Source organism: Azospirillum sp. TSO5, from assembly GCF_003116065.1.
In the GTDB taxonomy this organism is placed as follows: Bacteria; Pseudomonadota; Alphaproteobacteria; order Azospirillales; family Azospirillaceae; genus Azospirillum.
Genome location: NZ_LGQY01000144.1, coordinates 1 through 57671, shown reverse-complemented (window position 1 = coordinate 57671; position 57671 = coordinate 1). Strand labels below are relative to the sequence as shown.

Below are 57671 nucleotides of genomic sequence, written 5' to 3'. Positions count from 1 at the left end.
TGCGGTGCGAAGTATGGTGATGGTGGACATCGGGCGCATGGGGATGGTCATTCCGGGAATGGACGGCGTTGGACGGGTGGCATCGAATTGAATGGCGGGCGTCAGGCGGCGGGCTGGGCCGCCGGAAACCAGCGGCGGCCGAAGGGGGTGAGGTTGTCGTCGGTCAGGCGGGCGAGGCAGAGGATCTCCACGCTGTCGGCCCAGCGCGGATTCAGGTGGCGGAACTGGGCGACCGCCGGGCTGTCGAGCTTGGCGTCGCTGATTGCGCGGGCCTCCTCCGTCAGGCCATAGCCCTGCCACTTCCAGTCGACGGTGCCTGTCTCGGCGTCGTAATACCGGGCGAAGCATTCGCGGCCGATATGGTCGCGCAATGCCCGGTCCAGCCCGTCAAGCGTCTGGTCCGCATTGGGTGTGTGGCGGACGAACAGCATCGGCATGTAGCGGTAGGAGCGGTAGCCGACGGCGCTGTAGCTCCAGTACCAAAGCCGTCCCGACCGGTCGGCGCGCGCCCGGTCCACCATCTCGGCAACCATCGCGCGCACCAGCCCGTTCGATCCCCAGAAGCGGCGTTCCAGGATGCAGTGGGCGGTGTGGAAGGCGCCGACGGCGGTGCCGGCGATGTCGACCTCCTGGCGGTAGACCGTCGCGAAGCCGACCAGCTCGCCGGTGTCCGGATCCTCCTGAAGGACGCAGTGGTCGAGGTCGCCCAGCTCCTCGTTGAAATACTCCTCGCCATAGCCCTCGAACCAGACGCTGAGCAGGGCGAACATCACCGCCCGCCGTTCGGGCGTCAGGGCGGCGGGTTCGACGATACTGGTCCGCAAGGGGTGATGCGACGCGCGCGGCGTCATGCCGGCGCTCCGGGCAGATCGCTTGCCGACAGGTAGCTGGCCGCACCCGCCTCGCGGACATCGGCGCAAATGTCCTCGTAGTTGCAGGTGATCTCCTCGCCGGCGGCGATGGCGCGGCGGGTGATGAAGACCCGCCAGTCGCCGGGGTCGGCCCGGCCGATGGACGGCTCGTCGTCATGGTTGAGGAAGCGGGCGTCGTCACCGGGCAGCAGTACGCCGACTCCGTCGATCACGCAGCCATGGAAATCCACCAGCCGGGAAAGCTGGGGGAATTCGTCCAGCAGCGCGTCGTCGGCAGCGAAGAGGCGGTCGACACGGGCATCGAACCGCCACACCGGCGTGCTGGCCGCGACGGGCTCCTCGGCGAAGAGACCCAGCCCGTGGATCGGGCTGGGAGCGAGGCGGGTGGGGATGAGGAGCGGCATGGCGTCCTTATTCCGACAGGCTGGGTGATGCGTCAGGCGGCAGCGGTGGCGGTGGGAGCCAGCGATTCGTCGAACTCGAAGCTGGCGGCGTCGTCGACGAACTGCTCCTCGATGGTCGTGCGCGGCTGCTGCAGGCAGACGCCGATGTAATCGGCGAAGCGCGGCGGCGGCGCGAAGCCTTCCGACAGCAGGCGGCTGTTGTCGAAGGCGATGTCCTGTGCGGTGAAGCGGTGGTACTTGCGTCCGCCGGCGGCCATCGTCCGGTGCAGGATGTCGCGCTGCGGGAAGGCAAGGCGATAGGCGCGGTCGAACGGCTTCCAGCCTTCCGGACCCTTCGGGTCGAAAAAGCTGTAAGGGCGGCTGCCCTCATGGCCGTGGCTGGTAAAGGCCTCTTCGAAATCAGCCCAGGTGGTCCGGCTGCCGATGCCGGCGGAGATGTGGTAGATGCTGTGCTTCAGGTCCGGCTTGCGCAGCAGGTCGTGCAGCCGGGCCGAGGCCCAGTCCACCGGCACGATGTCGATGAAGCCGTCAGGCGAGCAGGGCAGCACGCCGGTGCGGTCGACCAGACGGAAGAACCAGAAGATGCTGGCGCTGGGGCGCACGCCCAGCTGGGTGTGGCCGACGACGATCGACGGGCGGCAGACGACGATCGGCAGGTCGGGGAAGCCGGCGGCGAGAGCCCGTTCAGCCGCCGCCTTGCTGCGAGTGTATTCGACGATGTGCGGCGTGTCATGGCCGGGGGCCGGAGCCTCGCTCACCATTTCCAGCCACGGCGTCTCGCCGCAGCAGAAGGCGGTGCCGATGTGCAGGAAGCGCTGGAGATGCTTCATCCGGCGGGCGCGGGCGGCCAGAGCCAGCGTGCCGTCGACATTGATCTGCCAGACCGAGTGGCGGCTGTCGAAGGAGGTGTCGGCCGCGACGTGGACGATGTGGGTCACCGCGTCCAGCCGCGGGTCGGCGCTGGTCGCCAGCGATTGCAGGTCGCCCGGGAGAATCTGGCACAGGCCGGCATAGGCCTCGGCGGTGGCGCGGTCGACGCAGCGCGCGAGGTTGGCGGTGAGGCGGGCGCGGCAGGCGGCCTCGTCGGCGCCGCGGATCAGCAGAAGGCAGTCCGCCGCGGACCCGTTCCGCACGGCGTCGAGGTAGAAGGAGCCGCCGAGGAAGCCGGTACCGCCGGTGAGAAGGATCATGGTGTGCCTCTGTCTCGCGTCTGAAGGGATGGGGGCAGGGGAGGAAGGAAATCCGTCTCAGGAAGAGGCGGGAAGAAGGTCGGGGGCAGGAATGCCGCCCGGGGGAACATTGGTGACGAGGCGGCGGATGCCGCCGCGGTCGACCTGAAGCTGGACGTCGGCCGCGTCGAAATAGGCGTCATCGTGGGTCACCGCGATCACGGTGACGCCGCGCGCCTTCAGCCAGGGAATGATCTCGCGGTAGAACTTGCGCCGGAAATAGGGGGACTGGTCGGCCGCCCATTCGTCCAGCACCAGCACCGGCTTGCGTTCCAGCAGCGCGGCGATCAGGGCGAGGCGCTTCTTCTGGCCCTGCGACAGATCGACGGTGGTGAAGGCGCGGCCGTCGACCGCGACCTTGCCCGACATCTCCAGCAGATCGAGCAGTTCCTCGGCGAAGCCGTCTTCCATCGTCGCGGCGCCATAGAGCTGGCGGGTCACATGGCTGTCGGAGAACACCACGGCGAAGCGGTCGCGGTGAGCGGCTAGGCCGTCCGGCCCCACCGGCACGCCGTCGACCGACAGGATGCCGCGCTGGATCGGATAAAGGCCCAGCAACATGTGGATCAGCGTGCTCTTCCCCGCACCATTGTGGCCGGTAACGAAAACGACGCTGCCGCGTTCGACCGTCATGTCCACCGGACCGACGGTGAAGGACCCCACACCGTCGCGGCTGGCATGGCGGAAGGTGGCGCCCTCCAGCGCGATGGTGGAGAAGTCGTCATCCGATCCGCTGCCGCGGCCTGGAGCCACCGCCTGCGGTGCCGCCTTCAACTCCGCCTCAACCGCGAGGTAAGAGCGGGCGGCGGTCTCGGCGGCGATATAGGACGGATAGGAGGCGACGATGGTGATGACCGGATAGGCGATGAAGGCGGCGGCATGGCCGGCGAGGATGACGGTGGCGATGTCGGTGTTGGTCACCGCCGGCAGCAGGAAGATGATGCCGGCCAGCGCGGCGTAATAGGTCAGCTCGCTGATGGTGAAGTAATGGCTGTACTCCGCACCGAAGCGGTGGCGTTCCTTGCGCAGGGTTTCGGCGCAGGATGTCGCGTCGGCCAGCGCGTTGGCGGCGCGGCGGCGGTTCAGCTTGCACTCGCGCAGCGTCTGCAGGATGTGCTCCGACCGTTCCGACAGGGCGCCTTCGGCCTCGTGGATCGTTTCCGACATCAGTTCCAGCCGGATGACGGAGCGACCGATCAGGATGCCGCCGACGACCAGGAAGCCAAGCACGATCAGGACCGCCGCACCCGACAGGGTGGCGAGGTAAAGCAGGCACAGCAGGATCGCGGCGACCGACTGGAAGCTGATGACCAGGGTCGGCACGGCCTGTGCCAGCAGTTGCAGCTCAGGTCCCGCCACCTGGGCGAGACGGGAGGAGCCGACCGCCATGGCGTCCGGCAGGTCGGCGGCCACTGCCCGGCGCAGCAGGTCGACGCGCAGGATGGCAAGGGCGGCCTGCATCCGCTTTGACGCCGCGTTCATCATCCAGCCCTGGGCGATGCGCCAGAGGAAGGCCGACAGGAGGAAGACGATCAGCAGCCGCTGCAAGCCTTCCGGATCGTCCAGCGCCAGCAGCGCATCGTTCAGCGAGGTCAGGAGGGCGAGGTTGAGCGCGGCGGCCAGCACCGCCAGCAGCATCAGCGGCTGGAGGTTGCGCAACGCCTCGCGTCTCAGGATGCGCCAGAGGTCCATCGCCGCCTCACTTCGACTGGATCATTTCGAGGAGCTTGGACGGCGACACCTTCGACAGGATCGGAGCCGAGGCCGCGGTCTTCGAGCCGTCCTTGGACCCTTCCTTCGCCGGTTCGGGCTTGGTGGCGGGGGTGGGCGCCGCCGGATGCGTGGCGGCGGGCGCCGATTCACCGCCGGTGTTCAGGCTCGGCATCTGGCCGACGGGAGTCTGGCCCGGCGTTCCCTCTCCGCTCAGCGACGGCAACTGCGAGACCGGCGGCACGGCGGTGCTGGTGGGCACCGAGGTCAGCTTGGCGTTCGGGCCGGCGGGCGGCGCGCCCGGCGTTGCGGCGGGGATGCCAGGGGCCGGCAGGCCGTTCTGGCCGGAGGCGGCGTCGAGGATCAGGGGAAGCCCGCCGCTGGCGGCATTGCCGATCACGACGATCTTTGCGTTGGGCGAATGGGCCAGTTCCAGCGTCGCCTCGATGCCGCGCCAGCGCAGGTAATTCTCGGTCAGGTTGGCCTGCACGGTCTCCTGGAAGGCGCGGATGCCTTGGCCTTCCAGCTGCTTGCGCTGGCTTTCGAACAGCTCGCGCTGCAGGCGGAACTGGTATTCCTGCGCCGCCTGGTCCTGCTGGATCTTGCGTTCGATCGACGCCATGATCGCGTCCGGCAGGGTGACATTGCGGATCAGGATGTCCTGGATCAGCAGATAGCCGGTCTTGGTCCGACCGTCCGGCTTCGGCACGTTCTCCGCACCGATCAGCTGGGCATACATCACGCGGTCGGCGACCTGCTCGTAGGTTTCGGTCTGCACCCGCAGGCGGCGATGGGCATACAGCTCGTCCGCCTTGAAGCGCGACACGATCTCGCGCGAGACGGAGCCGACTTCCGGCACTAGCAGCACTTCCAGGTAACGCGGGCCGACATTCTTATGCAGGGCGGCCAGCATCTCCGCATAGGGGCGGTAGCGCACAGTGATCTCGATGCTGACGTTCAGGCCGTCGTTGGCGATGGCCGAATAGGAGCGCGTGTCCTCCTGCAGGCGCAGGTCGTAGATCTCGATCTTGTCCCAGGGGAAAATGACGTGCACGCCCTCGGGCAGCGCTGGCGCCATCTGGGTGCCCTGGTGGAAGCGCTTCCACAGCACGCCACCATGGCCCGCCGGGATGAAGACGACGATGGACGGTGCGAAATAAAGGAAGATCAGGATCCCGACCAGCAGCGTGCACAGCAGGGACCGGCGGTGTTCGTCGTACCAGTGTGCCAGCAGCGCGCGCAGGCGCGACTTCGGCTTCGGCAGCGCATCGGCGTCGTCGATGGTGAAGGCCTGGTCAGCCATGTCACGCGGTCTCCTGCAAGCAAGCCATAGCGGCGGCGGACGCGACCTTGTTGGCCGGCATGTCCATTCGCCCGTTAATCATTCGAATGGTGACGTCGCAGACCGACGACACGTCGCCGTCATGCGAGACGAAGATCACGGTGCGGCCGAGCGACCGCAGCTTGCCGATGATCTCGTTGGTGAAGCGGGTGCGGAACTCGGCGTCCTGGTCGGAGGTCCATTCGTCGAGGATGACGACCGGCCGGCCCTCGGCCACCGCGACCGCCAGGGCGACGCGCCGGCGCTGTCCCTTCGACAGGTCGCGGTTCAGCAGCCCGTCGCCGGTGTCCGGCACCAGATGGTCGATCTTCAGATAGGCCAGCATCTCGCGGAACAGCTCGGCGTCGAAGCCTGGGCCCTGCGGCAGCCGGGTGAACAGGTGGTGGTCCTGGAACACGGCGCAGAAAAGGTCGCGGTAGGCTTCCAGCCGGTCGGTCTCCACCGGTTGGCCGTCGAGCAGAACCTGCCCTTCGTCCGGACGGAACAGCAGAGGGATGACGCGCAGCAGGGTGGACTTGCCCGACCCGTTGGAGCCGACGATGCCGACCACGCTGCCGGCCGGGATGGTCAGGTCCACCGGGCCGATCACGAAGGGCTCCGGCCGCAGCCCTGCGCGATAGGCGAAGCCGACACCGCGCAGCTCGATGCTGGAGAAGCGGCGCGGTGCGCGGGCGGTGCGCGACGGCTCGTATTCCAGTGCCGGCATGGTGCCGAGCAGGGCCGTCAGCTGCGCCGCCGCATCCTCCGCCGCCACATAGTCGGGCACGGCGTTGAGGAATTTCGACAGCGGGCGGGCCAGGAACAGGATAACCGAGGTGACCAGCGGCAGTTCGGACACCGACATCGCGCCCATGCGCGGGAAGATGAAGACGAAGACCGCCGAGAAGCCGATGATGATGGTCGCGATCCAGGAGAACAGCTCGCCCAGATTGCGGCCGTGGCGGCGTTTCAGCTCTTCCCAGCGGGCGACGTCGGCCTCCACCGCCTGGGACAGCTCATCGCGCCGCGCCTTCCCCAGCTTGATCTCGGCATTGCCGCCGACCAGCTCGGAAAAGCCCTGGAGCATCCGCAACTCGGACTCCTTGGCATCCGTCAGCAGGGCGCGGGTCCGCTGCGCCTCGCGTACGTACCAGCCGCCCACCATCAGCGCCGCGACCAGCAGCAGCGTGGCGCCCACGGTCGACAGCGTCCACAGGTAGAGGTAGGCAACCGCCGCCACCAGCATCATGTTGGCGGCGATCGACAGGTTGGGCAGCAGGGCCGCGATGCGCTCCAGATGGTGGTTGCCCAGATCGAAGGACCGCTTGGCCTGCAGATCAAGGATGTCGGCATGGCCCCCCAGCGTGACATGAAGCAGGAAGCGGCGCCGAACCCCAGCCAGCGCGCTGAAGGCTGTGGTCAGCGTCAGGGCGACGAAGCGCTTGCTGAAGGCATAAGCGACCAGCAGCGACAGGCAGAAGACCAGGAAGGGAGTGTCGAGCACCTCGCCGCGCATCCAGCCGCTCAGTTCCGCGCTGAGGCTCATCAGGCTGATGAGGTTGGCGGTGGCGGCGACGCAGCCGGTCACGACCAGCCGGGTCAGGATGCTGCGGTCGGCGAGGCCGATCAGCGGCAGCAGATAGGACGGCGGCCGACTGGGGGGAGGAGTGCGCTTGCCCATCGCCCGATCACTCCGCCAACCAGTTGTCGAGGATGCGGGCGATGGTGCCGTTGTCGCGCAGCTTGACGAAGGCGGCCTGCAGGCGCTCCGCCTTTTCCTTGCGCGCCTTCGGCAGGGCGATGTAGCGGGGGATCAGGCCGGCGGGCTTGGGCAGCACGCGCACGTCCTTCAGCCGGCCGTCCTGCTTCGCCATGTAGTTCAGCACATGCAGGTCGCCGATGATGACATCGACCCGACCCAGGATGAGGCGGCGGAAATTGACCACGTTGCTGCTGGAGGCGAGCTTGTCCAGATAGGTCGCCGCGTCGAAATCGGGCGCGTAGGAGAAGCCGTCGACCACGCCGATCCGGTAGGGAGTGAGATCCTCAAGCCGGTCGAAGGTGATTGTCGAATCCTTGCGCACCATGAACACCGTCGTGCCGGTGCGGAACGGCCCAATCATGTTGTATTGCGCGAAGCGGGCGGGTGACGCGATGAACTGGAAGCCGATGTCAGCGGTGTTCTCGTCCATCGCCTGCACCACCTCTGACCAGGACAGCGGGCGGTGGACCGGGGTGACGCCCAACTCCTTCAGCAGCGCGTTGACAATTTCGGTGTCGATGCCAGTGCGATTGCCGTTGAAGGAGTAATTATAGGGCGGGAAATGGTCTTCCGACGCCACGGTCCAATATTCCGCGTTCGCCGGGAAGGACATGGCAAGCAGAGCCAGCAGGCCCAGCAGCAGAGTCGCAACCAGCGGACGGCGTGGCGGTGCCGTGAAATGGGTGGAGGTCATGGCTGCGATCACGCCTTCGCCGGCTTCTTGCGGCGGGTGGTCAGCAGGATCATGACGAGGAGAGCGCCGGGCGGCGTCAAAACCACCGCCAGAAAGGCGTAAAGCAGGAAGCCGCCGCGGCGGCCGATCCCCAGGAACCCGACCAGCAGGCAGAGACCGATATAGATCAGCTCGAGCACGGCGATGCTTCCCTCTTTACCCGGCGTTCCGTCGTTCAGGCCTTAACCGGCCTTCTGGATCGGCTGTTCGTCCATCTGCGGTGCGGCGGCCGGGGCGTCGGCGGCCTCACCCTTGGCGGCCTCGAACTCCTTGCGGAAATACTCGCGCATCGCATCGATATCGAAGTCCAGCAGCGTGCCGCCGGTCTCGAAATGCTGGGCGAACACCTGGCCCAGAGCCCGGGTCGCTGCCAGAGACAGCGCCGGCATCACCGCCACGCCGAGAGCGGTGCCGATGAAGGGGACGGCCTTGACGGCGGAGCCGAGGACGCTGGAGCTGAGAGCCCCCGGCATGACGCCGCCCAGCAGGGCGCCGACGATGGCGCGGGTCCGCTCCTGCGCGAACTCGACTTCGTACAGCTTGGCGAGCTTGTGGACGAGGTTCAGCTGCGCCGCGCTGACGGCGGCGACGTCGGCGCCCGGAACCGGGATCAGCCCGAAGGCGCCGGAGGCGTAGCTGTGATACTTGATCAGGTCCTGGGCACGCTTCTTACGGTCTACCATGATCCGAAGCCTTTCTCGGGTCGGGAAGTGTTGATCGGTGGTGGATATTCCGACGCGAAACACACGTTTACATGCATCTCGCATCGCCGAGCCGAGCTTCCTGGGGGAAAGCAGCAGCCTTTCGTCAATTGCGGACGCAGCGATTGACAAACAAATGGCGTTTGCTGCTTAGGGGCAGCGAAGAAATTAGCAAATCATGATTAGATCGGTTTTCCGGCAGAACCCATAAGTCTGCCGGATTGGCGTGAGATAACCTACTGATACGTTTTTATTGATTAAAATCGTATTAAGCCGCAATCAGGGTTACTGGGGTTTTGAAAGGATATTGTATCGCCTTGCTGTGGATTGTAACGAAATTCGTCATCTTCTTTTCTTGTGGTCACTGTATTTTGCTACCTGGAAGGGAATCGGAACGGCAGATCGAGCGCCCTGGGCGACAGGGACGCGCGCGATCCGGCGGCAATCGACGCCGTCATGAACAGGATCGTGTCGCGCGCCGGTTCGCCGCCGATGGTCTGGGTCGGCAAGGCGATGCGCAGCAAGACGCCGTCACCGGTGGCTGAGGAGGGAGCCGACCGGCTTCTCAACAGGCGGAGCAGAGCCCATGAGCCGCGTTCCACCAGGGTCAACGTGTCGCCCGCAACGGCCTCGGCCTCGCTCGCCCTGGCGCTTTTCGGCCGGTAGGGCGAACCGGACGCCCAGCGGAAGCTGATCTGCAGCGGCTGACCGATCTTCCAGACCATCGGCTCGGACCCGGTGGAGGCGCCGACCGCACCGCTTCCGGAACGGACCGACCAATCGATGATATGTTCCGCCCCAAGCTCCTGCGTCCGGTTGGTGCCGTAGGTAAAACGCACCCTTACGGGCGCATTGCGTGCGACCGCGTCGAGCAGCGGCCGTGCCGCTTCCATCTTCTCCAGGAAAGCAGCGAGTTCGGGCGTCGCCGCCCTCGTGATCGCGGGCCGGTTCTCGTCAAGCTGCTCGAAGAAGCGGCGAACCTCCTTGGGATCGGCATCGGGCGCGCCGCGGGCGAGGTCCGGACGGACGAAGGGGAAGCGGCCTGCCAGCGACTGGGAGAAGGTCGCGTCGAGCGTCGCCACCGCCGCGCCGGTATCGGGGGCCGAAATCCCGGCGGGCGGTACCGGCAGGGGCGGCGGCGGCGTGTACGGTGCAGGCGCCGGACTGGCGGCAACCGGTCGTTCGGGCATGGGAGCAACCGCTGCCTGGACCGGCGGCGCCGGACGCGGCTCGACAGGCGGTGCGGCCGAAACGGACTCCACGGGTTTGCTTTCAGGGGCAGCGGGTTTGGCCGGCGCCGGTTCGTCCGGCACTCTGCTGGCCAAGGTAGCGGCCATTTGGTCCGGCAGTGCGGCGACAGCCGGGTTCAAGGCCAGCGCTCCTCCCTCGCCGCTTGCGAGCAGGCGGCCGACCGGGACAGCCTCAAGCGCCAGGACGGCGGCGCGGGCCGACGTGGCGGCGGTCGACAGCGCTTCCGTGATGCGCTCGGTGGTGTCGCGGCCGGGCAGATCGGCGATCGCCGCCTTCTGAAGCGCCAGCTTGACAGCATCCGGCAACCCGCGCGCGGGGGCCTGCAACGCGGCGGCGATCGGCCAGCCGGCGGCCTCGGTGACGGCATCGGCCAGCCGGCGGACCTCTGCGACATCCTCTTCGGTCGGTGCCTCGGGAAGGTTCTGCAGACGGTTGGCCAGCGCCTGCGCGCGAAGGCGCAAGGGGTTGCGGGTATAGAGTTCCTCGGCGAGCGGAGTGGCGAGTTGCACCGACTCCGCCCGCAAGGCGACCGCGATGGTCCTGGCATCCAGGTTGGGAAGGTCGGCACCGGCGGCGATGCGCGTGATGAAGCCGTCGGTCGCCGTCACCGGCGGGCGGGGGACGGCACCATAGACGCTTTCCGCCAGCGCGATCAGTTCGTCGAACCCGCTGTTGCGGCGGAAGCGGTCGTAACGCTCCAGTGCGTCGCGCCGGCCGCCGATGCGGTCCAACTGTGCAGCCAGCCGGCGGAAGGCCGGCAATTCTTCGACGCTGCGGGGATTGGTGACGGGAGGCAGGTTGGTCAGGGTGGAACTGGGCAGCAGCGCGTCGCGGATCGGCCGCAGAACCGCGCGGCGCAGGGTGACCGACGCGAGCCGCCGCTTGTCCTCGTCGACGCTGCTGAACAGGGAGGTCGGCAGCAGCGGCGTGGCGAGCTGGTCGCGTTCCATCGCGGCGGTGGCGGCGATCACGCGGGTCGCCAAGGCAGCGTCGGCAACGGCGTTGTGCGACAGCAGCGACCGCCGCAGGTCGGCGACCGAGTCCGCGACGGCGGGGCTGCCGGCCGTGACGGTGGCGAAGCCCTGCCACGCCGCGAGCGACAGGACCGTGGCGGATGCGGCCAGCGTGGCCTGCGCGATCCGGCGACGGCGGCGGCCTTTCAGGAACGCGGCCTCGGACGGACGGCCATAGCCGGGTTCGGCGAAGGCGCGGCCGGGCAGCAGGTCACGGGCAAAGGCCGGGCGCCGTCCGCCCGTCGCGGTCGCACAGGCACCCGTCAGGGCGATGCCGCGCAACGGAAAGGGTTCTGTGGCCTCATCCCCTCCCAACGCACCATCGAGGAACAGCGCCAGCGGGTGCCGCAGCGCTTCCAGGGACGAAGCGAGCAGTGGCAGGCGCACCCCCGCGGTTCCGGCGGCAAGAGCGTCCGCCTCCAGCAGTGCCAGGTCCGACCGGACGGCGTCGAACGCCTCGCCCACCCGGGCGGGCTCGAAAGGCAGCAGCCAGTCCTGCTGGCTGGTCCACCCCAGCGTGCTGTCCAGCAGGGCCGAGGGAACCGCGGCGCAGAGGTCGGCGAAGCCGTCTAGGGCCTCCGCCCGCACCACGACCACATGAACCGGGCAGACCATGCCGAGGTCATCGCGGATCGCCCGCAGCCGGGCGCGCAGGGACTCCGCCCGCTTGGCCAAAGCCTTGCGCGGCGCCTCGCGTTCGGTGGCGGCGCACAGTTCGTCGGCGCCGACCATCAGCAGGATGCCGTCCAGCGGCCGGCGCATCGGCCGCTTGGCCATCGCCGCGACCAGCGACGGCCAGGAGGCGTCGAGCTTTGAGCCGTCGGCGGAATCGGCGCCTGCGTGCAGGATCGCCGCCCCTTCGCAGAACCACCAGCAGCCGTCGCCGGTGCTGCCATCCTCCGGCCAGGTGACATGAGTCGGGTCGGTGGCGAGCAGCGCCGGACCGCCGACGCCGAAGGCGAGGAACCAGGGAATGTCACCGCGCCGCAGGGGACCGCGCATCTGCCGGGTCAGGATATCCAGGCCTTCGCCGTAGATGCGGGCCAGCGGAGGCTTGCCGGCGGTGGCTTTCGACGGAGGTGGGGTCTCCGCCCTCACATGCAGGGGCGAGGAAGGCATGGCCTTGCGCGCGGCCGCCCTGTTGCGGGCCGGCGCCTTGGCGGCGGGCTTGCGGCGACGGCGCAACCGGGCGCGCAGTTTGGGCCAGACCGTCCGGGCCGCCCGGTAGAGAATGTAGGCTGGAAGTGCCGCCAGCGCGTAGGGCAGAAGGGCGAAGACGAAGGACAGGACCCAGCCGATGGCCGAGCCGATGGAGGAGAGCAGGAACTCCAGCGTCAGGATCAATAGGACCATGACAGCCCCATATCCTCGACCGCGGACCGGGCGCCGCGCAGGTCACGCTGAAGCTCGTTCACTGCGGTGGACCACAGCAGATGCGAAACCATCAGGAACAGTGCCGCCACGCCGCCGGCGGCCATCCACCAGCGCCGCGCCGACGGACGGAAGGTGCCGAGCACGGCACCCGCTGGCGGATCATAGGCGCGCGGGCTGGCAAGGCCGGCCTGAATCGGCTCGGTTCCACCTTCCTTGCTGGTAACGATCCGGTGCAACGGAGAACGCCGGGCCGCCGCCTGGGCGTCGTCGGGGAAGCCGAGAGCCAGCGTTGCAAGGTAGACGGTGGCCAGCCCGCGGTCGGCCTTGGCGCCCTGGCGGATCAGGTCGTCGGTCTGGACGAACAGGGTTTGCAACGTGGCGTTCGCGCCGAACAGGCGGCCGGCGACGACGGCATCGGCCGGCTTCACCTGGGACAGCGCCCGGTCGGCCAGCATCGCCATCGCAAAAACCGCCTTCACCACCATGCCATGGGCCGCAGGTCCCTGGGCGGTCGCCGCGGTGCTCATGCCATGGAGCGTCGCGACCAGCCGTTCGGCCACCGATCCGACGGGGGCCTGCTCCTGAGCGCAGCCGGCCAGCAGATCGGTGTGGAAGGCGCGGAACAGGGGCAAAACACCCGGTCCGGTTCCGCGCGTCGCTCCCTGGGTGAGAGCCGGCGCGGCCGGAGCTTGGCCGGACAAGCGGGCAGGCGAGGAAGGCCCAACGGTCACGGTGCTGTGTCCTTCGGCAGCGTAGCCACGGTGAAGCCGTTGCGGCCCAGCCGGATGTCCAGGGCGCCCGCGCCATCCAGCGACTGACGGTGGACGCCCGGCGTGCCGTAGCGGGCGAAGACGATGGTTGCGGTCGGTGTGGCGGTGAAGGGGGGCAGGTTGTGCAGGATCACGCTCTGACCGGGCACCATCTCCCACGACGCGATGGCGATCCGCCCGGCGGCCTCACCGTTCAGGGCGGCCCGATCACGAAACCAGCTTGCGGCGTCGAGCGAACCGAGCCGGCGCGCCAGTTCGCCGTCAACCACCCGGACCACGTCGACGGCCACCGGATGGCGGTCGTTGGCGTCGGCATCGGCCTCGATGCGAAGAATGGGGGCGGAGTTTCCGCTCGCGCCGCCATTCGCGTCCGGACGAGCGGACCTGTCCGCAGCGCAGCCTGCAAGCAGCAGGGCGATCGTCAGAGCCAGACGCTTCATCGTCAGCCACCTGCCGCCGCGGACGCGGCGCCCGGCTGACCGGCGCAGACATAGCCGGCCGGCGTGTGGCGATACCAGTTGCCGGCCGACCCGGCGCAGGGGGCAAGCACCCGGTCATTCCGCTGGGGTACGGCCGGTTCCTCTGCCGGAATCGTCACCGGGCCGGCTGTATCCTTGCCGTTCGTCGGGCGGTTGGTGATGGCGAAGGACTCCTCGTCGTCCTCGACGATCATCACATAGCGGGTGCGCTTGGACGGATAATGGATACCGACGTCATAGTCGCCGTCGGCCACCCGCTCCAGGATCGCGGCGGATTTTTCGCCGCCGAGCGGGGCACAGCCCGCCCCGGCGAGCAGGACCGGCAGCAGCATCGCCGCGGCGAGCCGGCGGCAGAAGAAGGGGCGTGTCATCGGAATGGTCCTGCTCATGCCGGAATGGCCGTGACGGTGCCGGTGGCGGCGCCGATCGCGGCACCGGCTTCCATCAGGTCGGGCGGTGTCGGGTCGATGCCGGCATCGGCCAGCGTGCGGTAGACGGACCGCCAGACCAGTTCCGGCACGGCGAAGCTGGCGTCGTGGTCCTTGACCCAGAAGAACAGGTTGTACTTGCACAGCCACTGGCCGTTGACGGCGCGGAAGCCGTCATAGCGGACGAAAGGCAGACCGCCGGTCGCGCTGGGCATCACCCGGTCGGTGGCGCGCAGCGCACTGGTCAGCAGGCCGCCCATCCGTCCGGGGTCGTGGCGCGCATCGGCGAAATATTCCAGCTTCATCGAGACGCGTTCGACCACGCTGAAATTGACGACGGTGGCCTCCGACACCTTGGCGTTGGGCATGGCGACGATGAAGCCGGCGACGTTGCGCACCCGCACCGTTCGCCACGTCATGTCCACCACGATGCCGCGGACGATGTCGGTGATCTGGATGCTGTCGCCGATCTGGAATGGCCGTTCGATGTTGAGGACGATGCCGGAGAAGACGTTGGCGATGTTCGCCTGGATGGCGAGGCCGACGACCATGCCGACGAGGCCGGAGGCGGCCAGCAGGCTGGTGATCGGCTGCTTCAGCACGAAGGCGATGATGCCGCAGCCGGCGAAGCCGAAGACGATCAGGGTGGAGAAGCGGCGGACGATCGCCGGGATGCGGCGCTGGGTGCGGATCTCCAGCGGGGTCCAGACGAAGCGTTCCAGCGTGCGGTCGACCAGGATCGCCGGCACGATCCACCACAGCACGTTGATGCCGTTCACCACCATGGCGATGCCGCTGGCCGGCAGCGTCGCCACCGCCTGATCCAGCGCGATGTTGCCGGCCGACATCAGCAGAAGCGGCCAGGACAGGATGCGCATGAACAGCGTCTGGATCTTCCAGAACTGGCCGCGGTCGCGCCGGTCCATGAAGGCGGCGAAGACCGCCAGGACGGCGCTGAAGATGGCGATGTAGACGAAGAAGTCGCGATGGATGAAGTCGCGCGCCGCCGGTGCGTCCGGTGTCGCCACCACGCCGAAATCGACGCGGGAGAAGTCCGGCTGCGGCCGGCCGAAGCCGACATAGTTGGGGTCGCCCTCGCTGCTGACGCTGGTGACGTCCTGGGAAATCCAGGCACGCGCCAGCCGCCAGCCGGGCGAGGGGGCGAGCACCCGCCGGGCGCGCAGCTGGTCGAGCAGGGTGGAGCTTTCGCTTTCGCCCTCCATCGCCCGGCGGAAGCGGTCGGCGAGGCTGAGATCGGCGGCCGAGGCGGTTTCCGCCGCCGCCATCGCCTTCAGCTTCTCCACGAAGTCGTTGGTGTTCACCAGCGACATGCCGAGCACGTCGGTGACGAACATCACGGTATTCCGGTTCTGCGTCCGGTGGCGGAAGCTGACGCCGACCGAATGGCTGCCGTAGGGCGGACGCTGGTCGGAGAAGTCGAGTGCGAAGCGCCCCTCGATCCGGTAGGCGACGTAGGTGGTCACCTCGCCGCGTTCCTCGCGGTAGGGCTTGCCGAGTTCCACCGGCTTGACCGCGTTGGTGAAGACGACATCGGCCGGATTGAACGCGCCGCGGTAGCGGAACCAGATGGTCAGGTTCAGCGTCGCTTCGTTGGCATCGGGATTGAGGTCGCGGATCTCGTGCAGCTGGACGCCGGTATAAATGACGTCCGTCTTGTACATAAAGCGGTCGTTGACGTAGAGCGCTCGCCCCCGCTGCACCTCCTCCAGGAAGTTGGAGACGCCGGCCTCGCGGATCGGCTGCAGCTGGGTCAGCGCCGCCACCGGGTTCAGGCCGTTGTAGGTCGCCATCATCACCGGCAGCGTCGCCTGCCCGCGGGCGTCGAAGGTCCAGGCGCCGGCATTGGCCTGGAAGGCGTTCTCGGTCCGGTCGTGGCCGGCGATGGCGAGGCGCAGCGCGTCGCCGTCCGGCTTGCCGGCGCTGGCGGGGGAGGCTGCGATGGCGCCGGCGATCAGGTCGACGCCGTCGGCCCCCAGCGCCGCCGCCCAGTCGGGCACCGCGTTGAAGCGTTTGACATACTGGCCGTAGAAGCGTTGCGCCCGCTCGTTCGCCGTGTCGAACAGAACGGGCGACGCGACCAGCAGGCCATGGCCGTAGGCCTCCGGCGTCAGCGCCTTGGGATTGGCCTGGGTCTGGGCGACGATTTCGGTGCGGAAGGCGGCGGTCGCCATTTCGGAACCGCCGGCGATCAGGTTGCGCACGCCGGCATCGCGCAGCGCGACCACCACGCGGGCGCTGTCCACCGCCGACCCGATGACGACGACGGCGCCGGTCGGCATCTTCTCCTTCACCGCCTGGGCGAGCGTCGGCAGGGCGCCGGCTCCGCCGCGTCCGGGGGCGTAGGTCCACTGGTTGACCAGCTTGGTACCGAAACGCTGGAGGATGGTGTCGAACTGGCCGGCCAGGGTGGCCGCCTGCTCGCTGTCTTCGCGGATGACGGCGACCATCGGTTCGCCCACCACGTTGCGGACGTAGTTGGCGAGGAAGCGGGTCTCATGCGTGCGGTCGAAGGCGATGCTGAACAGCCAGGGGCTGGGCGCCGCATCCGCCGGGCGGACCAGCGGGCGCGGGGCGATCAGCGGGATCTTCTTCTGGGCATAGATGGCGGTGGCGCTGTCGGTGGCCTCCGGCGTGTGGCCGATCACCGCGACGATGGCGGGATCGTTGGCGATGCGCCGGGCGATCTCCAGCGACTTTCCCTTGTCGCCCTCGTCGTCGAAGGGCCTGATCTCCACCGGCCGGCCGCCGATGCCGCCCGCCGCGTTGATGGTGTCGGCACGCAACGCCGCACCCTTGCGCAGCGCAAGCCCCAGTGCGGCGTCCGGTCCGCTCAGCGGTCCGACCACGGCAAGCGTCACTGGCTCGCCGCCGCGTTCGCCGAGGAAGCCGGCGCGCACCACCAGGGACACCAGCACGGTGACCAGCATCGCCGCCGCCAGGATCAGGGCGAAGCGCGCCTTCTTGGTCATGTGCGACCAGCGCAGCGGCGGCCGGGAACGGGGCTGGAGCGAACTCAGCATCGGGTGAACCTCGGGGGAGGGGAAAATCGTGCCGCGCGGATCACCCTCAGCGCTCCTGCATCGCGTGCTGGAGGCCGTTTAGGACCGGCGAGAAGACATAGTCGAGGATGGTGCGGCGCCCGGTCAGGATGCTGCAGGTCACCCGCACGCCGGGGAAAAGCTCGTAGGTCTTGCCGCCATAGTCGAAGCGGGTCACCGGCAGCTCGACGCGCACCTTGTAGTAGGACTGCTTGTTGGCATCGAGCAGGGTGTCGGGGCTGATCGTCCGCACCCGGCCCTCGATATGGCCGAAGCGTGAGGCGTCGCTGCCGGCGAGCGTCACCACCACCGGTTGGTCGGCGCGGACATAGCCGATGTCCTGCACCGGCAGGCGGGCGTCCACCACCAGATTGCCGTCGCGCGGCACCAGCTCCACCACGGTTTCCCCCGCCTTGACGACGGCGCCCTTGGTGGAGACCGCCAGTGTCTTGACGATGCCGTCCATCGGCGCGCGCATGCTGGAGCGATCCAGGCTGTCCTGGTAACGGGTCAGCCGCTGCGACAGTTCGCTGTGGTTGCGCCGCGCCTCGTCGAGCGCGTTGCGGCCCTCTTCCTCATATTTGCGGCCGATCCACACCAGCTTGCTGCGGGCCTCGGCCAGAGCCGCTTCGGCCTGGGCCAGGGTGGCCCGATCTTCGGCGATTGAACCGGTGATGCGGGCATCGTCGCGCAGCAACTCCAGATGCTTCATGCGGTTGGTGATCTCGCGTTTCAGCAGGCTTTCGCTGATGGACAGCTGCTCGCGGATCAGGCCCTGCGCCACCTGGGAGCCGGCGATGCGGGCGCGGACGGCGGCCATCTGCTGTTCGCGCTGGACGATGTCCTGGCGCTGGATGTCGAGGTCGGAGGCCAGCCGGTCGCGCCGGGCGCGGAACAGGTCGCGGGTCTGCGCCACCAGATCCGGCCGCTCGCGGCTCAGCTTGTCGGGAAAGTCGATGCTGTCGCGGCGCGCGACCTCGGCCTCCAGCCGGGCGATGTCGGCGGAGAGCGAGCCGAGGCGCAGGCGCAATTCCTCAAGGTCTGCGCGCGTCTTGGTCTGATCCAGCTCGACCAGAATCTGCCCGGCCTTCACCGAATCGCCTTCCTGCACCAGGATGTCGCGGACGATGCCGCCTTCGAAATGCTGGACCGACTGGTTGTAGGCCAGCGGCACCACGTCGCCGGGAGCGCTGCTTGAGACGTTCAGCTCGGCGACCGACGCCCAGCCCACCGCAGCCAGGAAGGCGGCGATGCCGACGGCGAACAACCCGTCGCCGAAGCGGCCTTCGGTCTCCGGCGTCGTGGCAGTGGTGAAGGGCAGTGCCGGTGCCGTCGCGCCCCCCAGAGGAAGGGTAGGGCCGGCGACCGGCTTGCGGGTCAGCAGGGGAAGCGGCTTCATGACGCCACCATTGCGGCCGTGTCGGGGGGCATCGCCATGTCCTGCGGGCGGTCGAGGTCGAGCACCAGTGAGGCGCCCTGGAGGATGCGCGAATCATGCGAGGCGATGACCACGGTGTGGCCGGCGCGCGCCAGTTCGATCAGCGTACGGTAGACGACGGCGGTACCTTCGGCATCCAGCCCGTCGGTCGGCTCGTCCAGCAGGATCAGCCGTCCGCCGACCGCGAGTGCGCGGGCGAGCGCCAGCCTGCGCCGATGGCCGACCGGCAGTTCCTGGCCGAAATTGCGCAGCGGCGTGTCCAACCCCTGGGCGCAGTCGGCGACCGCGCGGTCGGCGCCGGCACGGTGAAGAACGGCCTGCAACTCCGTCTCGGACAAACGCGGGTTGGCGAGCAGCAGGTTCTCCCGGATGGTCCGGTTGAGAAAGACCGGCTCCTGCGGCAGATAACCGATCTGCTGACGCCACCAGAGCGGGGCGAATTTGCGGATGTCGACGCCGTCGGCCAGCACTGCCCCTTCCTGCGGATCGACCAGCCCGGCGACCAGGCGGATCAGCGTCGATTTGCCCGATCCGTTCCGGCCCTTCAGCACCAGGATGTTGCCGGCGGGGACCAACAGCGACAGGCGGCGCAGCAACGGGGTGACGGCGCCGGCCGGGGTGTAGGTCAGGTCGCGAAGTTCCAGCGTCCCGCCATAGCGGGGCAGGCTGGTGCCGGTCTGCGGCTCCACCGCCGTGCGGGCGAACTGCTCCAGACGGCTCTGCGCCTGCCGCGCCATCGCCAGCGATTCGCCGATCTGCGCCAGCCGGGTGAAGGGAGCCAGCGCCCGGCCGACCAGCAGGTTGACGCCGATCAATGAGCCGACATCCAGTTCGCCGCGCACCACCAGCACGGCACCGGTGGCGATGACCGCCACGCCCTGCAGCGCCTGGAGGCTTTGTGCCATCGACTGGGCGCGGCCCTGTCGCATCGACATCCGCTCGCGCATCGTCCGCAGTGCCTTCGCCGCCCGCTGCCACTCGCTCAGCAGCGGCTTCGCGCCGCCGAACAGGGCGACCGCGTCGCGGCCGACGATGGCGGAGGTGACGAGACCCTGCGCTTCGGCGCCCGCCTGGGCCAGATCGCGTCCGACCGCCCGCATGTCCGCCTGGGCCAGCAGGCCGGCACCGATCGACAACAGAGTGAAGAGGACGCAGATCGCCGCCAGCGGCCAGGAGACCAGCGCGACCACGACGATGAAGCCCAGCGCGAACGGCAGATCGAACAGCGTCGCCAGATTGGCGGAGCCCAATGCCGCGTCGATCTGTTCGGGCGCCCGCATCGCCTCACGCCGGGCGGCGTCGCCTTCCGCCGAACCGGCTCCGCTCCGTGCGGTCAGCAGGATGCCGAAGGCGCCGGTCGCCAGCCGCTCATGCTCGGCACGGCCGATGCGTCCAGCGATGCCCAGCCGGACATGGCGGAACAAATGTTCGAAAGCGATGGACAGCACGACGCCGACGGTCAGCGCCACGAGCGTGGAATCGACGCCGTGCGTCACATACCGGTTCAGCACCAGCATGGTGTAGAAGGAGGAGGCGAGGCCGAGCAGGTTCGCGGCGAACGAGGCCGCGAAGACGCGGGTCGTCAGCCGCAGATTTGCGCGAAGCCGCAGAAGCAGCAGGCCGATGGCGCCGCCGGTCATTGCTGGTCTCCCTTCCCGCGCTTGCGCTTCGAATCCCGTTTGGCGGGAGGCGCCGGTTCCTGCCTGCCGGGGTCGTCGAACAGGCCGCGTCCCATTGCCGCCAGTTTCGGCATCGGCTTGGTCTGGATGTCGGCAACGCTGAGCCGGCCCATGGCGGCCAGCAGGCGGTAGCCGGCGAGAACCAGTTCCGTCTCGGCGGCGGCGGCGTCGCTGCGGGCGTTGATCAGCGTCGTCTCGCCCGACAGGATGTCGATGAGCGACCGGGAGCCCAACTCACGCTCCGCCCGCGCCACATCGAGGAAGCCGGCGGCGAGGCTCGCCTGATCGTTCAGCAGCTTCACCTGAGACCGGGCGCTTGCCAGCCGGTTCCAGCTGTTGCGGACGGTTTCCAGCACCGTGCGCTCCTGATCGGCCCAGTTGGCGTCGGCGGCGCGCAGGTCGGCCTCGGCGAGGCGGACGCTGTTGATCGCTGTCAGGCCGGTGTTCAGCGAAAAGGTGACCTGCAGCTTGAACAGCAGCTCGTTCTGCCGTCCGGGCTGGCCGGCGACGTCGCGCTTGATGTTGCGCTCGACGAAGCCTTCGACCCGGGGATAGAGGCTGCGGCCGCGCACCGAGGTCACGGCCTCCTCTGCCGCGGCGGTGGTCAGGGCCAACTCCTGTAGACGCGGATTGTGGCGGCGCGCCTCCTCCACAGCCGCGTCCATCGACGGGGGCAGGGTGGCTTTGGTCATCGCCAGAACCTCGGCGCCGTCCAGCCGGAAGGACACATGGCCGAAATAGGCCTGGAAGCGGCTCAGCGCGGTCTGCATCGCCTCTTCGGCGGCGACGCGGCGGGCCTGGGCGCCGGCAAGCTGGCTCTTCGCCTGCAGGACGTCGGTGGAGAAGCCGTAGCCCTCCTGAAGGCGGACCTCCTCAAGGCCGGTCTGGCGGCGGATGTTGTCTTCCGACTGGCGGGCGAAGGTGAGCAGACGGTGGGCGCGGACGAGATTGGCGTAGGCGGAGAGGCCTTCCACCAGCAACTCCTGGCGGGTGCGCTCCACCGCGATGTCGGCGCGGACGACTGAGACTTGCGCCCGTCGGATGTCGGCATTGGTCGCATCGAAGTCCCAGATCAGCTGGGTCGCGCGTACCGAAAGCTGGCCGGCGTTCAGGTCCGTGTTGGGAAGGCCCGCCGGCTTTTCGGTGGTTTCGCGTCCGCCGTTGGCCGACAGGCTGAGCGTCGGATACCAGCCGCCATGGCTGATCCGCAGGCCATTGCGTGCGGAGTCGGCTGCCGCCTCCGCCCCTCTCAGACGGTCATGCGTTTCCGTCGCCTTGGCAATCAGCGAGATCACGTCTTCGCGCGGCGATGCAATCGAAGGTTGCGCACCTCCGCCAAGAAGCGCAAGCCAGGCCGTGGCGTAAAAGAAAAATTTTCGCATGAAGGTCCTGGGAAACGCTGTCGGCTGACGCTTTGCGACTTGTTGCGCTGGTGAATATAGCCGACCGATCTCGTCAGAAATTAAGACAAAACAGTGTTCAATTGCTTAATAAATCCTCTAAATTCGACATTTCTATTAGGATCCGTTTATGTGATGCACGTTTGACGCATCGCTGTTTTGCAAATGATGTTGATCGGGAGCGTGCGACTCCGGGCTCCATGCGAGCAAATGAGAGGAATCCGGCTGCAGCACAACTCCCGCGTCGGTGGGCAGGCCAAGGCCGGACGCCAGAAGACTGGTGAAGTTGGTCCCTGGCACCGCATTGTGAGCGGCACTGGCCGGGGCGAACGCCGTCGGCTGGATCTGGACCTGTGCCGCGGAGGCGGCCTTTACGTCGAACGCGACGCCGGCCACCATTTGGGTGCTGCCGTTGGCCATCGTCATGCTGGTGGTGCCCAGGATCCGGCTACCGGCGAGGCTCGCGTCGCTTGGTGTCGATGTGGTGGCGATGGAGCGGATGCCCGCTTCGGAGAGGCTCCGCAGTTCACTGGGCTGGCTTATTCCGTCGCCGTTGACATCCTGCCAGACCTTCAGCGTGGCGAAGGCGTCGTCTGTCGAATCCAGGCGTCCGTCATGGTTGCGGTCGAGGGATGCCATCGCCTCCAGGCTGCTGTTGAAGCCGGTGCCGAACTGCTCCGATACCAGTTCGTGTGCGTCGTTGATGCGGCCGTCGCCGTTGCTGTCCTGTACCAGTAGGGCGTTGCCGGCCCCGACCCAGCCGGTGCTGTCGGCGACGCCGTCGCCGGTCACGTCGAAATGGATGCCGTCGGACAGCGGACGCAGGGCCAGCCCCTGTCCGGTCATGTCCAGCACGATGGGATCGCTGGCGACGGTGGTGAGCTTGACGTTGTCGACGCGCAGGATCGGGTTGACGCTGTTGTCGCCGGTGTCGGAGGTGCCGAAGCCGAGCGACAGGGTGCTGTTTGCCGACACCACCACGCTGAAACTGCCGCTGGCACTCGCCTCTTTCGCCAGCAGCGTCACCACGCCGTTGACGCTGACAAAGGCGAAGTCGTGATAGGACGCGTTGTCGGTGAAGGTGAAGGACCAGTCGAAGGTCAGCGTCGTGTCCTGCGTCACCGTCACGGTCGTGCCGAGCTTCATCGCATGTCCGGCGGACGGCACAGTCCCGGTCGCGGTGGCGATGGAGCCGTGGGTCAGGCCGAGGAAGTCCTCCAACTGGGTCGGCGTCTGCCCGCTCGCCGAGGTGATGGTGCCCTCATGACCGTCCCCGGTCGAACCGACGCTGGTGCCGCCGGTGTAGGTCCAGCCGCTCAGCCCATTGTCGAAGGAGCCGTTCGGGATCAGCACGCCGGGGTGCAGTGTCACGCTGTCGGTGGCGGTGGAGAAGGCGCTGCCGGCGCTGGTGTCCATCGCCACCTTGGTGCCTGCGGTTCCACTGGTCTGGTCCCAGGCATGGATGGTCAGGGCTCCGCTGACGGTGGCGGGCACCGACGCGTTGGGCTGGAAATAGAGCCGGTCGGTCGACCGCAGGAGCAAAGCGGAGTCGCTGTCGTTGACCGTGCCGACCAGGGTCCAGGTCGTGCCGCCGTCGGTCGAGAACCACCAGTGCCCATAGCTCTCGTTGGTGCCGACCAGGGCGATGCCGGTCACGGAACCCGCATCGCCGTCGGTGACGTTGGCCGGTCCGGCGCCGTTCAGGCCGACCAGCGTCGATACGGCGATCCCCGCCGTGCCGGAGGTGGGCGGCGCCAGCGCCTCCGCCGCGACGGAAAGGGAGAGATTGGTGTCGATCAGAGCCGGGGAGGCATTGGGCGGCACCACCGTGACGGCAACGGATGCGTCGGCGGTCAGCGGCCCGCCCGCCCCACCGCCGCCCTGGTCATCCACCTGTATATGGATGCTGTCGGCGCCGGTGTAGGAGCTTGCGGTATAGAGAAGCCCATTGGTGGCGCCCAGCAGACTGTCGATGGTGGCAAGCGTCGCCCGAACGGTGACGGTGTCCGTCCCGTTGCCGGTGATGACGGCATCCAGCCCATCATTCGCCAGGGTCAGGGTTCCGTGTCCGGCGGACAGGGTGACCAGCATCGGCGTCGAACCGGCGTCGATGTCCGACACCGACAGCCCGGTGACCGCGACGGCCACGCCCTTCACCGTCGACAGCGAGGTCGTGCCGGCGGTGACCTGCGGCGCGTCGTTGACCGCTGTGACGCTTCCGGTCACCGCGATGGTTTCGGCACTGTAGACCGTGCTGCCGCCGACGCCCTGCGTCAGGTCGGCATGGCTTCCGGTCAGGGTGGCGCCGCCCTCCTCGATCAGCCGGACCGTCAGCGCCGGGGTGGTGCCGTTCCAGTCGGCGGCCGGCAGGAAACGCAGGCGATCGCCGGCGGCAATCACCAATGCCGATCCTTCCGACACCGCCCCCACGGCCGCCCAGGCGGTGCCGGTCCAATATTGCCAAACGCCTTGCGTAGCGGTCGCCGCATTGCCGACGATGGCGATCCCGGCAAAGCCGTTGGCCGAAGATCCCCCAGCCACCGCGTCGGCCGCGTCGGAGAACAGGCTGCCGAACAGGCTGGTGACGGTAGCCCCGGCTGGATCGGCGGTGTCCTCCGCGATGTCCGGCAGGGTCGCGGCGGTGCCGGTGGCGACCGGGGCGTCGTTGGCGGCATCGACGGTGCCGGCCAGCGCGATGGTACCGGCACTGAAGCGGCTGGTCCCACCGCCGGTGGTCTCGGTGACACGCTCGCCGCTGGCGAAGGCGCCCTGAGAATCATCCACCATCCTCACGGTCAGAGCCGGCGTCGTGCCGTTCCAGTCGGTGGCGGGCAGGAAGCGCAGAGTGGTGCCGGCGGCCAGCAGCAGCCCGTTGCCGTCGCTCGCCGCGCCGATATCGGTCCAGGCGGTTCCGGTCCAGTACTGCCAAGAGCCCTGGGCAGCTGTGGCGGCGTTGCCGATCACCAGCACCCCAGCGAAGGCGTTCGCCGTCGATCCGCCGGCCACCGCGTCCGTCGGGTCGGAGAACAGGCTGCCGAACAGGGCGGAGACGGTCGTGCCGGTTGTGTCGGCTGCATCCTCCAAGATAGGCGCCAACGCCGCTGTCGTGCCGGTGGCGACCGGGGCGTCATTGACGGCGGTCACATGGCTGTCGAGCAGGATGGCGGACACGCTGTAGGGTGTCGTTCCGCCGACGCCGAGGCTTTTCAGGTCGACACGGCCGCCGCTGACGATGGCACCCTGGGAATCATCGACCAGACGCACCATCAGGCTGGGTGGCTGGCCGTTCCAGTTGGCGACGGGGAGGAAGCGCAGCATCGTGTCGGCGGACAGAAGCAGTGCATTGCCGTCCGACGCCGCGCCGACCGCGATCCAATTGCCACCGTCCCAATACTGCCACTCGCCCTGGGCGGCGTTGCCCGGATTGGCGACCACGGCCACACCGGCGAAGCCGTTGCCGGCCGCTCCGAAAACAGCATCGCTCGGATCGGAAAACAGCTTGCCGAACAGCGAGGAGACGCTGGCGCCGGCCGGGTTGGTGCCGTCCTCCGCCACGGCATCCAGGACCGCTTGAACACCGGTCGCCACCGGGGCGCCATTGACGGGGGTGATCTCAAGGGAAAGCTGCGCGACCTCCGACGACAGGGGCGTCGTGCCTCCCGTGCCGGCAATCGTGAACAGGCGGTGTTCGGCGCTGCTGTAGCCGCCAGTCCACCCATCTCCCACCGCCCGAAGGTCCAGGGCCGGAGCTTGTCCGGAGGCGCCTGCCGCCGGCAGGAAGCGGAGAAGGGCATTGCTCGGCAGAACGAGGGCCGCCGTTTCGGCAACCGAGCCCACAGCCAGCCAATTGCCGCCATCGACGCTGTACTGCCAGATGCCGAGCGCCGAACCGCTGTTGCCCACGATGGCGACGCCGACCACGCTGCCGCCCGTTTCGCCAGGACGGAACATCGATTCGATCAGGTGGAAGACGGTGAACCCGGCGGGAGCGGTCGTTCCCTCGGCCACCGCCAGCGCCTTCGCCAAGGCCGTTGCGTCGAAGGACGATGACAGGGTAGGCGCGGCGATACGCTGCTCGGCCGGAAGGCTGGGAGTGGAGGGAAGCGTCGGCGTGTTGCTGGGCGAACTGGTGCCGGTTGTGTCGGATGATGCGTTCTCGAGGGCCTGGACCGCCGCCTGGACCGCCCGCTGCTGGCTTTGCGCGGCAACGGCGAAGGCGTCGGTGGTGGTCAGCGCCTTGGTCACCGACGGAGATGAGGCCGCTGGCCGCGCATCCGCGGATGTGGTGGCGTGGGTGGACGTGTCGTTTGCGGTTGCCTTGTCCGTTAGGCCGGCCTGATCGAAGCTGATTGTCTTGAGCGCGGCCTCGCTCATCGTCGCCTGCTTTGCCGCCGGGGCAGAGGAGGAGTCCGGCGCGGCGGGCGTTCCATCGGCGGAGGCATCGGCCGCGTGTTTGTCGCCTGCGTTCTCCTTGGCATCGCCCTTGCCGTCGCCCTTGTCGGCGTTGCCGTCCTTATCCGCTTCCCCGTCCTGCTTGCCGTCTTTCGCCGAGGAGTCCGCCACCTGCTCGGCGGCCTTGCCGTCTGCGCTTTTGCTGTGCTGTGCGGTGTCCTCGGCCGTCTTCTTGCCATCGTCGGACTCTTTGGCAGCGGCGGCCTTGTCCGGGTTGGCGAGGTCGGACATAGCCTTGTCCTGCGGCGACACCGGGACCTCGCTGGCATGGGCATTCTGCTGGACAGTTTCCGCAGCCTGACGGGCCGCCGCCAGGGCCTGCCCGGCGGTCCGCCCTTCCGCCAAGGCCTGTCCCAGTGCCGCGCTGAATGCGGCTCCGCTTCCGCCTAAGGCCTGGACGGCTTGCTGGACATTATTCCCGCTGGCGAGCGCCGTGACCAGCGGATCGGCCTTGACGCCTTTCATCGTCTCGGCGGATAGGGCGGACAGGGCGACGACGTCCTGCCGTGCCGCGCCCAGTGCCCCGGCCGGTTCATGGCCTGCCGATAGTGCGCTTTCCAGAGCCTGACCGAACCCGCCGGATGCCTTCGCGTCGATACCGGTGGCCGTGGCGAAGGTTTTTACGGTCTCGGCCACGTCGCGGCCGGACGAAAGCGACGCCACCAGCGCGTCGGTCGGCTTCGCCGGTACGACGGCGGTATGTTGGCTGGCCGTCATGTCCGATTGTGCCCTGACCGACGCGCCGAGCGCCGCATCTGGCGCCCCACCCCGGGCCAGCGCATCATTCAGGACGCTGGCAAAGGCCGGGCCGCCCAGCGCATTGCGCGCCTCCGCGCCTCCGGAAGCCAGCGTAGCGAGCATAAGGTTTCCGTCGGACTGCGCAACCGAGGCTGAGTGGGCCAAAACCTCGCTGCTGGCGCTCAGTTCCTTGGCTGCGGTGACTGCTGTGTCGGACTCGGAACCGCTGGACAGCGCCCGTTCGAGCGTATCGGCGAAGTGGCTGCTCTGATTGCTTCCCAATGCCTTGACCGCCTCCTGCACACCCGAGCCCGAGGCCAGTGCGGCGGTCAGTTGGTCCACTGGAGAAAGCGGAGGCGCCGAAGGAGGCGTTTGGGCCGCCGGCGTGCTCAAGGACTGTGCCAGCGCGGCAATCGGGTCCGCCGCCCCCGCCGGCCGGGCGAGCGGGTCCATTACGCCGTTGAACAGGGCGGCGGACAGGTCGGCTGCCGAGCCTGGGGCGGACAGTGATTGCGCGTCCACTCCCTGTCCTTGGGCCAATGCCGTCGCCATACGCTGCTCGCCGGTCAGGGATGCCGCGTCCTGCACCGCCTGAGCCATGCGCGCGGCGGCACCCACAGCGATCCGGTTCGCCTGGAGGATGGCGGCATCCGGCGTGGCATGGGCGCCGAGTCCATCGGCGAAGTCATGCATCCAGCCTTCCGCGAGCGTGCCTGCGGCGTTTCCAGGCAAGCCTTGGTTGCTCAAGGCTTCCGCCATCTTCTCCTGCACCGCCAGTAGCGCCTGCCGATTTCCGCTCAGAAGCACCTCTGCCGCTTCCGAAGCGAGCGCCTCAGGGATGGTCATGAGCGGAGCGGACGGTGCGTCGGCCTTCTGAGGGTCTGTCATCATGGCCCTTTCGCCGGGGCAGAAGTTGCTAGTAGCAACTGGCAATGAGACCGTGATTTGCTGAAGAAAGTCTGAACGCCGTTAAATATGGGTGCCGGACTGTCAGCCCTTCTGCGATAAATCCCTGTCCTGAATAGGCTCTTTAGTTCAGAGAAATTCGATATTCAAAGACTGAGGGCTAAGCTTGGAGTAGTGCCGAAGCAAGACAAGCCAGTATGTCGCTACATTCCTCTGCCCCATATTTCCCGACGCTCAGATTCTGATAATTGGCAAACTCAATTCTCGGTGGTTGCGCGCCCCCGCAACCAAATCAACAAAATGCCCGCCTCCGCAAGGAGAGAGGGCTTTTCGCTGTTCCTCGTACGACAACGCTTTCGCCGAGACCATCAACGACCTCTACAAGACGGGGGTGATCCGGCGCCGCGGGCTGTGGCGGAACCTGCGGTTCAAGGCTGGCCGTTCCGGAGCTTTCGGCGGGCTGACAGGGCTCCACCCATAAAAAGCCCCGGCGGGACGGGTCCGGCCGGGGCGACAAGGCAGTTGAGACGACGACGACTGCGGAAAGACATGCGGTTACGGCACGGCGGTCACGACGCGTGGCGCAGGGGGGCGGAACCGGGGGAGTTCGGCCGTTTCTGCGCCGCGGTCGTGGGGAAAGGCAGCACCGACGGGCGGCCGTCGGACACCCGCAGGGCATCCGCAGGTTCCCGCCCGTTCAGCAGCCACTGATAGGCGGCGGCGATGGCGACCCGGTCGCGGCCGTCGGCGGACAGGACGCGCAGGCCGGCTGCGGTTTCCCCAGTCGTGCCGCTGCGGCGAACCGCATCGCACAGCGCATGGCCGAGCCGGAGATCCGACACCAAAACCGCGCTGATCCCGGCCTGGACGACGACCGAGGCCAAGGCTCCCACATGGGAGGACGGCAGGGGGGAAAAGCCGACCTCCCGCAGATCCAGGAACAGGCCACGCCCGTTGCTGCCGCCGGACAGCGCAGTGCGCAACGTCCCGAGCCAGGCTGAAGGAGGAGCGTCACGAAGGCCGCTGCAGGCGACGGCGTGGAGACCCCAGTCGGTGGCTGCGACGGCGATGTCCTTCATGCTGTTCCCCTTCGGTGAAGCCCGGGTTCCTCGTGCAGGTCGGCTCCCCTGAGTCCACCGGCTGGGGGGCCGGATGACCGCGACGGAGCGTCCCTGCCGAAAGAGTATAGGGGAGATTCCTAACAATCAGTAACAGAAACCAGTTTCAGGATTGAAATCCGCATTCCGGTTTCAGCATCCGATGGGCCGTCCCTCCGCCGCGCATTGCAGAAGCAAAGCGGACGGGCGCCATTGCGGGCCGCCGATGTCGCGGTGGTAACGCTGAACTGCCTCGGCGATCCTGCCGACTCCTTCCTGGTTGGCCCAGAACAGCAGGCCGCCGCGCCAGGACGGGAAGCCGTAGCCGTGCAGCCAGATGGCGTCGATGTCCACCGGACGGGCGGCGATGCCTTCCTCCAGGATCTTGGCCGCCTCGTTCACCATCGCATAGAGGCAGCGTTCGCGGACCTCCTCGTCGCTGACGGTGCGCGGGGTGATGCCACGGCGCCGGCGGTCTTCCTCGATCACCGCCGCCACCTCCGGATCAGGGATCGGAGTGCGGCTGCCGGGTTCGTAGCGGTAGACGCCGGCCGAGGTCTTCTGGCCGTAACGGCCGCGTTCCGCCAGCGTGTCGAGCCAGTTGGGCGCCTGCGCCTCCGGATCGCCGGACTTGCGCCGCTCCTCGCGGATGCGCCAGCCGACATCGATGCCGGCAAGGTCGGTCATGGAGAAATGGCCGAGCGGGAAACCGAACTCCGTCAGCACGCGATCGACCTGCTCCGGACTGGCGCCTTCCTCGACCAGAGCCATCGATTCCCGGCCGCGCTGGTGCAGGATGCGGTTGCCGACGAAGCCGTAGCAGACGCCGACCGCCACGCCGACCTTGCCGATCCTGCGCGCCAGCCCCATCACCGTCGCCAGCACGCTGTCGGAGGTCTTGGCCCCGCGCACCACCTCCAGCAGGCGCATGACGTTGGCCGGGCTGAAGAAATGCATGCCCAGCACGTCCTGCGGCCGGCCGGTCGCCGCGGCGATGGCGTCGACGTCCAGCGTCGAGGTGTTGGTGGCGAGGATCGCGCCCGGCTTGCAGGTCTCATCCAGCGTCCGGAAGATGGTCTGCTTGACCTCCATGCTCTCGAACGCCGCCTCCACCACCAGATCAACGTCGGCGAGGTCAGCGTAGGATAGGGTCGGGTGGATCAGCGCCATGCGCTCCTCCACCTGTGCCGCAGTCAGCCGGCCCTTGCGGGCGGTGGCCTCGTAGTTGCGGCGGATGGCGGCGATGCCGCGGTCGAGCCCCTCCTGCGCCGTGTCGACCAGCACTGCCGGAATGCCGGCATTGGCGAAGCACATGGCGATGCCGCCGCCCATCGTGCCCGCGCCGATCACCCCGACCTTGCGGATGTCGCGCGTCGGCGTGTCGGCGGGCAGGCCGGGGACCTTCGCCACCTCGCGCTCCGCGAAGAAGGCGTGGATCAGGCCGGCGCGCTGCGGCGACTCCATGCAGGCCAGGAACAGTTCCCGCTCACGCGCCGTGCCCTCGGCGAAGGGCAGGGTGACGGCGGCTTCCACCGCATCGACGATGCGGTGCGGGGAGAACAGGTGCGGTTGGCGCTTGGCGAGTTCGGCCCGCTTCGCCGCGAACAGGGCGGGGTCGGTGCCGGCGATGCGGTCGGTGCGGGCGCTGACCGGCTGCGGGACGATTCCATCGACGAGCAGCCGTTCGGCGGCGCGCAGGCCGGCTTCCAAGGGAGAGGAGCCGTCCTCCACCGCATCGACGAGGCCGAGCGCCAGCGCCTCCTCCGCGCCGACCGGATCGCCGGACAGGATCATGTCCAGCGCCTTGGCGGCCCCGACCAGCCGCGGCAGCCGTTGCGTGCCGCCGGCGCCCGGCAGCAGGCCCAATTTCACCTCCGGCAGGCCGAGCTTGGCCGATTTCAGCGCGACGCGGACATGGCAGGCCAGCGCCACCTCCAGCCCGCCGCCCAGCGCGGTGCCATGGATGGCGGCGATCACCGGCTTGGTCGCGGCGTCGAGGCGCGCCACCACCTCCGGCAGGGTCGGCGGGGCGGAAGGCTTTCCGAACTCCCGGATGTCGGCACCGGCCATGAAGGTGCGGCCGGCACAGACGATCACCAGCGCGTCCGCCCCGTCGTCGGCCAGCCCGGCGTCGAGTGCGGCGACCAATCCGCTGCGCACACCATGGCCGACGGCGTTGACCGGCGGGTAATCGACGGTGATGACGCCGACTTGGCCCCAAACCCCTTCATTTGGGCGCGCATACTGGACAGGATTGGGCGGAACCGCTTCAGTCTGGGCCGGCGACGGCATCGGCACTCTCCGAAAAGCCATGGGTCCGGGCCGATCCGATCGCAAACGGTGTCGTGGGGGCGGCCCGCGGATCGTCAGTCTAGCAGACGATCCGGCCGAATCAAGTTTTCGGAATATTATTTCATTAAACGAAATATGATCCCCATCGCGCGGCATCGGGAACCGAAGGGCACGGGCGAAGGTTGGCACTCGGGTCGAAGGTTACCGCTGGAGTTGGGGTTATGGATTTGACGGGGAAGGTCGCGCTGGTCACCGGTGCAGGCTCGGGCATCGGCAAGGCGTCGGCGGTGCGCTTCGCCCAGGCCGGCGCCGGCGTCGGCGTGCTGAGCCACACCGCGGACGAGATCACGAAAGCCGCCGAGGAGATCAAGGCGGCCGGCGGCAAGGCGCTGGCGCTGACGGCGGATGTCGGCGACGATGCGGCGATGCGCCAGGCCATCGACCGGCTGGTGGGGGAGTTCGGGCGGCTCGACATCGTCTTCGCCAATGCCGGCATCAACGGCGTCTGGGCGCCCATCGACGAACTGACGCCGGAGGAATGGGACCGCACCATCAACACCAACCTGCGCGGCGCCTATCTGACGCTGCACCACTCGGTTCCGCACCTGAAGAAGGCGGGTGGCGGATCGGTGATCGTCACCGCGTCGATCAACGGCACGCGGGTGTTCAGCAACACCGGCGCCACCGCCTATTCCTGCACCAAGGCCGCGCAGCTCGCCATGGTGAAGATGCTGGCGCTGGAACTGGCGCCGAGCCGCATCAGGGTCAACGCCATCTGCCCCGGCATCATCGAAACGGAGATTCCCGACAACACCCTGAAGCGGAACCTTGAGTCGGTGCAAACCCCGATCGAATATCCGCAGGGCAAGGTGCCCCTGACCGGCGGCAAGTCCGGCGACAGCTTCGACGTGGCGGAGCTTGCGCTGTTCCTGGCGTCGGACCGGGCAAAGCACATCACCGGCACGCCGGTCTGGATCGACGGGGCGGAATCCCTGATGGTCGGCTGACGAACCGCAATCACCAAAGGCGAAGACGATCATGAGCTTGCAGGACAAGGTGCGGAACAACGAGGAACTCAGCCGCTATGAGCTGACGGTGGCGGACTCCACCGCGCTGGTGACCTACGACATGCGCGAAGGCAAGATCGCCCTGACCCACACCGAGGTACCGGGCGAAATGTCGGGCCAGGGGGTGGGCTCGGCGCTGGCCAAGGGCGCGCTGGACGACATCCGGGCGAAGGGTCTGAAGGTGCTGCCGATCTGCACCTTCATCGAGGCCTACATCAAGCGCCATCCGGAGTATCAGGACCTCGTCGGCTAGAGTTCATCTGATGCTTATTGGAGCATCAGATGAACTCTAGCCGTTTGATTTTCCGTGCGATTCACGTTTCAGACGAGTCCGTCTGAAACGATCGCACTCTAGGCAGGGTTTCCCTCCTCGTCGAGGAAGATCAGTTCGCCGTCCAGCAGGAAGAGGCAGATGCAGTCTTCCTCGCTGGCGCCCTGGGCGTGATGGTCGGTGTCGGCGACATACTGCGCGACATCCCCCAGCGCGTAGCTGCCATATTCGTCGCTGAACGCGCCCTGCAGGACCAGCAGCAACTCGTCCGCCGTATGGCGGTGGGCCGGGACCGGTGCGCCGGAGGCCATGCGAAGCAGGCAGATCGTCGTCCCGGACAGGGTGCGTTCCCAGCCCGACAGCCAGACCCCCGTGGAGATTTCCCGCCAGGATCCGTCGTCGGTCGGCGTGTCGATCGCTTCCGGCAGCCAGCTGCGCAGCGGTTCCGGCACCAGCCGGCCGCCTGTCGGGGCGGCGGGGGCCGGCCGCGACGGCTTCGCCTCAGCCGGCGCGCGACCGGCAGCGAGCAGGCCGTCCATCCGGTCGAGCAGGGCGTCCAGCCCCCCTAGGCTGTCGTGATCGTCGCAGCGCAGCTCCTCGAACCAGCTGCCGCACAAGGCTTCATAAGAGGCGACGCGTCGGCGGCAGTCGGGACAATAGGCGAGGTGGGTCGCCACCAGCAGCGACTTGCCGGCCCGCTCCTGCCCGCTGGCATAGCCGATCAGGAGTTGGTCGTCGGGATGGTGGAGCGGCAACGTCACGCCTTGTCCCCCAAGCTGCGTTTCAAATGGCCGAGCGCGAGGCGCAGCCGGGTCTTCACCGTGCCCAAGGGCATTTCGGTGTCCTCGGCGATCTCCTCGTGGGTCTGCTCAAGGAAATACGAACGGCGTAACACTTCGGATTGGTTTGCCGCCAGCGAACCGATCGCCTCCTGCAGATGCCGGCTGCTCTGGACCAGCTGGGCGGACTCCTCCGGCGTGGCGTGGGACTGCGGGGTCATCGCCGGATCCGCCGGGTCGGGGGCCGGGCGCATTTCTTTGCGCAGGCGGTCGATGCGCCGGTTGCGGGCGATGGTGAAGACCCAGGTGCCGACGGTGGCCTGCGCGGGATCGAAGCTGCCGGCCTTCAGCCAGACCGTCAGCATCACGTCCTGGACCAGTTCCTCCGCCGTGCTGCGGTCGGCACCGAGCTTCAGGCAATAGTGCAGGATCTTCGGGGCGAAATGGCGGAACAGGGCGGCGAAAGCCGTGCGGTCGCGCTCCCGCGCCACCGCACCGACCAGCCTGTCCAGCCGGTCGGCATCCAGGCTCTGCGACGGCCGATCCGGATCCTGATCCGACGGCCCGGGCAAGAGGGATTCCCGCAAAAACGGCATGCAACCACCAGCCAGCATTCCACCGCCGGGCAGCTTACCCCGAACTCCTTAACGGAGCCCTTTGAAAATCGTCAGTCCTCTTTCGATGTCTTCAGCGGGCCCATGGGATCGAGCGGAGAGACGGTGGGCGTCGTCTGCGGCAGCGGACGGAAGGCGGCCTGCTCCTCGGCCGGCAGCGGCGGACGGACGCGGGACCGCCACAGGCCAAAAATGGTGGCGCACAGCGCGCCGCCGCCAATGAAGGCGAACAGGCCGGTCGGCCCCGTGGTGGTCATCAGGGCCGATGCCACCGGTGGCCCGATGATGGCGCCGACCGAGTTGGACAGGATCAGGCCGCCGCTGGCCGACACCATGTCCTCCCGCCGGACATAGTCGTTGGTGTGGGCGGCGCAGATCGGATAGATCGTGAAGGACAGGCCGCCGAACAGCGGCGCCACCAGCATCAGCGCCAGCTGCTGGTTCATTCCGGCGGCGGCGATCATGCAGACGCTGATCAGCGACAGCGCGGCCGTCAGGCCGATGATGACGCTGCGCCGGTCGAAGCGGTCGGACAGCCGGCCGAGCGGCCATTGCAGAGCCATGCCGCCGAGGATCAGCACCGACATGAACAGCGCCGTCCCCGACACCCCGAAACCGGAGGCGGCGCCGAACACCGGGGCAAGTCCGTAGATCGATCCGGTGATCGCCCCGCTGATGAAGACCCCGGCCACCCCCAGCGGCGAGCTTTGATAGAGCCGCCGGATGCCGAAGGATGAGACGTCCGGCAGTTGCGGCGGCGTGGTCCGCGTCAGCGCCACCGGCACCAGCGCCAGCGTCAGCAGGATCGACACGATCATGAACAGGCGGATGCCGGTCTCGTCATCCAGCCGCAGCAACTGTTGGCCGACGCCCGATGCGCCGTACAGCGTCACCATGTAGGCCGACAGCAGCTGTCCGCGGCTTTCGTTGGTGGCGGTGCCGTTCAGCCAGCTTTCGATGCACATGTAGAGTCCCGCCATGCAGAACCCCTGTGTCAAGCGCAGCACCGCCCACAGCGACGCATCGACGAACAGCGCATGCGACAGCGCCGCCACCGAAACGACCGAGGCGAAAGCGGCGAAGGACCGGATATGGCCGACGCGGGTGATGATCCGGTGCGCGAAGAGCGACCCCAGGGTCAGCCCGGCATAATAGGCGGCGGTGATCATGCCGACCGCGGTGGTTCCGGAATCGGTCGCCGCGAGGCGAAGGCCGATCACGGTCGACAGGGCGCCGTTCCCCAGCATCAGAAAGGCCACGCCCAGCAGAAGCGAGGCGACCGAACGCACAACCATAGGCATGCCTTATCTCCGCCGCCGTCAGCGAGTCATGGCCGGTAAGCCGGACAGGTTCCGATGATGCATGGCGGGGACTCCGATCCTTTGTTGACGGGCGGCAGCTTGCACTGTTGGGGGTCCAACAGCCAAGCCATGGATTCGCTCCACCGCTGCGGACCGGCACTCCGGCGGCTCTGCCTTACCATTGGGTCACCCAAACCGTTGACAGATCATACCGTTCGGTAACATACCTTCCATCAGGTAATGCCCATCAGCCGATGGTCGTTCAGTTGACGTCAGGGGAGACGCTACCATGTCCGACACCGCCCCGCCGGTCCTTCTCGTCCGCGAGGGGGCCGTCACCTGGATCCGGCTGAACCGGCCCGGCGTGCTGAACGCACTGGACGAGGCGACCGCCGCCGCCTTCCTCGACGCCTGCCGCAGCGTGGCGGAAGACAGGGCGGATGAGGGCGGGACGGGGCCGACGCGGGTGCTGGTGATCGCCGGCAACGGGCGCGGCTTCATGGCCGGCGGCGATGTCGGCCGTTTCAACGACGATCCCGCCGCGGCTCCCGCCGTGGTCGGCGCCATCATCGCCCATCTGCACGAGGCGCTGCGGGTTCTCGACCGGCTGGACGTGCCGGTGCTGGCCTCCGTCCATGGGCCGGTGGCTGGGGCGGGGATGAGCCTCGCCTGTGCCGCCGATCTCTGTATCGCCGCCGACGACGCCAAGTTCACCATGGCCTACACCCGCATCGGCGCCACGCCGGACGGGTCGGGCAGCTTCCACCTGCCGCGCCTGGTCGGGCTGCGCCGCGCCATGGAACTGGCGATGCTGTCCGAGGTGATCGACGCCGCAGAGGCCCTGCGGATCGGGCTGGTCAACCGGGTGGTGCCGGCCGCATCGCTGGCCGAGGAGACCGCCAAGCTGGCGGAGCGGCTCGCCGCGGGGCCGACCGTCGCCTATGCCGGCGTCCGCCACCTGATGCGCCAGTCCTTCGACCGGACGCTGGACCAGCAGCTGGACGCCGAGCGCGACCGCTTCCTCGCCACCGCCGCCACCGCTGATTTCATTGAGGGCGTCGGCGCCTTCATCGCCAAGCGCAGGCCGGATTTCACCGGCCGCTGAACCAACGCCCGCCAACCGTTATCTTCGTCCGAGAAGTGGACCCTACCATGCAGAACGACATCGTCATCGTCGGCGCCGCCCGTACCGCCATCGGCGGCTTCGGCGGCAGCCTGAAGGATGTGCCGCTGACCAAACTCGCCACCGTGGCGGTCAAGGCGGCGCTGGAGCGCTCCGGCGCCGCGGCCGACGCCATCGGCCATGTGGTGATGGGCAACGTCATCCCGACCGAGACCAACGACGCCTATCTCAGCCGCGTCGCCGCCATCGACGCCGGCATTCCGATCGGCACCCCGGCCTTCAACGTCAACCGCCTGTGCGGCTCCGGCCTGCAGGCCATCATCTCGGCGGCGCAGTCCATCGCGCTCGGCGACTGCGAAGTCGCCATCGGCGGCGGTGCGGAATCGATGAGCCGCGGCCCCTATTTCGTGCCGAGCGCCCGTTGGGGCACCCGTCTGGGCGACGGGGCGCTGGTCGATTACATGAACGGCATCCTGCACGACCCGTGGCAGAAGATTCACATGGGCGTGACGGCGGAGAACGTCGCCGCCCGCTACGGCATCGACCGCGAGGCGCAGGACGCCCTGGCGCTGGAAAGCCAGCGCCGCGCCGCCCACGCGATCGCCGAGGGCCGCTTCAAGGACCAGATCGTCCCGGTGGAGATCGCGTCCCGCAAGGGCACCATCGTCTTCGACACCGACGAGCATGTCCGCGGCGACGTCACCCCGGAAGGGCTGGCGAAGATGAAGCCGGTCTTCAAGAAGGACGGCTCGGTGACCGCCGGCAACGCCTCCGGCCTGAATGACGGCGCCGCCGCGGTGGTGCTGGCCGACGCCCGCCGTGCCGAGGCGCTGGGGCTGAAGCCGCTGGCCCGCCTCGTCGGCTATGCCCACGCCGGCGTCGAGCCCGATTACATGGGCATCGGCCCGATCCCGGCGACCCGCAAGGTGCTGGAGCGGACCGGCCTGTCGGTCGCCGACCTCGACGTGATCGAATCCAACGAGGCCTTCGCCGCCCAAGCCTGTGCCGTGATCCGCGAACTGGATTTCGACCCCGCCAAGGTGAACCCCAACGGCTCCGGCATCTCGCTCGGCCATCCGGTGGGGGCGACCGGTGCCATCATCACGGTGAAGGCGATCCACGAACTGCACCGCACCGGCGGCCGCTATGCCCTTGTGACCATGTGCATCGGCGGCGGCCAGGGCATCGCCGCGATTTTCGAGCGGGTTTAAGGACGAAAGGTTCCCTCTCCCGTCCCCGGGAGAGGGAGCCAAATCCCGCCCCTGGTTTTTCATTGAACGATCAATCAAAATAAAACCCGCCTCCGTCTGCGGCCAATCGCGCAACAGCGCCGTCAAAATGCAGCTTTCGTGAACGCAGCTATCGACCGCGCCCCTTGTCTCGGGGCAATCTACGGCCCGATTGTCTTCACCCTGGTCTGTTGCGTTCCGGAAGCCTTGCCCATGACGATGATCCTGCCCACGCCCATCGGCTCGTCTTCGACGAGCGCTGCACCGGTGCGTCTGGCGGTCCGCGGCCTGCGCAAGGTCTTCGCCGACGATCCGCGCCCGGCACTGGACATGCTGCGCAACGGCGCGACCAAGGCGGAGGTGCTGCATCGGCTGAACGTCAATGTCGGCGTGGCCGAGGCCAGCTTCGACATCCGGGCCGGCGAAATCTTCGTCATCATGGGCCTGTCGGGGTCGGGCAAATCCACCATCATCCGGCTGCTGAACCGCCTGATCGAACCGTCGGAGGGGGAAATCCGGCTGGACGGCCGCGACCTGACCGGCCTGTCCTATTCCGATCTGGTCGAGGTGCTGCGGCGCGACATGAGCATGGTGTTCCAGTCCTTCGCCCTGCTGCCCAACCGCACCGCTCTGGAAAACGCCGCCTTCGGGCTGGAAGTCGCCGGGGTGAAGCGGGGGGAGCGGCGCAGGGCGGCACTGGCGGCGCTGGAGCGGGTGGGGCTGGCGGATTATGCCGACCGCTACCCGGACGAGCTGTCGGGCGGGATGCAGCAGCGGGTCGGGCTGGCCCGCGCGCTGGCCAAGAATCCGACGATCATGCTGATGGACGAGGCCTTCTCGGCGCTCGACCCGCTGATCCGCAGCGACATGCAGGACGAGCTTCTGCGGCTGCAGCGCGAGGATGCCCGCACCATCGTCTTCATCTCCCACGATGCGGAGGAGGCGATGCGCATCGCCGACCGCATCGCGGTGATGGAGGACGGGCGGATCGCCCAGATCGGCACCCCGGCGGAGATCCTGCGCGCGCCGGCCGACGAGTATGTCCGCGCCTTCTTCCGCGGCGTCGATGCCTCGCGCGTTCTGCGCGCCCGCGACATCGCCCGGCCGCCTGACGACGGTCATCCTGACGAGCCGGTACGATTCCGCTACCGCACCGATGCGGCGGGGATTTTCCGCGGCGTTCTGGCCGGCGACGGCGCATCGGCGCTGTTCGGGCTGGAGGCGGTGGCTGCCGACACGCCCATTCATGCGCTGCTCGGCCGGGTCGCCGCGGCGCCCTGTCCGCTGCCGGTCATCGAGGCGGACGGCCGGCTCATCGGCGTGATCTCCCGCGCCGTGTTGCTGGCCGCTCTCGACCGTGGCGAGGATGCCGGGCGCGAGGTGCGCCATGGCTGACGCCGGTCCGATGGACGTCGAGTGGCTGAGCGAGACCATCGGCGGCGGCATCGCCCGCGGCTCCGAATGGCTGGTGAACACGATCCTCGACCATGGGCAGCCGGTGCTGACCGTCATCGCCGCGGCGGTCGACGGGCTGGGCGAGACGCTGGACGGGCTGCTGCTGGGGGTGCCGCCCTGGCTGCTGGCGCTGGTGCTGGCGGCCATCGCCCTGTGGCGGGTCGGGCGTGGCTTCGCCCTGTTCACCCTGCTGGCGATGGGCGGCATCTTCGTGATGGGGCTGTGGGAGCCGACGGTCTCCACCCTCGGGCTGGTGCTGGCCTCCACCGCGCTCAGCCTGATCGGCGGGGTGCCGCTCGGCATCTGGATGGCGCGCAGCAAGCTCGCCGACGGGCTGGGCAAGACCCTGCTCGACCTGATGCAGACGATGCCGGCCTTCGTCTATCTGATCCCGGCGGTGCTGTTCTTCGGGCTGGGACGGGTGCCGGGAATCATCGCCACCGTGGTCTTCGCCATGCCGCCGGCGGTGCGCCTGACCGCGCTCGGCATCCGGCAGGTTCCGGTGGAGCTGGTGGAGGCCGGCCGCGCCTTCGGCTGCCGCGGCCACCAGCTGCTGTTCAAGGTGCAGTTGCCCAACGCCCTGCCGTCGATTATGGCGGGCGTGAACCAGACCATGATGATGGCGCTGTCGATGATCGTCGTCGCCTCGATGATCGGCGCCGGCGGCCTGGGCAACGTGGTGCTGCAGGGCATCCAGCGCCTGGACATCGGGCTTGGCGTGCAGAGCGGACTGAGCGTGGTGTTCCTGGCCGTCGTGCTCGACCGCATCACCCAGAGTTTCGGCCGGGGCTTTGGTCGACCGGCCGCCGCCAGAACGGCCAAGCGGCGCTGGTGGCGGCGGTGAGGTCGGCGGCGGTGAGGTCAGGCGTTCAGTTCGGAATCGAGGTAGCCCAGCGCCACGGCGCGCGCGGCGCTGCCGTCGATGGCGCCGGTCAGGGCGAAGCGCAGCCACAGACCGTCGATCATCGCGGCCAGCCCGACCGCCACCCGCTCCGCCCGTTCCGGCGGCAGCAGCGGGCGCAGGGCGTGCAGCAGGTTGGAATGCAGCCGGCGGGCGTTGATCCGCTGCAGACGCGACAGCGCCGGATTGTGCGGCGCCTGGGCCCAGAAGCCCAGCCATGCCGCGACCACCCGCGGATCGAACTGGTCGGGCGCGAAGTTGCAGTCGACGATCGCCTCCAGCCGGGCGCGCGGGGAATCGGCCGCCGCCAGCCGCTTGGTCGCGTCGTCGCGCAGCTGTTGCAGCATGCTGCGCATGGTGGCGGCCAGCAGTTCGTCCTTGCCGCCGAAATAATGGTGGATGATGCCGGGCGAAACGCCGGCCCCGCGGCTGATCGTCTGTACCGTGGTGTCGGCCAGGCCGTGCTTGCCCATCGAGGAGATGGTCGCGTCGATCAACTGGCGGCGGCGGATCGGTTCCATTCCGACTTTGGGCATGGGGCTGGCGGTCTCCTGTCCTTTTCCGCCAAGGCCGTCCGCGACCGGGACCTTGGCTTGCGCCGCAACAAATGCGCCATTTTCACTGCTCCGTCGATGACGAAAACGGCAGATGCCGCGGACTGGAACAACAAGAACGAGGAGTTGAGCACATGAACGGATGGAAGGCTCCGGCCAAATGGATCGCGGGCGCGGGCATCGCGGCGGTGATGGCGCTGGGCGCCGGCGGGGCGCTGGCCGCCGATCCGGCCGCCTGCAAGGCGGTGCGCTTCGGCGACGTCGGCTGGACCGACATCGCGGCGACGACGGCGCTCGCCTCGGTCACGCTGGACGCGCTAGGCTACAAGCCGACCACCACGATGTCGTCGGTCCCGCTGGTCTACACCGGGCTGAAGACCAAGTCGCTCGATGTCTTCCTCGGCAACTGGATGCCGACGATGGAGCCCTTCATCAAGCCGGTGCTGGAGGACGGCTCGGTCGAGGTGACGCGCGTCAACCTGGAAGGCGCCAAATACACGCTGGCGGTGCCGAAATACGCCGCCGAGGCCGGGCTGAAGACCTTCGCCGACATCGCGAAGTTCAAGGACAAGCTGAGCGGCAAGATCTATGGCATCGAGGCCGGCAATGACGGCAACCTCATCATCGACAAGATGCTGAAGGCCGACGCCTTCGGCCTGAAGGACTTCAAGCTGGTGGAATCCAGCGAGGCGGGCATGCTGGCCGAGGTGAAGCGGGCGACCCGCAACAAGGGCTGGGTGGTCTTCCTGGGCTGGGAGCCGCACCCGATGAACAAGAGCTTCGAGCTGACCTATCTGGAAGGCGGCGACGACTGGTTCGGCCCCAACCTGGGTGGCGCCACCGTCAGCACCAACGTCCGTAAGGGCTATGCCGCCGAATGCCCGAATGTGGGCAAGCTGCTGTCCAACCTGTCCTTCACGCTGGACATGGAAAATGCGGTGATGGGCGACATCATGAACGCCAACAAGAAGCCGGAGGTCGCCGCCAAGGCCTGGCTGAAGAAGAATCCCGACGTGCTGAAGGGCTGGCTCGACGGCGTCACCACCTTCGACGGCAAGGATGGGCTCCCGGCCGTGCAGGCCAAGCTGGGCGTGGCCGGCAAGTCCTGAGCCGAGAGCGCGGCAGGGCGGGGCGGTGTGGGGCAGGGCGGGGCGACTCTTCGCCCCATCCGCTCTACTCCGTTCCTTCTTGAAGCATTACCCCTTTGCCCCCGAACATTGCTCTGCTAAGGCCCATTAGGTCCTGAATGCGGAGCGTTCGTGGCGGCTCGCCGATTACCCTTTGCCAGATCCTTGCCCCTGCCTCTGTCCCGGCGGCCTGTCCGGGCAACCTGCGCGCGTGACGGCGCGGCGGGGCGCGGATGAGGATTCGGTCGCGCATCGCCATGGTCGGCGGCGTGCCGGTGGCGGTCGCCGCGGTGATCGCGGTCGCCGGCGGGCTGCTGCTGGCCCGCAGCGAGCGGGTCTATGAATCGGCGGTGCTCGCCGGCTCCGTCTATCGCGACGTTCTGGCGGCGACGGCGGCCCGCATCGACTATCTCCAGGTCGCGCCGGCCGACCGCGCCGGCCGTGCCGACCGTTTCGAAAAGATGTCGCAGTCTGCGGCGTCCGAACTGCGGCAGCTGGACGAGGCCGGATCGGCCAGGACCCACCGGCCGGAGGTTGAGCGCGCAACCGGTGTGCTGGCGCGCTATGTCGACCAGATGCGCAGCTTCATCCAGGTGACCGCGGCGAACGACGCCGCCGTGGCCGACATGGGGCTCCACGCCGCCACCCTGATGGCGTTGACCGACCGCGCCCGCGAACGGCAGCATGCCGCCAATGTCGACTCCCTGGGATCGCTGACCGAAGCCGACAAGCGTCTGCGCGACAGCCGCGAGGTGGTCGACGGCGCCCACGAACTGCGCGAGGCGATGCTGGACCTGCAACGCGCCGAGGCCCAGCATGTCGCGGCGCTCGGCTTCGGCAGCGGCCTGCATGGCGGCGGGCAGCCCCTGACCGCCGGCGATTTCCGCATCGCCACCGACCGGCTGACGGCGACCGCCGACCGGCTGCAGGAGGTGCTGGGGCGGACGGATCCGCTGGTCGACCGCTATCCGGCGAAGCAGGCCGCCGCCCGCTACGCGGCCACCGTCGCCGGGCTGCAGGGCGCCGTCGCGGACCTGCGCGCGGCCGATGCGGAGCGCGAGGCGGCGCTGAACCGGTTCGAGGCGGCGGCACGGGCGGCGGCAGGCATTGCGGAGGCCAATGCCGATGATGGGGGAGATGCCGGACCTGCCGGCAGTCTGGGCGAGCGGATGCTGGGGGAGCAGGTCATCCGCACGCTGCCGGTGGTGCGGGCGCTGGTCCTGACCGGGACGCTCGGCCGCCAGCCCGACGTGACCTACCTGTCCTCTCTGCTGCCGACGCTGCGCCCGGCGCTCGACGGGTTGTATCGGGCGCAGACCCGCACCGCCGAGGCCCAGCGGACCCTGGAGGCGGCACAGCGCGCCGGCGCGGAGGCGGCTGCGGCCATCGAGGCGCTGACCGCCCGAATCCTGATGGTGAAGTCCACCGGCTACACCGCGATCCAGGACGAGGTGGTCCAGCTGATCGCCTATGCCATCCAGGCCAACGACACCGAGCAGGAGACCCAGAACGTCGCCGTCGTCGCCCTGCGCCTTGGCCGGCGGGCGGCCGACGCCGTGGCCGTGCGCGACGCGGAGGAGGCCGACCGCATCGTCGCCGATGCCGGCGCCCTGCTGGCGACCGTGCGGGAGCTTCCCATGTCGCCGCTGCTGCAGGACGAGGTGCTGGCGGCCATCCGCAATTGGCGCGACAGCCTGCGCCGCACGGCGGACGGGCTGCGCCACCTTAACCAGCTTCTGATCGCCATGGACCGCGACGCCGGCGCCCTGGTCGAAACCGCCCGGCAACTGGACGAGACCTTCCGCGAGGAGGCCGCGCGCATCGGCGAACTGTTGACCCGCATCCTGGTCATCGGCGCGACCATCGGCCTGCTGCTGGCCGCCGGCGCCGCGTCGGTGGTGGCGCGGTCGATCAGCCGCCCGGTTCTGCGCCTGCAGCGGCAGATGACCCGGCTGGCCGAGGATCCGCTGGCCGGTCCGATCGACGGCACCCGCCGCCAGGACGAATTCGGCGCCATGGCGCGCGCCGCCGCCTTCTTCATCCGCGAGATCGGCCTGCGCGAACAGGCGGCCCGCCACGCGAAGGATCGCGCCGACCGCGCCCTGGAGGACCTGCGCCGGACCCAGGCCGACCTGATCCAGGCGGAGAAGATGGCGTCGCTGGGCGGGCTGGTCGCCGGGGTGGCGCACGAGATCAACACCCCGCTCGGCAATGCCCTGATGGGCGCGACCCATCTTCAGGACCGGCTGGCGGCCATCGGGCGGCTGGCGGGCGAGGGCAATCTGCGCCGCAGCGACTTCGCCGAATTCCATGATACGGCGGACGAGCTGGCCCGGTTGATGGTGCTGAACCTGCGCCAGGCCGGCGAGCTGGTGCAGAGCTTCAAGCAGGTGGCGGCCGACCAGACCAGCGGCGAAGGGCGGCAGTTCCTGCTGAAGCCCTATCTGGAGGATCTGGCGACCAGCCTCAGCCCGTCATGGCGCCGGGCGGGTCACAGCCTGCGGGTGGAATGCCCCGAAGACATCGAGATCGACGGCTATCCCGGCGTTCTGGCGCAGATCCTGACGAACCTCGTGATGAACTCCATCACCCACGCCTATCACGAGGGGCAGCAGGGCCATCTGCTGATCGCGGTCGCCGCGCCGGAACCGGACATGGTGGATCTGGTCTACACCGACGATGGCCGGGGGATCGCCAAGCCCGATCTCGTGCGGGTGTTCGATCCGTTCTTCACCACCAGACGCGGAAGCGGCAGCACCGGCCTCGGGCTTCACATTGTGTACAATCTCGTGGCGAATCGCCTGGGTGGCAGGGTCGCAGTCGATAGTCCTTCCGGCGGCGGCGTGCGCTTCACCATTCGCTTTCCACGGCGATTTGCTACTGATAACGTATCGTTGGCGCCCGCAATACCATCCCCGCAGGAGCAGTGAATGCCTTTGCCGCTGAAGACGTCGATGCGGAGTCTTGCGAAGGGGGCTGCTGTTTTGATCGGGCTTGCCGGGCTGTCGGACCCGGCGCTCGCCGACAAGTCGCTGGTCTACTGCACGGAAGGGAATCCGCAGGGTTTCAATGCGCAGGTGTCGACCTCGGGCACGACGGTGAATGCGACGACACCGCTGTTCAACAATCTGGTGGAATTCGGTCCGGCAGGGCAGGTCATGAATTCCGGTCTGGCCGAATCCTACAAGATTTCGGACGACGGGCTGGTCTACGAATTCCGTTTGCGTCGGAATGTCCCTTTCCATTCCAACGAGCTGTTCACGCCGAGCCGGCCGCTCAATGCCGATGACGTGCTGTTCACCATCGACCGTCAATGGCGGCCTGACCACCCCTATCACACCGTCGGAACAGCGAATTACGAATATTTCAAGGGCATGGGGCTGCCGGCCCTGCTGAAGTCGGTGGAGAAGCTGGACGATCACACGGTCCGCATCACCCTGACCCATCCGGAGGCTCCCTTCCTGGCCGATCTGGCCATGCCGTTCCTGTCGATCCAGTCCGCCGAATACGCCGATGTCCTGATGAAGGCCGGCAAGCAGGATTTGTTCGACGACAAGCCCATCGGCACCGGGCCGTTCCGGCTGGTGTCCTACCACAAGGACGTGGCGATTCGTTACAAGGCCTTCGACGGCTATTGGCGGGGGCGCCGGCTGCTGGACAACCTGATCTATTCGATCACGCCGAACATCGCGGTGCGCCTGAACAAGCTGCGGTCCGGCGAATGCCATGTGATGATCTTCCCCAACCCGGCCGAATTGGGGGCGATAGAAAAAGATCCGAATCTGGTGATCGAGCAGCAGGATGGCCGGAATGTCGCCTATATGGCGTTCAACACCAGCAAGGCGCCGCTGAATGACGTGCGGGTGAGGCGGGCCATAACCATGGCGATCGACAAGCGCACGCTGGTCGATGCGGTCTATCAGAACGGCGGATCGCCGGCGAAGAACCCGATCCCGCCCGGCATGTGGTCCTACGATGACGGGATCGAGGATTATCCGTTCGACCCGGCGGCGGCCCGCCGCCTGCTGGCCGAGGCGGGGTATCCCGAGGGCTTCTCGCTCGATCTGTGGTACACGCCGGTCACACGCCCCTACCTGCCGAACGGCAAGCGCGCCGCCGAATTGATCCGCGAGAATCTGGAGCGCGTCGGAATCCGGGTCAGCCTGAAGACGGACAGCTGGAGCAATTATCGCCAGCAGGTGACCCAGGGCGATCCGGACATGGTGATCTACGGCTGGACCGGCGACAACGGCGATCCGGACAATTTCCTGTATTTCCTGCTCAGCTGCGGCGCCGTGCGCCCGGGCGGCGCCAACCTTGCAAGATGGTGCAATCCGGATTTCGAAGACCGGATCACCAAGGCCAAGGTCACCACCGACGTCGAAAGCCGCACCGCCGACTACAAGGAAGCGCAACGCATCTTCCATCGGGAAGCCCCGTGGTTTCCCATCGCGAATTCCATCATTGCCGTCGCCCATCGCAAAGAGGTGAAGAACTACACCAACAACATCTTCAATCAGGACTTCTCCGGCGTCGACATCGAGCCCCAGTGAGCAGCAGGCTTATGCAAACTTTATCTGGGCAGGTCCCGACCGTGGATGCGTCTCCCGATGACCTGATGTTCGAGGACGAAGACCCCGGAACGGTGCCGGAACGGCAGTCGGCGGCCGCCGCCCCCTGGCCGATCCTGGTGGTGGACGACGACGAGCAGGTGCACGCGATGACCCGCGTGCTGCTGAAGGATTTCGAGTTCGAAGGCCGGCGCTTCGCCATCGTCAGCGCCTTTTCGGCGGCGGAGGCGCGGGAAATCCTCGCCGAGCGGTCGGATCTACCTGTGGCTCTGCTCGACGTGGTGATGGAGACGCAGGATGCCGGGCTGCATCTGGTCCATCACATCCGGCGCGACCTGGGTAACCGCCACATCCGCATCATCCTGCGCACCGGCCAGCCCGGACAGGCGCCGGAGCGCGAGGCCATCGTCGCCTACGACATCAACGACTATAAGAGCAAGGCGGAGCTGACCGCCCAGAAGCTGTTCACCAGCCTGGTCGGCGCGGTGCGCAGCTGGCGCGATCTCGTCACCATCGAGACGCTGAACCAGTCGTTGGAACGCCGCGTCGCCGAACGCACGGCGGAACTGGAACGGCAGACCGCGCTGGCCGACGGGCAGCGCCGTTTCATCGAGAACCTCGTCGAGATGATGCCGAGTCCGGTCTGGTACAAGGATGCCGCCGGCCGGTATGCCCTGTGCAACCGTGCCTTCCGCGAGCTGTTTCCCAATGCAGCCGACGGGATGGAATGGTCCGCCGACCGCCGGTCCGCGTCCGAACCGATGCCGGCCGGCACGGGGGCCTTCTCCTTCGAATCGAGCGTGGAGGGACCGGACGGGCGGACACGGGAACTGTTGGTGGTGAAGCGTCCGCTGACCGCCCCCGACGGAACTGAGACCGGGGTGATCGGCATCGCCACCGACATCACCGAGCGCCGGCGGATGGAGCATGAGCTGCACCGCCTCGCCACCACCGATCCGTTGAGCGGCGCCCACAACCGCCGGCAAATCCTGGAGCTGCTGAATCGGATCGTGGACGGGCGGGGTGCCGCGACCACCTGCCTCGTCATGCTCGACATCGACCATTTCAAGCGCATCAACGACGAGCTGGGCCATGCCGCCGGCGATGTCGCCATCCGCAGGGTGGTCGAGGAGATTCGCAGCCAATTGCGCGGCAGCGACCAGATCGGCCGCATCGGCGGGGAGGAGTTCGCCATTCTGCTGCCCGAGACCACGCGCACCGGCGGTGCGGCGATCGCGGAGCGGCTGCGCGGCGGACTGGCGGCGATGGCGATCAAGCTTCCCGATGGCCGGTGTTTCCAGCTGACCGGAAGCTTCGGCCTGACCGAGGTGCGTCCGCTGGAGGATACGGTCGAAAGCGTGCTGGGCCGGGCCGATCAGGCGCTCTACCGGGCCAAGGCGGCCGGGCGGAACCGGGTCGAGGTGGCCTGAGTGCCGGGCATTGGCCTGCGACATTTTGCACGATGACGGCTTGACCGCCGCCACGGCAACGGGTATGCAGATCCTATGAACACCACCGACACCATGCGAATGCGAATTACCGGCCCGGCGCTCTGAAGCGTCGGAGAGTTGCCGCGTTCGTGTTCACTGGTCGTGTGGAGTGTGTGGCGTGTCGCTGCACCCTGTGGTCCCCGGAGCCCTCAATCCGGTTCATGAGAAGTCCAATCGTCTGACCGCTGTTGCGGCGTCGAACAATGGCGTCCGTCTCGGTGAGCGAATGTGTGGCTCGGCGCGAATTATTCACCCGGTCCGCTGAGGCGGTCCGGGGCACGCCCGTCCTACCCAAAAATTCGTTCGTCGAGGAACTTCGCGATGTTCACCGCGCATGCCGATGCCGCGCGCACCCTCTCTGTCTGCGCTCCTGTCCAGCACCACGACCCCGAAGACCGTCTGCCGGCTTGGCTGCCGCTGTCGGCGGTGACCGACGCGGCCCGGCGGCTGTCCGGCCAGATCGTTCGCACGCCGCTGCTGCATGCCCCGACGCTCGACCGTGATCTGTGGCTGAAAGCGGAGGTGTTCCAGGCCACCGGCGCCTTCAAGGAGCGCGGCGCGCTGAACCGCCTGCTGCGGCTGACGGCGCCGGAACGGGCCGGCGGCGTGGTGGCGATGTCGGCCGGCAACCATGCGCAGGGGGTGGCGCTGCACGCCGCCCGGCTGGGGGTGAAGGCCACCATCGTGATGCCGGAGACGGCCCCCCGCTGCAAGGTGGAGCGCACCGCGGAGTTGGGGGCCGAGGTGGTGCTGCACGGCGCCACGGTGGGCGAGGCGAAGGGCAAGGCGCTGGAACTGGCGGCGGAGCGGCGGCTGACCTTCCTCCACCCCTATGACGATCCCGATGTGATCGCCGGACAAGGGACGGTCGGGCTGGAGATCCTGGCCGACCGGCCGGATGTCGACACGGTGGTGGTGCCGGTCGGCGGCGGCGGGCTGCTGGCCGGCGTGGCCGCCGCAGTGAAGGCGCAGAACCCATGGGTGCGGGTGATCGGCGTACGGCTGGCCCGACGCGGCGGCCCGACGCTGGCCGATGGCATCAACGTCCATGCGCTGGGCAAACTGCCCCAGGCCATTGTCAACACGCTGGTCGACCGGGTGGTCGAGGTGGAGGAGGCGGAAATCGCCGCCGCGATGCGCGCCCTGCACCGGTCCTTCGGCGTGGTGGCGGAAGGGGCCGGCGCCGCCGGTGTCGCCGCTGTACTGGGCGGCCGGCTTGGGCGGACCGGGCGGACGGTGGCGGTGCTGTCCGGCCGCAACGTGGACGGCGATACGCTGGCGCGGACGTTGGCGGCGTAGCAGGCGTCAGAGGGCACCGGCGCCTGCCTGTTGGAGGAGTTGACAACGTTAAAGCGGTGTTGGTATTTTCTCCAACATGAAGGCCCGAGCGTTGGTCAATCGCCGCATTGTCCTGTCTCCAACTGCATTTGTGGAAATGCTGTTGTGGGAGGTGCCGCTACCGGTTCGCGGCAGTATGCATAACTATAAGTACGGACTGGCTCTGGTCGCGGACGGCGTCTGCGTCCTTCGCTACGACAACGAGGCCGGAAAGGGTGATCACCGCCACCTTGGCCATGAGGAATATCCCTACAGTTTTGAAAGTGTGGACCGTCTGATTGCCGATTTTGAAGCCGATGTACGGAGATGGCTCGATGAACACGCTGACGCTTGAGGTGACGAGCCTCGCTGATGGTCTGGCCGCTTTTCGGCAGGCTTGGAGCAGTGGCAAAGCCGAGGACGGCGCACGCATCGGGTTTGCCACGCCCGAACTGCTCTGGAAGGTGCTGACGGCGAAGCGCTGGGAATTGCTGCGGACGATGACTGGGCAGGGGCCGCTTGCCCTGCGCGAGGTCGCACGGCGGGTGGAGCGGGACGTCAAGGCGGTGCATGCCGATGTCCACGCCCTGGTGGATGCCGGGATCGTTCGGCGGACCACCGATGGCAAGTTCGAGTTTCCATATGATGCCGTGCATGTCGACTTCATGCTGAAGGCGGCGTGAGGCGGCACCAAAGGACCACCCCACCGGCCGCTCCCCCGCAAATCGCATAGCCGCCTCCTTCGTCGAAGCGAAGTATGGATAGGTCAGCAGAAATGACCTATGTTGGTGCTCGCGTGTAAACACACAGGCGACGCCAAGGGGTAGCTGGCATGACGAACAATTCTGCCTCGACCATTTCGTCATCCTCTGCATCGGTCACTTACGAGCGCCCGCGTGCGGCGCACAGTGTCTTTGACAATTTGCAAGGTCAACTGTTCGGCGTTGTCATGACGTCGTTCGGGATTGCCATTCTTCATGCCGCCGGGCTGGTCACCGGGCAGGCGGCGGGGTTGGCCTTCGTGATTTCCTACGCGACGGGCGTGGATTTCGGACCTCTGTTCTTCCTGGTCAATCTGCCCTTCTACTTCCTTGCGCTGGCCCGCATCAGCGTCGGCTTCACCATCAGGTCGCTGATTGCGGTGACTGGCATCGCCCTGCTGTCCGGTCTGCTGCCGACGATGATGAGCTTCAGCGCCATCAACCCCTATGTCGCGGCTGTGCTGGCCGGTTTCTGCGTCGGGATCGGCGTCATCGCGCTGTTCCGCCACGGCGCCAGCGGCGGCGGTGTCGGCATCCTCGCCTATTACCTGCAGGAGAAGACCGGTTTCCGCGCCGGCTGGCTGCAGGCGCTGTTCGATCTGGCGGTGTTTTCGGCCGCCGCCTTCGTGCTGGAGTGGCCGGCGCTGCTGGCGTCGATCCTGGGTGCGGCGGTGCTGAACGCCTTCGTCGCCTTCAACCACCGCGCCGACTGGTACGTTGCCCGGTAAAGGGAGCGGGCCGCCTTATTCGCGGCCCAGCACCCGGTCGACCACCGCATCGGCCCATTCGCGCGACCGGAAGCTCGCCTTGGCCTCCACCGGGTCATAGACGCGCTCAACCCAATCCCAGAAGGCGATCGGGCGCTTCTGATTGTAGGCGGCGTAGAGTTCAAAGAAGTAGTCGAGGATGCCGGTCTTCGCCTGCTTGAAATGGCCGTATTTCCAGGACAACTGCTTCATCGCCTGGTCGAGCGGCTGGCCTTCATGGGCGAACAGGTACAGCGTCGCCATGAAGCCGGCGCGGTCGGCGCCCGACTTGCAGTGCATCAGCGCCGGATAGGTCATGGTCTTGAACAGCTCGCGCGCCTTCAGAAGGGTTTCCTTCTTCGGCATGTCGCGGGAGTTCACCGGGAAATCGACCAGTTCCAGCCCATGGGCACGGCAGGCCTCCGCCTCCAGGATGTAGGAGGCGCAGTCGCGCGAGCCGCGCAGGTTCAGGATCGTCTTCACCCCGTTGCGCTTCGCCATCGCGATGTGCGACGGCGAGGGCTGGCTCGCCCGGTACATGTTGGGGGAGATGCGGTAGGTGTTGGAATAGATCAGCCGGAAACAGGCGTGGTCGATGAACACGCTTTCCAGATGGCCGAGCGCCCGCTGCCACGGCGTCGCCATGCGGCTGCGGCCGCGCTTGATCGCGTCGGCCAGCGCGGTGGTGGTGACCGCCCGCAGGGTGCTTTTCTTCGCCAACTCCAAACCTTCCGACTCTGACGGAACGCCAACATAGGCATGGCCGGCGTTCCGTCAAGAACCCCATCACGCCAAAGCGTCAGGCGACCCTGTCCTGCAGCCGGACATACATGCCGTACTGCGCCGCCAGCGTCAGCACGATTTCCATGTAGAGATTGATCAGACCGTTGGCGTAGAAGGCCGGGCAGCCGGTGTAATGACGCTCTCCCGCCATCGCCGTCGGTTCGATCAGGTCGGTGTTCAGGACGATCAGATCCTTGTCCGGATCATAGAGGAAGGCCGACTGGTCGGGACGCAGCGGGTGGATGGCCTGATGGTCGTCGGCCTCGATCTTTCCTGCCGCCATGAACTGGCACAGCATGCCCAGGCTGCCCATGGCGAGCGGCAGTACCTGCTTCAGGCTGCGGCGGGCGAGGTCGTCATAGGCCGCGGCCTCCAGCCCCGGACGCAGAAGCGGCGCCGCTTCCACCAGATTCCAGCAGACATGCAGGGCGGTGTGGCTGCCGGTCTTGGTGATCGACAGCATGTCGTAGCCGGACGGCCCGTGCAGGACCGACTTCTGCAATTCGCGCCCCAGCACATAACCGGCGGCGGCCATGTCGGTGATGGTGCCTTCCGTTCGGCAGCGGTCCTCCTCCACCATCACCTTGATCGCCCAATCCTTGATGATGGCGTCCAGCAGATGGCAGACGGAATCGCGGAGGAAGCCGACCATGCGGTCGGGATCGGCGGCGGCCATGCCGTCGGGATCGGCGAAGTCCAGCCCGTGCGGCGAGTCCGGCGGGGTCGACAGCACCAGATGCCCGGACGCGTCCAGCGGCATGCGGGCGATGATGTGCTCCCGCAGGTCGACATAGAGGAACCCCAGCAGGGTGTTGATCGCGACCTTCTCGAAGTCCTCCTTGCGGGTGTCGGCATGGGCCGGGCAGTGGCCGGCCAGCCGCAGCAACTCTTCGCTGAGCAGATAGGCCGGCTCCTCGGCGATCCGGTGCAGGATCGGCGCGAGGCTGATCCGGGTCATCCCGGCCTCCTCATGCGCGCCGGCATAGGTCAGGGCGAAGTCGTTGGTGCGGGCCATCGGGCTCAGCCCTCCTGCAGGCGGTCGTAGACGCCGTAGTCGAGCGCCAGCCCGGCGACGATGTCGAGATAGAGCTTGATGAGGTTGGTGGTGTAGAAGGCCGGGCAGCCGGTGTAATAGCGCTCGCCCGGCTTGGCGAAGGTGACGATGGGATCGGCGTTCAGCCGGATCAGCCCGTTGGCGTCCAGCACGAAGGCCGTCTGGTCCTTGGGCAGCCGGTGGACGGCCAGCCCGTCGGCCGGCTCGATCCCGCTTTCCTCCATGTAATGGACCAGCATGCCCAGGCTGGCCATCGACAGCGGCACGATCTGCTTCAGGCTGCGGTGGACGAGGTCGTCGTAGAAGGCGGCATCACGCCCCGGCACCAGCAGCGGCGCGGCCTCCACCATCGCCCAGCAGATGTGGATCGCGGTGTGGCTGCCGGTCTTGGTGATCGACAGCATGTCGTAGCCGGCGCGCTGGTACAGCGGCGAATGCTCCAGCAGCGTGCGCAGGACAAAGGTCGCCGCCGCCTCCAGCGAGATCTCGCCGGAGCCCTGGGAGCGGAAATACTCCTCCTCGCGCACCAGATCGACGGCCCAACCGGTGATGAGCCCGTCCAGCAGGTGGCAGGTGGCGTCGCGCAGGACGGAGCAGAAGACGTCCGCCGCCGCCGCCGCCATGGCGGTGCGGTCGGCCGGGTCCAGCCCGTGCGGCGAACGCGGCGGGATCGGCAGCATCGGCCGGCCATCTGCATCGAAGGGAAGGTGGCCAGCGATGTGGTCGCGCAGGCGGTTGAACAGCAGCGCCAGCAGGCTGTTGACCGCCACCTTGTCGGCGTCGTCCTGGGGAATGGGCGCCTGTGGGCTCGGGGCCGCACCGTCCGCCGTTCCCTCGGCCTTGCCGGCATGGAACGGGCATTGCCCGGCGCCCTTGCGGAAGTCGTCGCTGAACAGGAAGTTCGGGTCGGACTGGATGCGCTGCAGGATATGGGCGATCGACACCCGGCCCAGCCCCGCCTCGCCATGGGCGGTGTTGAAGGTCTGGGCGAAGTCGTTGGAGCGGGCGGTCAGGGTGTCGGACATGCGTGCGGCCTTCGGCGCGGATGTAGAACGGACGGATTACCCTAGATGGAAATGCCGGCCGCGCGCAACGGAGTGTCGCCCCCAGGCTCTATAATGTCCCGGCCACTGCGTTATTTTGCCACGATCCGCCCCTCCACCGCGGGCGCGACCGTTTTCTTGGCCTCGACGTAAGTCATCACGATGGTCGCCAGCAACACCGCGCCCGAGGCATCGACGATGACTTTCGACCGCGGGAAGGCGGCATAGCCGTCGCCGCCCTTCAGCATGTAATCGTTGGTGGCGACGCGGTAGGTCGCCTGCGGGTCCAGTGGCTTGCCACCCACCATGATCGAGGTCACCCGCCGTCCGGCCGGGGCCTTGGGGTCATAGGTCATGGTCAGGCCGGAAACCTGGGGGAAGCGGCCGGCCTTCTCCTCCACCTTGCTGACGCCATGTTCCAGGGTGGAGATCAGGTCCTGCCCCGACATCTCCACCAGCACCCCGACATTGCCGAAGGGCAGCTCGGCAAAGATGTCCTTGCGGGTCAGCGTGGAGCCGGCGGGGTGCAGCGCATCGGCGCGGATGCCGCCGCCGTTGGTGATGGCGACATCGGCCTTCAACGCGTCGCGCAGGGCATCGGCAATCAGGTTGCCCATGCTGGCTTCGCGGCTGCGCACCACGTCCTTGCGGCTGTCGAGGTCCGTCGTCGTGGTGCCGATCACCGTGGCCAGATCGGTGTCGAGCCGCTTGGTGTAGCCCTCCACCACCCCTTCCACCTGCGGGTCGGCGGCGACGCCGGCGGTGGTGACGAAGCGCCATTCGGTCGGCACGGTGGTGGTCGCCGGCCCCTTGCCGGCGTCCCCTTTGCCAGCATCCTTCGTCTCGACCGCCAGCTTCACGACGCCGAGATACTGCGCGTCGTGCCCGGCCTTCAGGATCAGGGTGGAGCCTTCATAGAAGCTGATCGGGTCGTGGTCGTGGCCGCCCAGGATCAGGTCGATGCCCTTGACCTTGGCGGCCAGTTCCCGGTCCTCCGCGATGGTCAGGTGGGTCAGCGCCACCACGACCGACGCCCCCTTGGCCCGCAACTCCTTCACCGTCGCCGCTGCCGTCTCCAGCACCGGAGAGAAGCTGAGGCCCGGTCCGGCGCTGGACAGGCGGGCGGTGTCGGGGGTGATCAGGCCGAGGAAGCCGACGGTGATGCCGTCGATGGTCCTGGTCCAACTCGGCACCGTGCCGGCGAAGGCGGAGCCGTCGGCCGACCGTACATTGCTGCCGATCCAGGGGAACTTCGATTCGGCCATCCGCTGCTTCAGCGTGTCGGCGCCGAAGTCGAATTCATGGTTGCCGAAGGTCACCGCATCGACGCCGATGGCGTTGAACAGCGCGATCATCTGCTCGCCCCGCGTGGTGCCCGACAGCAGCGACGGCGACAGGAAATCGCCGCCCACCGTGGTGATCGCGTCGGGGGCCGCCGCGCGTTCGCGCTTCAGCAGGGTCATCAGCGGCCCGAAGCCGCCCTGTCCCTTCACCGGCGCGATCTCGTACACGTCGTTGACGTGCAGGAAGGTCAGCGTGCCGTTTTGCGCCCAGGCGGGCAGGGCAGCACCCAGGATAATGGCAAACACTGGAACGGCGATCAGGCGGAAGCGGAACGGCATGGAGAACGGACCTCCGAGGAGATGCCTGTGTATTCTAAATCAGCTTTGCCCCGCCGCGCATAGCGGCTTTGCGGCGCGGAGCATACGGTCGGGAGTGGCTGTGGCTTGAACTCAGCCTGCGACGGTCTCACAACTTCATGACAGCCTTACCAACGACGCGAGCCGAGCAGACCCATGCGCATCCTGGTCGTTCAGAACAGCCGAACCGCTCCCATCGGTCTGGTGGGCGATGCGCTGACCGACAACGGCGCCACCCTCCACACCATTGCCGCCAACGAAGGGGAAGCGATCCCCGACAAGGATGGCTACGCCGGCCTCGTCGTGCTGGGCGGCCCGCAGGATGCCTGGAACGACGAGAAGGGGCCGCATTTCGGCCGGGTGATGGAGACGATCCGCGATTTCACCGACGCCGACCGGCCGGTGATGGGCATCTGCCTGGGGGCGCAGTTGGCGGCCCGCGCCTATGGCGCCAAGGTCTACCGCCACACCATGCCGGAGTTGGGCATCCACCGCGTCAGCCTGACCGACGGCGCGCAGGACGACCCGCTGCTGGGCGGCTTCGGTCCGGAGCTGAACCTCGCCCAGTGGCATTACGACACCTTCGAGTTTCCCGACGGCGCGGTGCCGCTGGCTTTCAGCGAAGCTTGCGACCGTCAGGCATTCCGCCTCGGCCGCGCCACCTATGCCTTCCAGTTCCACCCCGAGGCCACCGGCGACATCCTGCGCGGCTGGGCGTCGCGCATTCGCGAGGAGGCGCGCGAAAGCAACGCCGAAATGCTGCACGGTCTGGAGGACTCGATCGCCACCCACCTGCCGGTGGCGGAGCGCTTCACCCGCGCGATGACCCGGCGCTGGCTGGATCTGGCGCGCTGACCGTTTCGGTGAAACGGGCCAGCAGGTCGGGGGTGTCGACGTCGTAGAGGATGCCGGCATCGTCCACCGGCACCTCGCACAGCCGATCGGCATGCTGGCCGATCAGCCGTTTCGCCCCGGCGTCCCCCGTCAGTGCCGCCATATCCGTGAAGAAGGCGCGGTCCCACAGCACCGGGTTGCCCTGCTTGCCGTGGGTGGTGGGGATGCAGATGGCGCGGCCTTCCACCGGGCTGTAGGCGGCGATCAGCCGGTCGATCACGGCGGACGCCACCCGCGGCATGTCGCCCAAACACACCACCACCGCATCGGATTCGCTCGGCACCGCCGCCAGACCGGCGCGCAGCGAGCTGCTCAGCCCCTCGGCGAAGGCGGGATTGTGGACGAAGGTGACGGGCCGGTCGGCCAGCGCCCGCGCCACACTTTCCCCCTGATGGCCGGTGACGACGATGACGTTGGCGGCTTGCGAGGCCAGGGCCGCATCCACGGCGCGGGCGACCAGCGGGGCGCCGTTGACCTCCGCCAGCAGCTTGTTGGTCGGCCCCATGCGGCTGGAGCGGCCGGCGGCCAGCACCAGGGCGGTGACGCGCGGCGCGCGGGGCGTCTCGGTCGAGACACCCGCCCGCGGCAACGGCCGTGTTGGAATCTCGGCGAGCAGCCCGCCGACGCCCATCCGCATCACCTCGGTTCGGCTCGGCGGAATGCCGGCGGCGATGCGCTGCAGCACCCAATCGAAGCCGTTCAGCTTGGGCGAGCGCGCACAGCCCGGCAGTCCCAGCACCGGCTTGCCCTCGCGCCGGGCCAGCAGCAGCAGGTTGCCGGGATCGACCGGCATGCCGCAATGCTCCACCACGCCGCCGGCCCGCTCGATGGCCGCCGGCAGCACGTCGCGCCGGTCAGTGATGGCCGACGCGCCGGCGATCAGCAGCAGGTCGGCCGGCGGCGCCTCTGCGATCTCCGCCGCCAGCGCCGCCTCGTCATGGTCGCAGCGCGTTTCATGGATCAGCGTGCCGCCGAGAGCCTCGACCCGCTCCCGTGTGACGTTGACGGTCTTGTCGAGCACGCTGTCCTTCACCCCCGGCAGCCGGGTCTGGATCAGCGCCACTGACAGTGGGCGATAGGGCAGGACGGCCAGCGGCGGCGGCCCGTCGGTGGCGATGTGTTCCGCCTGCTCCACGGCGGCGGTGGGAGCGGCGAAGGGGATGATCTTGACGGTGGCCAGCATCTGACCGGGCTCGACGGGAGCGAAGTCGGGCAGGGTGGCGATGGTGACGCTCTCGTCGATTTCGTTGATGGCGCCGATGCGGGCGGGGTCGAGGCGCAGAAGCCCATGCGCTTCGGCGAACAGGTTGACCCGGCCGGTGAAGGCGGCGGCGACCTGGACGGAGCCGCCGGCCACGACGGCGGCGATGCGGGTGGCGGCGGCATCCTCGGCGATGTCGCTGTCGGACAGCTTGGCGGCGATCACCTCCGAAATGCCGGCCTCGCGCAGCGCGATGACGTCATCGGCCGAAAGCCGGCGGCCCTTCTTGAAGGCCAGCCCGCTCAGGCGCAGGGAATGGGCGAGGATCGCGCCCTCGGCATCGGACAGGGGAAGCGGACCGAAGAACATGGGGGCTCCGGATGGGCACGGTCGGTGTATGCCCACGGATATGGCGACCGGTCCGGATCCGGGCAATGGGCGGAAGGTATGGGGAGGTGTGGCGATGGGCCGGTGTCGGCTGGCGATTGCCCCCTCCCTAACCCTCCCCCGCGTTCCGCAGGAGAGGGGACTGCCGCCGCTCCGCGCAGAACTCCGCCAAGCATTCTACCCCCTCTCCCGCGAAGCGGGGGAGCAACCATGTTGTTTTCATGGTGAGTGTGGCATTGCCTCCCATTCCTTGTT

The 57671-nt window shown here is 67.9% G+C and carries 45 protein-coding genes (1 of these 45 running past the window's edge); 15 read left to right on the top strand and 30 right to left on the bottom strand.

Translation table 11 applies throughout. From position 1 onward, the window contains the following. The 21 genes from TSO5_RS29490 to TSO5_RS29390 all read right to left on the bottom strand — a co-directional run. Positions 1–39: the 5' end (the start) of a porin gene (locus TSO5_RS29490; RefSeq protein ID WP_247871028.1), read on the bottom strand. It extends 1146 nt beyond the left edge of the window; the window shows 39 of its 1185 coding nt (coding positions 1–39); its start codon is at positions 37–39; its stop codon lies beyond the left edge, outside the window. Positions 40–101: 62 nt separating this feature from the next. Next, positions 102–851, bottom strand: coding sequence for a hypothetical protein (locus TSO5_RS29485; protein WP_199231060.1), 750 nt, complete (start codon positions 849–851; stop codon positions 102–104). Beyond that, positions 848–1276, bottom strand: coding sequence for an SET domain-containing protein (locus TSO5_RS29480; protein ID WP_109154944.1), 429 nt, complete (start codon positions 1274–1276; stop codon positions 848–850). Before TSO5_RS29480 ends, TSO5_RS29485 begins: the two co-directional genes overlap by 4 nt. A 32-nt stretch (positions 1277–1308) precedes the next feature. After that, positions 1309–2466 (bottom strand): SDR family oxidoreductase, encoded by a 1158-nt coding sequence (locus tag TSO5_RS29475; RefSeq protein WP_109154943.1) that lies wholly within the window; start codon positions 2464–2466, stop codon positions 1309–1311. A gap of 57 nt (positions 2467–2523) precedes the next feature. Further along, positions 2524–4197 (bottom strand): ATP-binding cassette domain-containing protein, encoded by a 1674-nt coding sequence (locus TSO5_RS29470; protein ID WP_109154942.1) that lies wholly within the window; start codon positions 4195–4197, stop codon positions 2524–2526. Positions 4198–4204: 7 nt separating this feature from the next. Next, the gene (locus TSO5_RS29465) at positions 4205–5518 is read right to left on the bottom strand and encodes a prohibitin family protein (protein WP_109154941.1); all 1314 of its coding nucleotides are present in this window, start codon (positions 5516–5518) and stop codon (positions 4205–4207) included. Between the two features lies 1 nt (position 5519). Further along, a complete protein-coding gene (locus TSO5_RS29460; RefSeq protein WP_109154940.1) occupies positions 5520–7217 on the bottom strand; it encodes an ATP-binding cassette domain-containing protein in 1698 nt (565 codons plus the stop codon). Positions 7218–7224: 7 nt separating this feature from the next. After that, positions 7225–8004 carry a transporter substrate-binding domain-containing protein gene (locus tag TSO5_RS29455; protein ID WP_247871027.1) on the bottom strand — a complete coding sequence of 260 codons (780 nt, stop codon included), beginning with the start codon at positions 8002–8004 and terminating at the stop codon, positions 7225–7227. Further along, on the bottom strand, positions 8001–8171 hold the full coding sequence (locus TSO5_RS33095) for a hypothetical protein (RefSeq protein WP_199231059.1): 171 nt from the start codon (positions 8169–8171) through the stop codon (positions 8001–8003). The genes TSO5_RS29455 and TSO5_RS33095 overlap by 4 nt, the downstream gene beginning before the upstream one ends. Before the next feature lie 42 nt (positions 8172–8213). Next, positions 8214–8714 (bottom strand): DUF697 domain-containing protein, encoded by a 501-nt coding sequence (locus tag TSO5_RS29450; RefSeq protein ID WP_109154938.1) that lies wholly within the window; start codon positions 8712–8714, stop codon positions 8214–8216. 392 nt (positions 8715–9106) lie between these two features. Next, entirely contained in the window at positions 9107–12349 is a 3243-nt protein-coding gene (locus TSO5_RS29445) for a type VI secretion system protein (RefSeq protein WP_247871026.1), read from the bottom strand. Further along, positions 12337–13002, bottom strand: coding sequence for a hypothetical protein (locus tag TSO5_RS29440; RefSeq protein ID WP_109154937.1), 666 nt, complete (start codon positions 13000–13002; stop codon positions 12337–12339). The genes TSO5_RS29445 and TSO5_RS29440 overlap by 13 nt, the downstream gene beginning before the upstream one ends. A gap of 95 nt (positions 13003–13097) precedes the next feature. Next, positions 13098–13580 carry a hypothetical protein gene (locus TSO5_RS29435; protein ID WP_109154936.1) on the bottom strand — a complete coding sequence of 161 codons (483 nt, stop codon included), beginning with the start codon at positions 13578–13580 and terminating at the stop codon, positions 13098–13100. Positions 13581–13582: 2 nt separating this feature from the next. Further along, entirely contained in the window at positions 13583–13990 is a 408-nt protein-coding gene (locus TSO5_RS29430; RefSeq protein WP_109154935.1) for a hypothetical protein, read from the bottom strand. A 14-nt stretch (positions 13991–14004) separates the two neighbouring features. Then, complete coding sequence (locus tag TSO5_RS29425) at positions 14005–17088, bottom strand: ABC transporter substrate-binding protein (RefSeq protein ID WP_109154934.1); 3084 nt, start codon at positions 17086–17088, stop codon at positions 14005–14007. A 46-nt stretch (positions 17089–17134) separates the two neighbouring features. Then, on the bottom strand, positions 17135–18505 hold the full coding sequence (locus TSO5_RS29420; RefSeq protein ID WP_109154933.1) for an HlyD family type I secretion periplasmic adaptor subunit: 1371 nt from the start codon (positions 18503–18505) through the stop codon (positions 17135–17137). Then, on the bottom strand, positions 18502–20184 hold the full coding sequence (locus tag TSO5_RS29415; protein WP_109154932.1) for an ATP-binding cassette domain-containing protein: 1683 nt from the start codon (positions 20182–20184) through the stop codon (positions 18502–18504). The genes TSO5_RS29420 and TSO5_RS29415 overlap by 4 nt, the downstream gene beginning before the upstream one ends. Continuing rightward, positions 20181–21518 (bottom strand): TolC family protein, encoded by a 1338-nt coding sequence (locus TSO5_RS29410; RefSeq protein WP_247871025.1) that lies wholly within the window; start codon positions 21516–21518, stop codon positions 20181–20183. The genes TSO5_RS29415 and TSO5_RS29410 overlap by 4 nt, the downstream gene beginning before the upstream one ends. Before the next feature lie 222 nt (positions 21519–21740). Beyond that, on the bottom strand, positions 21741–27704 hold the full coding sequence (locus TSO5_RS33090) for a hypothetical protein (protein ID WP_199231058.1): 5964 nt from the start codon (positions 27702–27704) through the stop codon (positions 21741–21743). Between the two features lie 584 nt (positions 27705–28288). After that, positions 28289–28798 carry a hypothetical protein gene (locus TSO5_RS29395; protein ID WP_109154930.1) on the bottom strand — a complete coding sequence of 170 codons (510 nt, stop codon included), beginning with the start codon at positions 28796–28798 and terminating at the stop codon, positions 28289–28291. A 171-nt stretch (positions 28799–28969) separates the two neighbouring features. Next, a complete protein-coding gene (locus TSO5_RS29390; RefSeq protein WP_199231057.1) occupies positions 28970–31108 on the bottom strand; it encodes a 3-hydroxyacyl-CoA dehydrogenase NAD-binding domain-containing protein in 2139 nt (712 codons plus the stop codon). A gap of 221 nt (positions 31109–31329) precedes the next feature. On the opposite strand from TSO5_RS29390, the gene TSO5_RS29385 reads away from it, so the two are divergent. Further along, positions 31330–32115: an SDR family NAD(P)-dependent oxidoreductase gene (locus tag TSO5_RS29385; protein WP_109154929.1), complete on the top strand. Its 786-nt coding sequence runs from the start codon at positions 31330–31332 to the stop codon at positions 32113–32115. Positions 32116–32146: 31 nt separating this feature from the next. Beyond that, the gene (locus tag TSO5_RS29380; protein ID WP_109154928.1) at positions 32147–32428 is read left to right on the top strand and encodes a GNAT family N-acetyltransferase; all 282 of its coding nucleotides are present in this window, start codon (positions 32147–32149) and stop codon (positions 32426–32428) included. 98 nt (positions 32429–32526) lie between these two features. Here TSO5_RS29380 and TSO5_RS29375 read toward each other — a convergent pair whose 3' ends face one another. The 3 genes from TSO5_RS29375 to TSO5_RS29365 form a co-directional block, all read right to left on the bottom strand. Next, positions 32527–33207: a ChrR family anti-sigma-E factor gene (locus tag TSO5_RS29375; protein ID WP_109154927.1), complete on the bottom strand. Its 681-nt coding sequence runs from the start codon at positions 33205–33207 to the stop codon at positions 32527–32529. Beyond that, on the bottom strand, positions 33204–33797 hold the full coding sequence (locus tag TSO5_RS29370) for a sigma-70 family RNA polymerase sigma factor (protein ID WP_247871024.1): 594 nt from the start codon (positions 33795–33797) through the stop codon (positions 33204–33206). The genes TSO5_RS29375 and TSO5_RS29370 overlap by 4 nt, the downstream gene beginning before the upstream one ends. 95 nt (positions 33798–33892) lie before the next feature. Next, entirely contained in the window at positions 33893–35140 is a 1248-nt protein-coding gene (locus TSO5_RS29365; protein ID WP_109154925.1) for an MFS transporter, read from the bottom strand. Between the two features lie 289 nt (positions 35141–35429). On the opposite strand from TSO5_RS29365, the gene TSO5_RS29360 reads away from it, so the two are divergent. The 4 genes from TSO5_RS29360 to TSO5_RS29345 all read left to right on the top strand — a co-directional run bounded on the left by TSO5_RS29360 (position 35430) and on the right by TSO5_RS29345 (position 39791). Further along, a complete protein-coding gene (locus tag TSO5_RS29360; protein ID WP_109154924.1) occupies positions 35430–36245 on the top strand; it encodes an enoyl-CoA hydratase-related protein in 816 nt (271 codons plus the stop codon). Positions 36246–36292: 47 nt separating this feature from the next. After that, a complete protein-coding gene (locus TSO5_RS29355) occupies positions 36293–37474 on the top strand; it encodes an acetyl-CoA C-acyltransferase family protein (RefSeq protein ID WP_109154923.1) in 1182 nt (393 codons plus the stop codon). 231 nt (positions 37475–37705) lie between these two features. Continuing rightward, complete coding sequence (locus TSO5_RS29350; RefSeq protein ID WP_247871023.1) at positions 37706–38887, top strand: glycine betaine/L-proline ABC transporter ATP-binding protein; 1182 nt, start codon at positions 37706–37708, stop codon at positions 38885–38887. Then, positions 38880–39791 (top strand): proline/glycine betaine ABC transporter permease, encoded by a 912-nt coding sequence (locus tag TSO5_RS29345; protein WP_109154922.1) that lies wholly within the window; start codon positions 38880–38882, stop codon positions 39789–39791. Before TSO5_RS29350 ends, TSO5_RS29345 begins: the two co-directional genes overlap by 8 nt. 17 nt (positions 39792–39808) lie before the next feature. Here the strand turns inward: TSO5_RS29345 and betI are convergent, their stop codons facing one another. Then, complete coding sequence (gene betI, locus TSO5_RS29340) at positions 39809–40384, bottom strand: transcriptional regulator BetI (RefSeq protein WP_109154921.1); 576 nt, start codon at positions 40382–40384, stop codon at positions 39809–39811. A 152-nt stretch (positions 40385–40536) separates the two neighbouring features. Between betI and TSO5_RS29335 the strand changes: the two genes are divergently transcribed. The 8 genes from TSO5_RS29335 (at position 40537) to TSO5_RS29300 (ending at position 50396) form a co-directional block, all read left to right on the top strand. Further along, positions 40537–41511 carry a choline ABC transporter substrate-binding protein gene (locus TSO5_RS29335; RefSeq protein ID WP_109154920.1) on the top strand — a complete coding sequence of 325 codons (975 nt, stop codon included), beginning with the start codon at positions 40537–40539 and terminating at the stop codon, positions 41509–41511. 251 nt (positions 41512–41762) lie between these two features. Next, positions 41763–44459, top strand: coding sequence for a HAMP domain-containing sensor histidine kinase (locus TSO5_RS29330; protein WP_247871022.1), 2697 nt, complete (start codon positions 41763–41765; stop codon positions 44457–44459). Then, positions 44460–46082, top strand: a complete 1623-nt coding sequence (locus TSO5_RS29325) for an ABC transporter substrate-binding protein (protein WP_109154918.1) — start codon at positions 44460–44462, stop codon at positions 46080–46082. A 41-nt stretch (positions 46083–46123) separates the two neighbouring features. Continuing rightward, entirely contained in the window at positions 46124–47530 is a 1407-nt protein-coding gene (locus TSO5_RS29320; RefSeq protein WP_348981069.1) for a diguanylate cyclase, read from the top strand. 381 nt (positions 47531–47911) lie between these two features. Then, on the top strand, positions 47912–48889 hold the full coding sequence (locus TSO5_RS29315; protein WP_109154916.1) for a pyridoxal-phosphate dependent enzyme: 978 nt from the start codon (positions 47912–47914) through the stop codon (positions 48887–48889). Between the two features lie 76 nt (positions 48890–48965). Continuing rightward, the gene (locus tag TSO5_RS29310) at positions 48966–49262 is read left to right on the top strand and encodes a DUF6516 family protein (protein ID WP_109154915.1); all 297 of its coding nucleotides are present in this window, start codon (positions 48966–48968) and stop codon (positions 49260–49262) included. Next, a complete protein-coding gene (locus TSO5_RS29305; protein ID WP_109154914.1) occupies positions 49243–49590 on the top strand; it encodes a DNA-binding protein in 348 nt (115 codons plus the stop codon). The genes TSO5_RS29310 and TSO5_RS29305 overlap by 20 nt, the downstream gene beginning before the upstream one ends. A 149-nt stretch (positions 49591–49739) precedes the next feature. Next, positions 49740–50396, top strand: a complete 657-nt coding sequence (locus TSO5_RS29300; protein ID WP_109154913.1) for a YitT family protein — start codon at positions 49740–49742, stop codon at positions 50394–50396. Between the two features lie 15 nt (positions 50397–50411). On the opposite strand, the gene TSO5_RS29295 is transcribed toward TSO5_RS29300, so the two are convergent. The 4 genes from TSO5_RS29295 to TSO5_RS29280 form a co-directional block, all read right to left on the bottom strand. Continuing rightward, on the bottom strand, positions 50412–51134 hold the full coding sequence (locus tag TSO5_RS29295; RefSeq protein ID WP_109154912.1) for a sulfur transferase domain-containing protein: 723 nt from the start codon (positions 51132–51134) through the stop codon (positions 50412–50414). Between the two features lie 79 nt (positions 51135–51213). Next, positions 51214–52212 carry a hypothetical protein gene (locus TSO5_RS29290; protein ID WP_109154911.1) on the bottom strand — a complete coding sequence of 333 codons (999 nt, stop codon included), beginning with the start codon at positions 52210–52212 and terminating at the stop codon, positions 51214–51216. 5 nt (positions 52213–52217) lie between these two features. Continuing rightward, complete coding sequence (locus TSO5_RS29285; RefSeq protein ID WP_109154910.1) at positions 52218–53276, bottom strand: hypothetical protein; 1059 nt, start codon at positions 53274–53276, stop codon at positions 52218–52220. Positions 53277–53386: 110 nt separating this feature from the next. Then, the gene (locus TSO5_RS29280) at positions 53387–54916 is read right to left on the bottom strand and encodes a 5'-nucleotidase C-terminal domain-containing protein (RefSeq protein WP_109154909.1); all 1530 of its coding nucleotides are present in this window, start codon (positions 54914–54916) and stop codon (positions 53387–53389) included. Positions 54917–55090: 174 nt separating this feature from the next. Here TSO5_RS29280 and TSO5_RS29275 point away from each other — a divergent pair, with 174 nt between their 5' ends. Then, positions 55091–55789 (top strand): type 1 glutamine amidotransferase, encoded by a 699-nt coding sequence (locus tag TSO5_RS29275; RefSeq protein WP_109154908.1) that lies wholly within the window; start codon positions 55091–55093, stop codon positions 55787–55789. Here the strand turns inward: TSO5_RS29275 and TSO5_RS29270 are convergent. Beyond that, positions 55746–57398 carry a molybdopterin-binding/glycosyltransferase family 2 protein gene (locus TSO5_RS29270; protein WP_109154907.1) on the bottom strand — a complete coding sequence of 551 codons (1653 nt, stop codon included), beginning with the start codon at positions 57396–57398 and terminating at the stop codon, positions 55746–55748. The genes TSO5_RS29275 and TSO5_RS29270 overlap by 44 nt on opposite strands. Positions 57399–57671 lie beyond the last annotated feature (273 nt).

Excerpts from the sequence above, each read along its gene's own strand:
- TSO5_RS29285 (WP_109154910.1), bottom strand. The coding sequence starts at position 53,276 with ATGTCCGACACCCTGACCGCCCGCTCCAACGACTTCGCCCAGACCTTC.
- TSO5_RS29350 (WP_247871023.1), top strand. The coding sequence starts at position 37,706 with ATGACGATGATCCTGCCCACGCCCATCGGCTCGTCTTCGACGAGCGCT.
- TSO5_RS29385 (WP_109154929.1), top strand. The coding sequence starts at position 31,330 with ATGGATTTGACGGGGAAGGTCGCGCTGGTCACCGGTGCAGGCTCGGGC.
- TSO5_RS29425 (WP_109154934.1), bottom strand. The coding sequence starts at position 17,088 with ATGCTGAGTTCGCTCCAGCCCCGTTCCCGGCCGCCGCTGCGCTGGTCG.
- TSO5_RS29380 (WP_109154928.1), top strand. The coding sequence starts at position 32,147 with ATGAGCTTGCAGGACAAGGTGCGGAACAACGAGGAACTCAGCCGCTAT.
- TSO5_RS29430 (WP_109154935.1), bottom strand. The coding sequence starts at position 13,990 with ATGACACGCCCCTTCTTCTGCCGCCGGCTCGCCGCGGCGATGCTGCTG.
- TSO5_RS29485 (WP_199231060.1), bottom strand. The coding sequence starts at position 851 with ATGACGCCGCGCGCGTCGCATCACCCCTTGCGGACCAGTATCGTCGAA.
- TSO5_RS29420 (WP_109154933.1), bottom strand. The coding sequence starts at position 18,505 with ATGAAGCCGCTTCCCCTGCTGACCCGCAAGCCGGTCGCCGGCCCTACC.
- TSO5_RS29415 (WP_109154932.1), bottom strand. The coding sequence starts at position 20,184 with ATGACCGGCGGCGCCATCGGCCTGCTGCTTCTGCGGCTTCGCGCAAAT.
- TSO5_RS29445 (WP_247871026.1), bottom strand. The coding sequence starts at position 12,349 with ATGGTCCTATTGATCCTGACGCTGGAGTTCCTGCTCTCCTCCATCGGC.
- TSO5_RS29395 (WP_109154930.1), bottom strand. The coding sequence starts at position 28,798 with ATGAAGGACATCGCCGTCGCAGCCACCGACTGGGGTCTCCACGCCGTC.
- TSO5_RS29310 (WP_109154915.1), top strand. The coding sequence starts at position 48,966 with ATGAAGGCCCGAGCGTTGGTCAATCGCCGCATTGTCCTGTCTCCAACT.
- TSO5_RS29270 (WP_109154907.1), bottom strand. The coding sequence starts at position 57,398 with ATGTTCTTCGGTCCGCTTCCCCTGTCCGATGCCGAGGGCGCGATCCTC.
- TSO5_RS29470 (WP_109154942.1), bottom strand. The coding sequence starts at position 4,197 with ATGGACCTCTGGCGCATCCTGAGACGCGAGGCGTTGCGCAACCTCCAG.
- TSO5_RS29300 (WP_109154913.1), top strand. The coding sequence starts at position 49,740 with ATGACGAACAATTCTGCCTCGACCATTTCGTCATCCTCTGCATCGGTC.
- TSO5_RS29325 (WP_109154918.1), top strand. The coding sequence starts at position 44,460 with ATGCCTTTGCCGCTGAAGACGTCGATGCGGAGTCTTGCGAAGGGGGCT.
- TSO5_RS29355 (WP_109154923.1), top strand. The coding sequence starts at position 36,293 with ATGCAGAACGACATCGTCATCGTCGGCGCCGCCCGTACCGCCATCGGC.
- TSO5_RS29390 (WP_199231057.1), bottom strand. The coding sequence starts at position 31,108 with ATGCCGTCGCCGGCCCAGACTGAAGCGGTTCCGCCCAATCCTGTCCAG.
- TSO5_RS29280 (WP_109154909.1), bottom strand. The coding sequence starts at position 54,916 with ATGCCGTTCCGCTTCCGCCTGATCGCCGTTCCAGTGTTTGCCATTATC.
- TSO5_RS29365 (WP_109154925.1), bottom strand. The coding sequence starts at position 35,140 with ATGCCTATGGTTGTGCGTTCGGTCGCCTCGCTTCTGCTGGGCGTGGCC.
- TSO5_RS29330 (WP_247871022.1), top strand. The coding sequence starts at position 41,763 with ATGAGGATTCGGTCGCGCATCGCCATGGTCGGCGGCGTGCCGGTGGCG.
- TSO5_RS29335 (WP_109154920.1), top strand. The coding sequence starts at position 40,537 with ATGAACGGATGGAAGGCTCCGGCCAAATGGATCGCGGGCGCGGGCATC.
- TSO5_RS29345 (WP_109154922.1), top strand. The coding sequence starts at position 38,880 with ATGGCTGACGCCGGTCCGATGGACGTCGAGTGGCTGAGCGAGACCATC.
- TSO5_RS29480 (WP_109154944.1), bottom strand. The coding sequence starts at position 1,276 with ATGCCGCTCCTCATCCCCACCCGCCTCGCTCCCAGCCCGATCCACGGG.
- TSO5_RS29315 (WP_109154916.1), top strand. The coding sequence starts at position 47,912 with ATGTTCACCGCGCATGCCGATGCCGCGCGCACCCTCTCTGTCTGCGCT.
- TSO5_RS29460 (WP_109154940.1), bottom strand. The coding sequence starts at position 7,217 with ATGGGCAAGCGCACTCCTCCCCCCAGTCGGCCGCCGTCCTATCTGCTG.
- TSO5_RS29290 (WP_109154911.1), bottom strand. The coding sequence starts at position 52,212 with ATGGCCCGCACCAACGACTTCGCCCTGACCTATGCCGGCGCGCATGAG.
- TSO5_RS29475 (WP_109154943.1), bottom strand. The coding sequence starts at position 2,466 with ATGATCCTTCTCACCGGCGGTACCGGCTTCCTCGGCGGCTCCTTCTAC.
- TSO5_RS33090 (WP_199231058.1), bottom strand. The coding sequence starts at position 27,704 with ATGATGACAGACCCTCAGAAGGCCGACGCACCGTCCGCTCCGCTCATG.
- TSO5_RS29450 (WP_109154938.1), bottom strand. The coding sequence starts at position 8,714 with ATGGTAGACCGTAAGAAGCGTGCCCAGGACCTGATCAAGTATCACAGC.
- TSO5_RS29435 (WP_109154936.1), bottom strand. The coding sequence starts at position 13,580 with ATGAAGCGTCTGGCTCTGACGATCGCCCTGCTGCTTGCAGGCTGCGCT.
- TSO5_RS29465 (WP_109154941.1), bottom strand. The coding sequence starts at position 5,518 with ATGGCTGACCAGGCCTTCACCATCGACGACGCCGATGCGCTGCCGAAG.
- TSO5_RS29360 (WP_109154924.1), top strand. The coding sequence starts at position 35,430 with ATGTCCGACACCGCCCCGCCGGTCCTTCTCGTCCGCGAGGGGGCCGTC.
- TSO5_RS29275 (WP_109154908.1), top strand. The coding sequence starts at position 55,091 with ATGCGCATCCTGGTCGTTCAGAACAGCCGAACCGCTCCCATCGGTCTG.
- TSO5_RS29305 (WP_109154914.1), top strand. The coding sequence starts at position 49,243 with ATGAACACGCTGACGCTTGAGGTGACGAGCCTCGCTGATGGTCTGGCC.
- betI (WP_109154921.1), bottom strand. The coding sequence starts at position 40,384 with ATGCCCAAAGTCGGAATGGAACCGATCCGCCGCCGCCAGTTGATCGAC.